Source organism: Blautia sp. AF19-1 (genome assembly GCF_003479155.1).
GTDB classification, from domain to species: Bacteria; Bacillota; Clostridia; order Lachnospirales; family Lachnospiraceae; genus Fusicatenibacter; species Fusicatenibacter saccharivorans.
The window spans coordinates 1-57,671 of the sequence record NZ_QUGQ01000023.1; the positions used below are offsets into that span (position 1 = coordinate 1).

Annotated in this window: 49 protein-coding genes, 1 tRNA gene, 1 rRNA gene and 2 pseudogenes (1 of these 53 running past the window's edge); 25 read left to right on the top strand and 28 right to left on the bottom strand. The window is 47.5% G+C overall.

Annotated features, from left to right (window positions below):
- The 9 genes from DWX26_RS13935 to dnaA all read right to left on the bottom strand — a co-directional run.
- Positions 1-154, bottom strand: a 16S ribosomal RNA gene (locus tag DWX26_RS13935); the annotation flags it as partial.
- Positions 155-575: 421 nt separating this feature from the next.
- Positions 576-663 (bottom strand) — tRNA-Ser (locus DWX26_RS13940).
- A 201-nt stretch (positions 664-864) separates the two neighbouring features.
- The gene (locus DWX26_RS13945; protein ID WP_117802689.1) at positions 865-1,569 is read right to left on the bottom strand and encodes a lysophospholipid acyltransferase family protein; all 705 of its coding nucleotides are present in this window, start codon (positions 1,567-1,569) and stop codon (positions 865-867) included.
- Positions 1,570-1,643: 74 nt separating this feature from the next.
- Entirely contained in the window at positions 1,644-4,139 is a 2,496-nt protein-coding gene (gene gyrA / locus DWX26_RS13950) for a DNA gyrase subunit A (protein ID WP_118601647.1), read from the bottom strand.
- 30 nt (positions 4,140-4,169) lie between these two features.
- Positions 4,170-6,101 (bottom strand): DNA topoisomerase (ATP-hydrolyzing) subunit B, encoded by a 1,932-nt coding sequence (gene gyrB / locus DWX26_RS13955; RefSeq protein ID WP_022462277.1) that lies wholly within the window; start codon positions 6,099-6,101, stop codon positions 4,170-4,172.
- Complete coding sequence (recF, locus tag DWX26_RS13960) at positions 6,102-7,199, bottom strand: DNA replication/repair protein RecF (protein ID WP_117802688.1); 1,098 nt, start codon at positions 7,197-7,199, stop codon at positions 6,102-6,104.
- A 40-nt stretch (positions 7,200-7,239) separates the two neighbouring features.
- Positions 7,240-7,449 (bottom strand): RNA-binding S4 domain-containing protein, encoded by a 210-nt coding sequence (locus tag DWX26_RS13965; protein WP_117802687.1) that lies wholly within the window; start codon positions 7,447-7,449, stop codon positions 7,240-7,242.
- A 122-nt stretch (positions 7,450-7,571) separates the two neighbouring features.
- Positions 7,572-8,681 (bottom strand): DNA polymerase III subunit beta, encoded by a 1,110-nt coding sequence (dnaN, locus tag DWX26_RS13970; protein WP_117762031.1) that lies wholly within the window; start codon positions 8,679-8,681, stop codon positions 7,572-7,574.
- Positions 8,682-9,023: 342 nt separating this feature from the next.
- Entirely contained in the window at positions 9,024-10,364 is a 1,341-nt protein-coding gene (gene dnaA, locus DWX26_RS13975) for a chromosomal replication initiator protein DnaA (protein WP_022462273.1), read from the bottom strand.
- A 707-nt stretch (positions 10,365-11,071) separates the two neighbouring features.
- On the opposite strand from dnaA, the gene rpmH reads away from it, so the two are divergent.
- From rpmH to rsmG, 8 genes are all read left to right on the top strand, one after another.
- Positions 11,072-11,206, top strand: coding sequence for a 50S ribosomal protein L34 (gene rpmH / locus DWX26_RS13980; protein ID WP_005952426.1), 135 nt, complete (start codon positions 11,072-11,074; stop codon positions 11,204-11,206).
- 98 nt (positions 11,207-11,304) lie between these two features.
- Positions 11,305-11,652 (top strand): ribonuclease P protein component, encoded by a 348-nt coding sequence (gene rnpA / locus DWX26_RS13985; RefSeq protein ID WP_022462272.1) that lies wholly within the window; start codon positions 11,305-11,307, stop codon positions 11,650-11,652.
- Positions 11,649-11,858: a membrane protein insertion efficiency factor YidD gene (gene yidD / locus DWX26_RS13990; RefSeq protein ID WP_022462271.1), complete on the top strand. Its 210-nt coding sequence runs from the start codon at positions 11,649-11,651 to the stop codon at positions 11,856-11,858. Before rnpA ends, yidD begins: the two co-directional genes overlap by 4 nt.
- A gap of 23 nt (positions 11,859-11,881) precedes the next feature.
- On the top strand, positions 11,882-13,177 hold the full coding sequence (gene yidC / locus DWX26_RS13995) for a YidC/Oxa1 family membrane protein insertase (RefSeq protein ID WP_118601648.1): 1,296 nt from the start codon (positions 11,882-11,884) through the stop codon (positions 13,175-13,177).
- 13 nt (positions 13,178-13,190) lie between these two features.
- Positions 13,191-14,015 carry an RNA-binding cell elongation regulator Jag/EloR gene (gene jag / locus DWX26_RS14000; RefSeq protein WP_022462269.1) on the top strand — a complete coding sequence of 275 codons (825 nt, stop codon included), beginning with the start codon at positions 13,191-13,193 and terminating at the stop codon, positions 14,013-14,015.
- Between the two features lie 171 nt (positions 14,016-14,186).
- A complete protein-coding gene (gene mnmE / locus DWX26_RS14005) occupies positions 14,187-15,575 on the top strand; it encodes a tRNA uridine-5-carboxymethylaminomethyl(34) synthesis GTPase MnmE (protein ID WP_118601649.1) in 1,389 nt (462 codons plus the stop codon).
- Between the two features lie 130 nt (positions 15,576-15,705).
- Positions 15,706-17,577, top strand: coding sequence for a tRNA uridine-5-carboxymethylaminomethyl(34) synthesis enzyme MnmG (mnmG, locus tag DWX26_RS14010; protein WP_118601650.1), 1,872 nt, complete (start codon positions 15,706-15,708; stop codon positions 17,575-17,577).
- A gap of 124 nt (positions 17,578-17,701) precedes the next feature.
- On the top strand, positions 17,702-18,427 hold the full coding sequence (gene rsmG, locus DWX26_RS14015; RefSeq protein WP_117762026.1) for a 16S rRNA (guanine(527)-N(7))-methyltransferase RsmG: 726 nt from the start codon (positions 17,702-17,704) through the stop codon (positions 18,425-18,427).
- Positions 18,428-18,509: 82 nt separating this feature from the next.
- Here the strand turns inward: rsmG and DWX26_RS14020 are convergent, their stop codons facing one another.
- Positions 18,510-19,856, bottom strand: coding sequence for an ArnT family glycosyltransferase (locus DWX26_RS14020; protein WP_158580615.1), 1,347 nt, complete (start codon positions 19,854-19,856; stop codon positions 18,510-18,512).
- Positions 19,857-20,166: 310 nt separating this feature from the next.
- On the opposite strand from DWX26_RS14020, the gene DWX26_RS14025 reads away from it, so the two are divergent.
- Genes DWX26_RS14025 through DWX26_RS14040 form a run of 4 tightly spaced genes read left to right on the top strand, consistent with a single transcriptional unit; the run spans position 20,167 to position 25,240 of the window.
- Positions 20,167-21,276 carry an ABC transporter ATP-binding protein gene (locus DWX26_RS14025; protein WP_118601652.1) on the top strand — a complete coding sequence of 370 codons (1,110 nt, stop codon included), beginning with the start codon at positions 20,167-20,169 and terminating at the stop codon, positions 21,274-21,276.
- The gene (locus DWX26_RS14030) at positions 21,273-22,136 is read left to right on the top strand and encodes an ABC transporter permease subunit (RefSeq protein WP_022462025.1); all 864 of its coding nucleotides are present in this window, start codon (positions 21,273-21,275) and stop codon (positions 22,134-22,136) included. The genes DWX26_RS14025 and DWX26_RS14030 overlap by 4 nt, the downstream gene beginning before the upstream one ends.
- Positions 22,137-22,148: 12 nt before the next feature.
- Positions 22,149-23,666 (top strand): GldG family protein, encoded by a 1,518-nt coding sequence (locus tag DWX26_RS14035; RefSeq protein WP_022462024.1) that lies wholly within the window; start codon positions 22,149-22,151, stop codon positions 23,664-23,666.
- Positions 23,666-25,240: a DUF4340 domain-containing protein gene (locus DWX26_RS14040; protein WP_118601653.1), complete on the top strand. Its 1,575-nt coding sequence runs from the start codon at positions 23,666-23,668 to the stop codon at positions 25,238-25,240. Before DWX26_RS14035 ends, DWX26_RS14040 begins: the two co-directional genes overlap by 1 nt.
- A 116-nt stretch (positions 25,241-25,356) precedes the next feature.
- Here the strand turns inward: DWX26_RS14040 and DWX26_RS14045 are convergent, their stop codons facing one another.
- The gene (locus DWX26_RS14045) at positions 25,357-26,319 is read right to left on the bottom strand and encodes an alpha/beta fold hydrolase (RefSeq protein WP_117814430.1); all 963 of its coding nucleotides are present in this window, start codon (positions 26,317-26,319) and stop codon (positions 25,357-25,359) included.
- 2,008 nt (positions 26,320-28,327) lie between these two features.
- On the opposite strand from DWX26_RS14045, the gene DWX26_RS14055 reads away from it, so the two are divergent.
- The 5 genes from DWX26_RS14055 (at position 28,328) to DWX26_RS14075 (ending at position 32,944) form a co-directional block, all read left to right on the top strand.
- A complete protein-coding gene (locus DWX26_RS14055; protein WP_022461756.1) occupies positions 28,328-29,098 on the top strand; it encodes a ParA family protein in 771 nt (256 codons plus the stop codon).
- Positions 29,098-30,030 carry a ParB/RepB/Spo0J family partition protein gene (locus DWX26_RS14060; RefSeq protein WP_117510630.1) on the top strand — a complete coding sequence of 311 codons (933 nt, stop codon included), beginning with the start codon at positions 29,098-29,100 and terminating at the stop codon, positions 30,028-30,030. Before DWX26_RS14055 ends, DWX26_RS14060 begins: the two co-directional genes overlap by 1 nt.
- An 11-nt stretch (positions 30,031-30,041) precedes the next feature.
- Positions 30,042-30,557, top strand: a complete 516-nt coding sequence (locus DWX26_RS14065; RefSeq protein ID WP_022461754.1) for a DUF4446 family protein — start codon at positions 30,042-30,044, stop codon at positions 30,555-30,557.
- 179 nt (positions 30,558-30,736) lie between these two features.
- Complete coding sequence (serS, locus tag DWX26_RS14070; protein ID WP_022461753.1) at positions 30,737-32,026, top strand: serine--tRNA ligase; 1,290 nt, start codon at positions 30,737-30,739, stop codon at positions 32,024-32,026.
- Between the two features lie 39 nt (positions 32,027-32,065).
- Positions 32,066-32,944 (top strand): DUF3881 family protein, encoded by an 879-nt coding sequence (locus DWX26_RS14075; protein ID WP_055225936.1) that lies wholly within the window; start codon positions 32,066-32,068, stop codon positions 32,942-32,944.
- Positions 32,945-33,031: 87 nt separating this feature from the next.
- Here the strand turns inward: DWX26_RS14075 and udk are convergent.
- The 14 genes and pseudogenes from udk to DWX26_RS14145 all read right to left on the bottom strand — a co-directional run bounded on the left by udk (position 33,032) and on the right by DWX26_RS14145 (position 46,817).
- Positions 33,032-33,662: pseudogene (udk, locus tag DWX26_RS14080) on the bottom strand (uridine kinase).
- A 13-nt stretch (positions 33,663-33,675) separates the two neighbouring features.
- Complete coding sequence (deoC, locus tag DWX26_RS14085) at positions 33,676-34,317, bottom strand: deoxyribose-phosphate aldolase (protein ID WP_022461750.1); 642 nt, start codon at positions 34,315-34,317, stop codon at positions 33,676-33,678.
- 248 nt (positions 34,318-34,565) lie between these two features.
- A complete protein-coding gene (locus tag DWX26_RS14090) occupies positions 34,566-35,501 on the bottom strand; it encodes an ABC transporter permease (protein ID WP_055225933.1) in 936 nt (311 codons plus the stop codon).
- A complete protein-coding gene (locus tag DWX26_RS14095) occupies positions 35,501-36,622 on the bottom strand; it encodes an ABC transporter permease (RefSeq protein WP_022461586.1) in 1,122 nt (373 codons plus the stop codon). The genes DWX26_RS14090 and DWX26_RS14095 overlap by 1 nt, the downstream gene beginning before the upstream one ends.
- A gap of 18 nt (positions 36,623-36,640) precedes the next feature.
- Complete coding sequence (locus tag DWX26_RS14100) at positions 36,641-38,188, bottom strand: ABC transporter ATP-binding protein (RefSeq protein WP_416388191.1); 1,548 nt, start codon at positions 38,186-38,188, stop codon at positions 36,641-36,643.
- 168 nt (positions 38,189-38,356) lie between these two features.
- Complete coding sequence (locus DWX26_RS14105; protein WP_055225931.1) at positions 38,357-39,529, bottom strand: BMP family lipoprotein; 1,173 nt, start codon at positions 39,527-39,529, stop codon at positions 38,357-38,359.
- A 105-nt stretch (positions 39,530-39,634) separates the two neighbouring features.
- A complete protein-coding gene (locus DWX26_RS14110) occupies positions 39,635-40,945 on the bottom strand; it encodes an amidohydrolase family protein (RefSeq protein WP_118595966.1) in 1,311 nt (436 codons plus the stop codon).
- Between the two features lie 30 nt (positions 40,946-40,975).
- On the bottom strand, positions 40,976-41,821 hold the full coding sequence (locus DWX26_RS14115; protein WP_055225928.1) for a purine-nucleoside phosphorylase: 846 nt from the start codon (positions 41,819-41,821) through the stop codon (positions 40,976-40,978).
- Positions 41,822-41,995: 174 nt separating this feature from the next.
- Positions 41,996-42,649: a YczE/YyaS/YitT family protein gene (locus DWX26_RS14120; RefSeq protein ID WP_118595967.1), complete on the bottom strand. Its 654-nt coding sequence runs from the start codon at positions 42,647-42,649 to the stop codon at positions 41,996-41,998.
- Between the two features lie 429 nt (positions 42,650-43,078).
- Positions 43,079-43,342, bottom strand: a complete 264-nt coding sequence (locus DWX26_RS16795; protein WP_055225924.1) for a hypothetical protein — start codon at positions 43,340-43,342, stop codon at positions 43,079-43,081.
- A 233-nt stretch (positions 43,343-43,575) separates the two neighbouring features.
- Positions 43,576-43,905: a cupin domain-containing protein gene (locus DWX26_RS14130; protein WP_022462474.1), complete on the bottom strand. Its 330-nt coding sequence runs from the start codon at positions 43,903-43,905 to the stop codon at positions 43,576-43,578.
- A gap of 215 nt (positions 43,906-44,120) precedes the next feature.
- Entirely contained in the window at positions 44,121-45,755 is a 1,635-nt protein-coding gene (gene hcp, locus DWX26_RS14135) for a hydroxylamine reductase (RefSeq protein WP_055225922.1), read from the bottom strand.
- A 215-nt stretch (positions 45,756-45,970) separates the two neighbouring features.
- Complete coding sequence (locus tag DWX26_RS14140; RefSeq protein WP_055225921.1) at positions 45,971-46,654, bottom strand: Crp/Fnr family transcriptional regulator; 684 nt, start codon at positions 46,652-46,654, stop codon at positions 45,971-45,973.
- Entirely contained in the window at positions 46,638-46,817 is a 180-nt protein-coding gene (locus DWX26_RS14145; protein ID WP_055225919.1) for a hypothetical protein, read from the bottom strand. Before DWX26_RS14145 ends, DWX26_RS14140 begins: the two co-directional genes overlap by 17 nt.
- Before the next feature lie 26 nt (positions 46,818-46,843).
- On the opposite strand from DWX26_RS14145, the gene DWX26_RS14150 reads away from it, so the two are divergent.
- The 8 genes and pseudogenes from DWX26_RS14150 (at position 46,844) to DWX26_RS14195 (ending at position 55,286) form a co-directional block, all read left to right on the top strand.
- The gene (locus DWX26_RS14150; RefSeq protein ID WP_243030692.1) at positions 46,844-47,617 is read left to right on the top strand and encodes a diguanylate cyclase domain-containing protein; all 774 of its coding nucleotides are present in this window, start codon (positions 46,844-46,846) and stop codon (positions 47,615-47,617) included.
- Between the two features lie 36 nt (positions 47,618-47,653).
- Positions 47,654-47,902: pseudogene (locus tag DWX26_RS14155) on the top strand (ATPase); the annotation flags it as partial.
- Positions 47,903-48,294: 392 nt separating this feature from the next.
- The gene (gene tnpA / locus DWX26_RS14170) at positions 48,295-48,708 is read left to right on the top strand and encodes an IS66 family insertion sequence element accessory protein TnpA (protein WP_173815580.1); all 414 of its coding nucleotides are present in this window, start codon (positions 48,295-48,297) and stop codon (positions 48,706-48,708) included.
- Complete coding sequence (tnpB, locus tag DWX26_RS14175) at positions 48,702-49,046, top strand: IS66 family insertion sequence element accessory protein TnpB (protein ID WP_009246070.1); 345 nt, start codon at positions 48,702-48,704, stop codon at positions 49,044-49,046. The genes tnpA and tnpB overlap by 7 nt, the downstream gene beginning before the upstream one ends.
- 150 nt (positions 49,047-49,196) lie before the next feature.
- Positions 49,197-50,813: an IS66 family transposase gene (gene tnpC / locus DWX26_RS14180; protein WP_118601654.1), complete on the top strand. Its 1,617-nt coding sequence runs from the start codon at positions 49,197-49,199 to the stop codon at positions 50,811-50,813.
- A 279-nt stretch (positions 50,814-51,092) separates the two neighbouring features.
- Positions 51,093-53,981 (top strand): fucose pyrophosphorylase domain-containing protein, encoded by a 2,889-nt coding sequence (locus DWX26_RS14185; RefSeq protein ID WP_118601655.1) that lies wholly within the window; start codon positions 51,093-51,095, stop codon positions 53,979-53,981.
- Positions 53,982-53,994: 13 nt separating this feature from the next.
- Positions 53,995-54,420: an L-fucose mutarotase gene (fucU, locus tag DWX26_RS14190; RefSeq protein WP_055228359.1), complete on the top strand. Its 426-nt coding sequence runs from the start codon at positions 53,995-53,997 to the stop codon at positions 54,418-54,420.
- 2 nt (positions 54,421-54,422) lie between these two features.
- On the top strand, positions 54,423-55,286 hold the full coding sequence (locus tag DWX26_RS14195) for an AraC family transcriptional regulator (RefSeq protein ID WP_118601656.1): 864 nt from the start codon (positions 54,423-54,425) through the stop codon (positions 55,284-55,286).
- 66 nt (positions 55,287-55,352) lie between these two features.
- On the opposite strand, the gene DWX26_RS14200 is transcribed toward DWX26_RS14195, so the two are convergent.
- The 3 genes in view from DWX26_RS14200 to gmd are tightly spaced (at most 22 nt apart) and all read right to left on the bottom strand, a layout consistent with a single transcriptional unit that may run on beyond the window.
- Positions 55,353-56,675 carry a sugar phosphate nucleotidyltransferase gene (locus DWX26_RS14200; protein WP_118601657.1) on the bottom strand — a complete coding sequence of 441 codons (1,323 nt, stop codon included), beginning with the start codon at positions 56,673-56,675 and terminating at the stop codon, positions 55,353-55,355.
- A gap of 12 nt (positions 56,676-56,687) precedes the next feature.
- Entirely contained in the window at positions 56,688-57,629 is a 942-nt protein-coding gene (locus DWX26_RS14205; protein WP_334291844.1) for a GDP-L-fucose synthase family protein, read from the bottom strand.
- A gap of 22 nt (positions 57,630-57,651) precedes the next feature.
- A protein-coding gene (gmd, locus tag DWX26_RS14210; protein ID WP_055228363.1) for a GDP-mannose 4,6-dehydratase crosses the window boundary here: on the bottom strand, positions 57,652-57,671 show its 3' portion. It continues 1,024 nt past the right edge of the window; only the last 20 of its 1,044 coding nucleotides appear in the window; the start codon falls outside the window, past its right edge — the gene reads right to left on this strand; it ends in the stop codon at positions 57,652-57,654.

A 57,671-nucleotide genomic window follows, 5' to 3' on the forward strand; every position in this document is an offset into this window, starting at 1 on the left:
CGGTATGGGGCAGGTCACCCACGCGTTACTCACCCGTCCGCCGCTCAGTCAGTTAAGAATCATCCGAAGAATCTCCTTAACTGCTTCGCTCGACTTGCATGTGTTAAGCACGCCGCCAGCGTTCATCCTGAGCCAGGATCAAACTCTCTGATAAAATGTTTGTTCCAAGTTCAAAATCAACATACTAGCTAATTTATCCCTTTTACTGTTTTAAAGGATCTTTCGATCGTTTTGAATTACTTATTCAGAACTTTCGAGGATGTGTTTCATTGTTTAATTATCAAGGATCTTTGCTGTTCCGACTCGGATCAGCTCGTTTATTTTACCACAGAGCTTTTCGTTTGTCAAGAACTTTTTTGATTTATTTTTTGAAGTTTTTTTAACTTCTTCGCTGTTCTTTCGATCAGCAACTCGTTTATTTTATCAAACTCATTCGCTTTTGTCAAGAACTTTTTTGATTTATTTTTTGGATTAGTTTTTTCAAACCTATCACCAACTCTGCTATCTTATCAGATGTGAAACTGTCTGTCAAGAACTTTTTCCACAAAAATATCATTTTGTTTTTGGCTTTTAAACGGAGAAGGAGGGATTTGAACCCTCGCGCCGGTTACCCGACCTACACCCTTAGCAGGGGCGCCTCTTCAGCCACTTGAGTACTTCTCCAAATGCCTAAATATAAAATGATATGTGCAGTCACTCATTCGTGACGCATGGTTTATTATACAAAAACCTTACGTTCTTGTCAACCCGTTTTTTCGAATTTTTTGTTTTTTTCTTACTATTATAGAAAATATGCCTTACAGAACCCAAATCAGCCCCCAGAATAGCAGAAAAGAGCGCATATCACGCTCTTTTCTGAAACCGCTACGCGGTTACGACGGCTTCAATTCTCTTCTTTACCATCTCGGCAATCTCTGTTGTCTTCATTCCCTGGTATTCCTCGTATGGGATCGGGTCGAGAAAATGGACTTCTACCGTTACGGGACGGACGGTATTGGAGTCAAACGGAACAAAACAGTTTTTTAACGCAACCGGCACGATCGGGCATTTTGCTTTTACTGCGATCTTGAAGCTGCCGCTTTTAAACTCCAGCAGCTGGTTTCCCTTTCTGCTCCTCGTTCCTTCCGGAAACAGAATGACGTTTTTGCCTTCTTTTACGACATCGGCCGCCTCATTGATAACCTGCATTGACTGCCGCAGATTTTCCCGGTCCATAAACAGCGCGTGGATGCACGCAAAGACCTGTTTTAAAAACGGAATATGCTCTACCTCTTTTTTGGCAACAACTGTAAAGGTACGCGAGCACGCTCCTGCGATCGCCAGCACATCGTACAGTCCCTGGTGATTCGGATACATCACAAAACCGTCCTGCTCCGGAAGATTTTCTGCTCCATAGGATTCCACAATGACGTTTCCGCCTTTGTTCGCCCGCTGTACAATAAAGCGCAGCATTTTAAAGTGCTCTTCCAGACTGTACTTGTCCGGATGCGCTGCATGGTAACAGAGCCGGCACCACATCCACGGAACCAGAAGCAGATTCCGCAGCACCATCAGTAAAATTCGTTTCATATTTTTCTCCCTTTCCCCAAGCGAGAAAAACGTGCCTGAGCTTTTTTCTCTCAGACACGTTTTGCGACGCTGTATTATTCCTGCGTTTTCTCAGAAGCCGTTTCGTTCTCTTCCATCTCCTCAGACGCCTCTTTGTCTCTTACTTTTGCAATGCTGGCAACCTTGATTTCGCCGTCCACATCCATCAGCTTAACGCCGGATGTGATCCGTCCCATTACAGAAATGCCGGAGCATGGAGTACGGATGATGATTCCCTCTGTGGTGATCATCATGATCTCATTATCCTCGTTGACCGCCTTGGAACCGATCAGGTTTCCGGTCTTTTCGGTAATCTTATAGCATTTGACACCCTTGCCGCCACGGAGCTGTACGGTAAACTCTGCCATCGGCGTCCGTTTGCCCATGCCGTTTTCGGATACGACAAGGAGATAGTCTCCCTGCGTGCAGATCTGCATGCCGACTACTTCATCGCCGTCCAGAAGGTTGATGCCGCGTACACCCATGGAAACACGGCCTGTCGTACGCACATCGTTTTCCTTGAAGCGGATACACTGGCCGAATTTCGTTACCAGAATAATCTCTTTCTCGTTATCAGTTGTCTTAACTTCAATCAGTTCATCATCATCGCGGAGCGCAATGGCAGCAAGACCCGTTTTTCTGACGTTCTCGTACTCTTCGAGCGGCGTCTTCTTCACCAGTCCCTTTTTCGTTGCCATAAACAGATAATGGCCCTTCTCATATTTGCGCATTGGAATAACAGCGGTAATCTTCTCTCCCGGCTGCAGCTGGAGAAGGTTGACAATCGCCGTTCCTCTTGCGGTTCTGGACGCCTCCGGAATCTCGTATGCTTTCAGACGGTAGACTCTTCCCGTATTCGTAAAGAACATGAGGTAATGATGGGTCGTCGTCATCAGAAGCTCCTCGATGTAGTCGTCCTCGATGGTCTGCATGCCCTTGATTCCCTTGCCGCCACGGTTCTGGCTGCGGAAGTTGTCAACGGTCATACGTTTGATATAGCCCAGTTTCGTCATGGTGATGACGGTATTCTCGCGCGGAATCAGATCCTCCATGGAGAGATCGTACTCATCAAAGCCGATGGAAGTTCTTCTGTCATCGCCGTATTTTTCGGATACGGTCAGAATCTCCCTGCGGATAACGCCAAGAAGCACCTTGCGGTCTGCGAGGATGGCTTTTAACTGCTCGATGCGCGCCATCAGCTCTTTGTACTCGTTCTCGAGCTTCTCCCGTTCCAGACCGGTCAGAGCGCGCAGACGCATATCTACGATTGCCTGGGCCTGGGCATCACTCAGATCGAAGCGTTCCATCAGGTTCTTCTTCGCCTCTGCCGCATTCGCGGATGCACGGATGATATGGATCACTTCGTCAATATGGTCAAGCGCTTTTAAGAGTCCTTCCAGAATATGGCTTCTCTCCTGCGCTTTGTTCAGGTCGTATTTCGTTCTTCTCGTCACAACCTCTTCCTGGTGCTGCAGATAATACGTCAGCATCTCCAGAAGGTTCATGACTTTCGGCTGATTGTTTACCAGTGCAAGCATGATCACACCAAAGGTATCCTGCATCTGGGTATGTTTGTACAGCTGGTTTAAGATGACGTTTGCATTGGCGTCGCGGCGCAGTTCGATACAGATGCGCATACCCTCACGGTTGGAGTGGTCCGCAATGCCGGTGATGCCGTCGATCTTTTTATCTCTTACCAGCGCGGCGATGTTCTCGATCAGGCGCGCCTTGTTTACCATGTACGGGATCTCGGTTACGATGATCTCGCTCTTTCCGTTCGGCAGTGTCTCGATGTTTGATACCGCACGAACACGGATTTTACCGCGGCCGGTACGGTAAGCCTCGTCGATGCCGCGGGTGCCGAGGATTTCTGCTCCGGTCGGGAAGTCAGGGCCTTTTACAATGCCGAGAATCTCCTCGAGATCTGTCGTACGGTCCTCCTCGATGATATTATCAATAATTTTTACAATGGCACTTACCACCTCGCGCAGATTGTGCGGCGGGATGTTCGTTGCCATACCGACTGCGATACCGGAAGTACCGTTTACCAGAAGGTTCGGGTAGCGGGCCGGCATAACAACAGGCTCTTTTTCGGTTTCATCAAAGTTCGGGGCGAAGTCTACGGTGTCTTTGTTGATATCCGCCAGCATCTCCATCGAGATTTTGCTTAAACGTGCCTCGGTGTATCGCATAGCCGCAGCGCCGTCGCCGTCGACGGAACCGAAGTTTCCATGGCCGTCCACCATCGGATAACGGGTTGCCCAGTCTTGTGCCATGTTGACGAGTGCTCCGTAGATAGAGCTGTCGCCGTGCGGGTGATATTTACCCATCGTATCACCGACGATACGCGCGCACTTACGGTGCGGCTTATCCGGCGTATTGTTCAGTTCACTCATGGAGTACAGAATACGTCTCTGTACCGGCTTTAAGCCATCGCGGACGTCTGGAAGTGCACGGGATGCAATTACGCTCATCGCATAGTTGATGTAGGATTCCTCCATCGTGTCTTTCAGATCGACCTCGTGAATTTTATCAAAAACATTATCTTCCATCTTTTCCTCCACTTCAGTTCACAGGACTTTTTAGATATCCAGGTTGTTTGCGTATTTTGCTCTCTCTTCGATAAAGTCACGGCGCGGTTCTACCTTGTCGCCCATGAGCGTATTGAAGGTAAGATCAATTTCAGAAGAATACTCTTCATCGAACACAACGCGGCGCAGAACACGGCGTTCTGGGTCCATGGTGGTCTCCCAGAGCTGCTCCGCATCCATCTCTCCCAGTCCTTTGTAACGCTGGATCTTATTATCTCCGCGTCCGATCTCATTGAGGATCTGATTCATCTGATCGTCATCGTATGCGTACCATACTTTTTTGTTTTTCTCAATCTTGAACAGCGGCGGCTGTGCCAGGTAAACGTGGCCCTGTTTGATCAGCTCCGGCATGAAGCGGTACAGGAACGTCAGCATCAGTGTGTCGATGTGCGCGCCGTCGACATCGGCATCGGTCATGATGATGATCTTGTCGTAGCGCAGTTTGGTGATATCGAAATCGTCGTGGATTCCGGTTCCGAATGCCGTAATCATCGCTTTGATCTCGGCATTGGCATAAATTTTATCGAGACGTGCTTTCTCTACATTCAGGATTTTTCCACGCAGAGGCAGGATCGCCTGCGTTGCACGGCTTCTCGCGGATTTTGCGGAACCGCCCGCGGAATCTCCCTCGACCAGGAAGATCTCACAGTTTTTCGGATCCTTGTCGGTACAGTCTGCCAGTTTTCCAGGCAGGGACATACCGTCCAGTGCGGATTTTCTTCTCGTCAGGTCACGCGCTTTTCTTGCAGCCTCTCTCGCACGCTGGGAAAGCAGGGACTTTTCAACGATCGTTTTTGCGACAGCCGGGTTCTGCTCCAGGAACAGCTCGAGCTGAGTGCTCACGATATTGTCGACTGCTCCTCTCGCCTCGCTGTTTCCAAGTTTCTGCTTTGTCTGGCCCTCGAACTGCGGCTCCTCGATTTTGATGCTGACAATCGCCGTCATACCCTCGCGGATATCCTCTCCGGTCAGGTTCGGTTCGCTGTCTTTTAACAGTTTATTTGCTCTTGCATATTCATTAAAGGTTTTCGTCAGCGCATTCCGGAAGCCCACGATATGGGTACCGCCCTCCGGCGTCGTAATGTTGTTGACGAAACCGTACGTATTTTCCTGATAGGAATCGTTGTGCTGCATCGCAACCTCAACGAGAACGCCGTCTCTTTCTCCCTCGCAGTAGATGATGTCCGGGTAGAGCGCCGTTTTGCTCTTGTTCAGGTAGCTGACAAACTCTTTGATACCGCCCTCGTAGTGGAATGCTTTTTCCACTACCGGATCCGTGCGCAGATCGCGCAGAACAATGCGCAGTCCCTTGGTCAGAAATGCGGTCTCGCGGAGTCTTGTTTTTAAAACGTCGTAATCATAAACCGTCTCCTCGAACATCGTGTCATCCGGCAGGAAACGGACCTCGGTACCTGTTTTTTCGATCGGACAGGTATCGATGACCTCCAGCTTATTCATGGTTTTTCCGCGCTCATACCGCTGGAAGTAAACCTTTCCATCGTGATAAACGCGCACCTCAAGCCAGTTGGACAGCGCATTTACAACGGATGCACCAACGCCGTGCAGACCGCCGGATACCTTGTACCCTCCGCCGCCGAACTTTCCGCCTGCGTGCAGCACCGTAAAGACAACCTCAACGGCCGGAAGGCCCGACTTATGATTGATGCCGACCGGAATACCACGGCCGTCGTCGATGACGGTGATGGAGTTGTCCGGGTTAATCGTAACGTCAATATTTTTGCAGTATCCTGCCAGTGCCTCGTCTACCGAGTTGTCGACAATCTCATAGACCAGATGGTGAAGTCCCCGTGCGGAGGTACTGCCGATATACATACCTGGGCGCTTCCGTACGGCTTCCAGACCCTCCAGAATCTGAATCTGGTCTGCACCATACTCTGTCTTTTCCATGTTCTCTGTACTCATTTAGATTCCTCCTGTTTCTTTGTGAAACACAGATCCCTCGACCACCTGGAATACGCTGTTTGCCTCAAAATGATTTTCGACAAACTCGTCCAGTCCGGTACAGGTAATCAGTGTCTGTATGCTGTGAATGCTCTGCAGAAGATAATTCTGCCGGCTGCCGTCCAGCTCCGACAAAACATCATCCAGCAGTAAAACCGGTGTATCGTGAATTTCCTCCTCGACCAGACGGATCTCCGCCAGTTTCAGCGAAAGCGCCGCCGTCCTCTGCTGCCCCTGGGAACCGTATTTACGGATATCAATGTCGTTGACCCGCACACAGAAATCGTCCCGGTGCGGCCCGGTGTAGGACTGTCCGAAACGCAGATCACGCTCTCTTCCGGCTTTTAACTCTTCGGAAAACGCTTCCTCGGACACATTCGGTTCATAGGTAATCAGAATCTGCTCCTTTCCTCCGGTCAGATTCTGATGGATCTCGGATAAAATATCATTCAGGCGGCTGATAAACTTTTTCCGCTCGGAAATAATGCTTTTTCCATAGCGGACCATCTGCTCATCCCAGATCTCGAGCGTATCCGCCATTCTGCCGGAAAACGAAATCTCTTTGAGCAGCTTGTTTCTCTGTGCCACCACTTTATTATAATTGGCAAGCTCGATCATGTATAGTCTTGACAATTGACAAATTTCGCTATCGAGGAAACGCCGGCGCTCCGCAGGACCGTTTTTGATGATATTCAGGTCCTCCGGAGAGAAAAACACAATATTTACAATGCCAAAAAGTTCCGACGCTTTGCGGATCGGAACTCCATCGATGGCGATTCCCTTGGATTTATTTTTTTTCAGATGCATATCGATTTTATGCGTGCTGCCGTTCCGTTCCACCATCATCCGGATATGGGCTTCTTCCCGGTCAAACTGGATGATTTCGCGGTCCTTGCTGCCGCGGTGCGATTTCGTCGTACCCGCCAGATATAAAGCCTCGAGAATATTCGTCTTTCCCTGGGCATTGTCGCCGTAGAGAATATTCGTTCCGGGGCTGATATTTATGCATAAGTTTTCATAATTCCGATAGTTCTTCAGTTCTAAAGATTTGATATACATGAGCACTCGTCCGTGAAAAATCAGCTTAAGTTTTTAAGCCTTATTTTTTAATTTGTATCTCATTTCCATTGTAGCAGACAATATCTCCGTCATAGAGCTTGCGGCCGCGGCGGGTATCTACTTCACCGTTTACGGTCACTTCGCCGTCCTTGATGACGAGCTTTGCTTCCACGCCGTCTTCTACCAGAGCCGCAGCTTTTAATGCCTGGCCCAGTTTGATGTAATCTTCACGCAGCGTAATAATTTCCATTTTTTCCTCCTGCACTGCCGTGCCTTTTCCTCACGTAAGTTCGCAGTTTTCAACCTGTGTGGCTGTAAAACCGCTGAAAGTTCTTTCAGAAAAGGTTCCGGCAGATTTCAAACTTATGTGACTTATCTCACGGAATTGAAGTTTACCGGCAGAATCAGATAGATATAGCTCTCTTCTTCGTTCCGGATAAAACATGGAGCCTTCGGGTTGACCAGATAAATCGAAATTTCCTCGTCGTCAATAACACGAAGTGCATCGATCAGGAATTTCGGGTTAAAACCGATCATAATATCCTTGCCTTCTTTGTTGATATCGATCTCTTCTTTCATGGAACCCATCGCGGAGTTGATCTGCAGTTCCATCGCTCCATCCTGGATGTCGATGATGATCGGTTTTTTGTCGCCTTCTTTGACAAGAAGTGTCGCACGGTCGATACAGCTTAAGAATTCTTTTTTGTTGATCGTCACTTTTGTCTCGTAATCACTCGAAAGCATCTGGTCGATGCGGAAATATTCACCGTCGATCAGTCTGGAAACGACCGTTGTATCATCGAACTTGAACATAATGTGGTTTTCCGAGAAGTAAATATCAATCTGATCATCCATCTCGCCGGACAGAATTTTGCTGATTTCGTTCAGGGTTTTTCCCGGAACAACGACTTTTCGGTCCGGATACGAATCTTTCAGCTCAATTCTGCGGATCGCAATACGGTGTCCGTCCAGAGATACGACGCGAAGTGTGTTATCTTTGATTTCAAAAAGCTCACCGGTCATCAGTTTGTTGTTCTCATTGGCTGCAATGGAGAAAATGGTCTGACGGATCAGTTCTTTTAAGGTGAATTGGGAAATGGAAACACAGTCAGAAGTTTCCAGAATCGGCAGATAGGAAAAATCTTCTCCTGACTGTCCCGGAATATTGAATTTTGCTTTTTCGCAGGTAATTGTTGTTACCAGGTTTTCATCTGTCTCTATTGTAACCTGATTATCCGGAAGTTTTCTTACAATCTCAGAAAAAATCTTTGCATCCAGAGCAACAACACCGCGTTCCAGAATCATACCTGTGACAAGGGTCTCAATTCCGAGTTCCATATCGTTGGAGGTAAACTTGATCTGGCTGGAAGATGCATCAATCAGGATACACTGCAGAATTGGCATCGTAGTTTTACCGGAAACAGCTTTCATCGCAATGGCAACGCTTTTTACAAGGTCTGCTTTGTCAAACACTAATTTCATAATTGTGGATAACTCTCCTTTCCTCACTGCTTGGTGAGTCTGCTTATAAAGAAAAAATATAGTAAAAATCCGTAGTCTTAGTCGTAGGGGCTGTGGATATGTGGAAAACCCCGTCAAGAATGCGGAAATACTGGAAAAATCGATCTGTATAACTCTGTGAATAATCGAACGTGAACCTGTGTATGAAATGTTGATAACTTCAGGCCCCAAATTTGTCCACAATTCATCCACAGGCTTTCCACATCGGTTTGTGTATAAATAAGGGCCTGTCAACCGATGAGTTTCTTCTTATATAAATGTAAATCGTTTTTAACCGTTTTGACAGAGTTACAAAGGCTCCGCCTATTTCGACGGGTTGATCTTCTTCTTTAAGATGTCTACCGTGTTGCGGACACTGTCTTTAGCACTCATTTCCTTTTCGATCTTCTCAATGCCGTGCATGACAGTGGTATGATCGCGGTCGCCCATCATTTTTCCGATTCCGGTCAGCGGGGCATCGAGCATTTCGCGGCACAGATACATTGCGATCTGGCGCGGGAATACGATTTTGCTGCTCCGCTTGCTGCCGACAATGTCGGACGGCGTAATATCGAAGTGATCTGCAACGGTGTCGATGATAAATTCCGGCGTGATGACCTTCTTCTCGTTCGGGGAGATGATGTCGCGCAGCACCTGCTCTGCAAGATCAATGTTGATTTCACGTTTTTCAAGGTTTGCGTATGCAATGATTTTGTTGAGAGCGCCTTCCAACTCACGGATGTTCGATTTAATATTGGAAGCGATGTATTCGATCACATCGTCGCTGACGGAATAGCCATCTAATTCCTGTTTCTTTCGGAGAATGGCGATTCGCGTCTCATAATCCGGGCTCTGGATATCGGCAAGGAGTCCCCATTCGAAACGGGAACGGATGCGGTCTTCCAGGATATCCATGTCTTTCGGGGGACGATCCGAAGAAAGGATGATCTGTTTGTTGGCGCCGTGCAGCGTATTGAAGGTATGGAAAAACTCTTCCTGCGTGGATTCCTTTCCTATAATAAACTGCACATCATCGATGAGAAGTACGTCGATATTGCGGTATTTCTCACGGAATTTGGTCATTGCGGTGTTGTTGCTGTTTCGGATAGCCTCGATGACTTCATTGGTAAATTCTTCACTCGTTACGTAGAGAATCCGCGAAGACGGGTTCTTCTGAAGAATAAAATGTGCGATCGAGTGCATCAGATGGGTTTTGCCCAGTCCAACACCACCGTATAAAAACAGCGGATTGTAGATTTCTCCCGGGGATTCGGCCACGGCGAGAGAAGCTGCATGGGCAAATTTGTTATTGCTGCCGACCACGAAGGTATCAAAGGTATACTTTGGATTCAGGTTCGGCACATAGAGATTTTTCTGGACGGGAGCAGGCGCTTTTTCCTGTTTCACTTCTTCCGGAAGAATAAAGCGGATCTCATAGTTGACACCTGTGATTTCCGCGATTGCCACTTTAATAGGAAGAGTATATTTTTTGCTCACGTAATCGAGACCCATTTTTTCGGATGGAACCAGGATTGTGATCAGATTGTCCTCAACCGAATGGATCGTAAGTGGTTCAATCCATGTAGTAAAGGAGATCTCAGATAATTCGTGCTCGTCCCGCACTCTCTGCAGTATTTCTTTCCATTTATCTTGTACGATTTCCATGCTTTTTCTGTCGCTCCGCTTCTATAATCATTGCTTTTTGGGGATAACTTCTGTCTGGAAAACGAAATTTTCCCCGAATAGTCGCATTTTTACTTCTATATGATATAATAAAATGCCGTTTTATTCAACCCAAAAATGTGGATAATTATTTTTTTATCCACAGAATGTGTAAAAAATTTTCCTGTTGATGAAATGGAGGATAGTTTGTGGATAACAGGGAATCTTATGTTGATAAAATTGTGGATAGAGGGCTGGAAAAACCGAAATGTGTAAAGTCTGGAAAACTTATATACACATTATACATGGCGTAAATACTGGAAAAATTGGAAATGCCCACAGGTTGTACACAGCAAAACCGAAAGTTATCCACAAGGTTATCCACAGATTGTGGATAATGTTGATTACGGTTACAAGATATCGTGTGGAAAGCACAAAAATCGAACTGATATTTGTACGCGTGCGGCGGACAGTGTGGATAAGTTGTGGATAAACCGAAAATCAGCACACGGAAGGCACGGGCAGCGGCAGACCGGAAAACCGCGTCAGAGCGGCATTTTTCCCGAAAAAACTGCGAAAATTATTGATTTTAGGGTTGACGAAATGGGGGTTTATGAATATAATTGAAATGATGTTTTCTGTCATACATGTAGTGAAATACTGCCTTGCAGGCAGTTATTGATTAGAATTTAAAGGAGGTGCCTTATCTTATGAAAATGACATTTCAGCCGAAAAAAAGATCCAGAGCTAAAGTTCACGGATTCAGAGCAAGAATGAGCACAAAAGGTGGAAGAAAAGTTTTAGCTGCAAGAAGATTAAAAGGAAGAAAAAAATTATCAGCATAAAACCAAAGGCCGCATAAAATTTATGTGGTCTTTTCTTCTATCTAAAGCTATTCAATGAAAAGAAAATTTAGACAAATCATGAAGGAAAGAATGGATTCATGAAATATTCGGAAAGCCTGAAAAAAAACAGAGATTTTCAGCTGGTTTATAAGCAGGGAACATCGTTTGCAAACCGATTTCTGGTCATGTATGTGAAGAAAAATCAGCTGGGACGGAACCGGATTGGAATTTCAGTAAGTAAAAAGGTTGGAAACAGCGTTGTGCGCCACCATCTGGCGAGACTGATCCGGGAGAGTTATCGTCTGCATGAAGAGGAATTTCAGTGTGGAATGGATGTAGTTGTGATCGCAAGAGTTAATGCAAAAAACTGTACGTATTTCGAGATAGAGGGAGCACTTTTGCATCTGGGAAAACTGCATCATATATTAAAGGAAACAGAAAAATGAAGACGGTATTGATAAAAGGTATCCGGTTTTATCAGAAGTACCTGTCTCCTCTGAAGAGGGTGCACTGCCCTTATACGCCGACCTGCTCGCAGTACGGGCTGGAAGCGATTCAGAAATATGGTGCTTTCAAAGGAAGTCTGCTGGCATTATGGAGAATACTGAGATGTAACCCGTTTTCACACGGAGGTTACGACCCTGTGCCGTAGATAAATAAGGAGGAAAAGACGTTTTGGATATCGTACTGAGTAAATCAACGTGGCCGATTATCGGGTGGGTATGCCAGATCCTCGGCTGGCTGATCAATGGAATTTATTTTTGTCTGGAAAAAATTGGAATTCCGAACATCGGTATTGCGATTATTCTGTATACGATTATCATTTATCTCGTTCTGACGCCGCTTCAGATCAAGCAGCAGAAGATGTCGAAGATGATGAGCGTAATGCAGCCGGATCTGCAGAGAATTGAAAAGAAATATCAGAACAAAAAAGACCAGGCTTCTCAGATGAAAAAATCTGAAGAGACCATGGCAGTTTATCAGAAATACGGTGTCTCCCCGACAGGAAGCTGCAGTACACTGCTGATTCAGATGCCGATTCTGCTTGCGCTGTACCAGGTTATCTATCATATTCCGGGATATATCGGAAGTGTCCGCAATGTATTCCAGGGACTGACAACACAGATGATGGGTGTATCAGGATATTCTGGAATTCTGACACAGTTTATCACAGATAACCGTGTTACCATGTACAGTAAAGTAAGTGAAACATTAACCGAAAACAACCTTCTGGACATGTTTTATGTGCTGAAACCGTCCCAGTGGACGAAGCTGGCCGATATCAGCGAGTTCTCCGGTATTGCGGATACCATTACAAAAACCGCCGCGGAGTCCAAGCATATCAACATGTTCCTTGGATTTAATATTACACAGTCTCCGATGGATGTCATCCGTGAGGGTATGGCAAACGGATCTGCGCTTCTGATTGCAGGAGCAATTCTGGTGCCGGTTCTGGCATGGTTTACCCAGTGGCTGAACTACAAGCTGATGCCGCAGGCACCATCTTCCAACAACGGAAATAAGACAGCAAACTCCATGGAAAATTCCATGAAGACCATGAACACGGTAATGCCTGTTTTCTCCGCATTTATGTGTTTATCATTCTCCATCGGTATTGGTATTTACTGGATCGCCGGTGCGCTCGTTCGAAGTGTACAGCAGGTTATCATCAACCGCCATATGTCCTCGATCGACATGGATGAGGTGATCCGCAAAAACCAGGAAAAAGCTGCAAAGAAGAGAGAAAAAGCCGGCCTTCCGCCGCAGAAAATCACACAGGCTGCAACGCAGAGTGTGCGTAATATTCAGGTACAGGAGAACGAAGAGCCGTCTGCTGAGGAAAAAGAGGCAGCAAGAAAAGCTTCGACTGAGTATTACAACAGTAATCAGGAATACCGCGCCGGAAGCATCGCTGCGAAAGCAAACATGGTAAAACAGTTTGATGAAAAGAACAGCAAAAAGAAAAAATAGGGGGTAAATCTTTATGGAGTTTATCGAAGTATCCGCAAAAACCGTGGACGACGCTATTACAAAAGCCTGCATTGAGCTTCAGGCTGCCAGCGATAAACTGGAGATCCAGGTCATCAGCGAAGGCAGTTCCGGATTCTTTGGAATCGGAAGTAAACCGGCTGTGATCCGTGCCGCTGTAAAAGCCGCACCGGAAAAAGAACCGGAAGCACCCCAGAAACCAGAGAAAAAAGAGGCAGCTCCTGCACCGGTAAAGGAAGCGCCGAAAAAAGAAGCTGTAAAGAAAGAAACGGAAAGAAAATCTGCTCCGCGTCAGGCAGAAACTGCAAGACGCTCCGAGCCAAGAGAAGAGCGTGAAGTAGTTCAGAGAACAGACGAGGAAATCGCCCAGATCAAGGCAACGGCACTTGAGTTCTTAAGCGGTGTATTCAAAGCCATGGAGCTCCCGGTTGAGATCCAGATGGAGTATAATGCCGAGAACGGTTCTCTTGAAGTTGATTTTGCCGGTGAGGATATGGGCATCCTGATCGGCAAAAGAGGACAGACGCTGGATTCCCTTCAGTATCTGACCAGCCTTGTAGTCAATAAAGAGCAGAAGGATTACGTTCGTGTCAAACTTGATACGGAAAATTACCGCAAGCGCAGAAAAGAAACACTGGAAAACCTGGCAAGAAACATCGCTTACAAAGTGAAAAAGACCAGAAGACCGGTTTCTCTGGAGCCAATGAATCCTTACGAGAGAAGAATCATCCACTCTGCACTGCAGGGAAATAAATTTGTGGAGACCTACAGCGAGGGCAGCGAGCCATATCGCCACGTTGTTGTAGCGCCGAAACGATAAGAAAGCGTAAAAAATATGCAAAAAGACGGTACCTGTGTAAAATACGGGGTACCGTCTTTTCTGGTTTTCTGCTAAAATGGAACTATTCAGAGCCATGCGAGAGGAAAGAAAAAATGTGGATCTGAATACTGGGATCCCCAAAAAGAGAGGTTTTAGAAAGGACTGGAAACAATGGCAGGATTTCATTTGGATGATACGATTGCTGCGGTGTCCACAGCGATGGCGCCGGCGGGAATTGGTATTGTAAGAATCAGCGGAAACGATGCGTTCGAAGTGGCGGACCGCGTATTCCGTGCAAAAAAAGAAGGAAAAAAGCTTTCCGCGGTCAAATCGCACACCATTCATTATGGCTGGATTATCGAAGGGGAGGAAGTGATTGATGAGGTCCTTGTCATGGTAATGAAAGGACCGAAAACATATACGGGCGAGAATACCGTCGAGATCGACTGTCACGGCGGGGTGCTGGCGGTGAAAAAAGTGCTCGAGGCAGTCTTAAATGCCGGTGCGCGGGCGGCAGATCCGGGCGAGTTTACGAAACGGGCGTTTCTGAACGGAAGAATGGATCTGACGCAGGCCGAAGCGGTCATGGATGTTATTTCGGCGAAAAGTGCCTATGCCTTAAAAAGCTCCGAGAGCCAGCTTCGCGGAACGGTGAAAAAGGCGATCCGGGCAATCCGCAAGAAGCTGATTTACGAGATCGCATTTATTGAGTCGGCGCTCGATGACCCGGAGCACATCAGCCTGGACGGGTATCCAAAGCGGCTGGCCCAGGTTGTTGCGGAGCAGAAAAAGCAGGTGGAAAAGCTGCTTGCATCTGCGGATGAGGGCAAGATGATCCAGGAGGGCATCAAGACGGTGATCCTTGGAAAACCGAATGCCGGAAAATCATCGCTTTTAAATCTGCTGGCAGGCGAGGAAAAAGCGATTGTGACGGATATCGCCGGAACGACACGCGACGTGCTCGAGGAAAATCTGGTCTTAAAGGGCATTTCCCTTCGGATTCTGGATACGGCGGGGATCCGAAAAACGGCGGATACGGTCGAGAAAATCGGTGTGGATCGTGCTTTGGAGCATGCAAAGGACGCAGATCTGATTCTCTATGTGGTGGATGCATCCGTGCCGCTTGATGAGAATGATGCAAAAATCATGGAAATCCTGAAAGGGCGCAAGGCGATTGTGCTGCTGAATAAGTCGGATCTGACTGCGGTGATCGAAAAAGAGGAGATGGAGCAAAAGACAGGCGCTCCGGTCATCAGCATTTCCGCGCGGGAAGAGACAGGAATGGAAGAGCTGGAGGAGCAGATGAAAAAGATGTTTTTCCAGGGCGAAATTTCGTTCAACGATGAGGTTTACATTACGAATGCGCGCCACAAGCAGGCACTCTTTGCAGCAAAAAAGAGTCTGGAACTGACGGCAGAAAGTATCGAAATGGGTATGCCGGAGGATTTCTTTTCCATTGATCTTATGAATGCGTATGAGGAGCTGGGTTCGATCATCGGTGAAGCGGTGGGAGAGGACCTTGTGAATGAGATTTTCAGCAAGTTCTGTACAGGTAAATAAAGGCAGCAAATACAGATTACGAAGATCTGCCGGAATAGAGTTACAAGGAACGACAGCCGGATTTTGACAGAGTAGAAAAAGCTTAAGGCAAAATTCAAAGCTGTAGATAGAGAAAGAGGATAAAAGAAAAATGGCAGTTTTAGAAGAAACAATTGATATTGCCGTCATCGGTGCGGGCCATGCGGGATGCGAGGCAGCACTTGCGGCAGCGCGGATGGGGCTGGAAACGGTTGTATTTACGGTAAGTGTCGACAGCATCGCGATGATGCCGTGCAATCCGAACATCGGAGGAACCTCGAAGGGACACCTCGTAAAAGAGATCGACGCGCTCGGCGGCGAGATGGGTAAAAATATTGATAAGACGTTTATTCAGTCGAAAATGCTGAATAAATCAAAGGGACCGGCGGTGCATTCGTTGCGTGCGCAGGCAGACAAGCGGGCGTACAGCCAGTCGATGCGCGAGGTTCTCGAAAATACCGATCATCTGACGATCCGCCAGATGGAGATTGCGGAGCTGATCGTGGAAGACGGCGTTCTGACGGGCGTCAAAGCCGTTTCCGGTGCAATTTACCACTGCAAGGCTGCAGTGCTCTGTACCGGTGTTTACCTGAATGCGCGGTGCATTTACGGTGATGTGAGCACATATACGGGACCGAATGGCCTGCAGGCGGCAACACATCTGACGGATTCGCTGAAGGCAAACGGCGTGGAGATGGTGCGCTTTAAAACAGGAACACCGGCGCGTATCGACAAGCGGAGCATCGACTTCTCCAAGATGGAAGAGCAGTTCGGCGATGAGCGGGTTGTGCCGTTCTCCTTCTCGACCGATCCGGAGAGCGTACAGATTGATCAGGAATCCTGCTGGCTGACGTATACGAACGAGGAGACGCACAAAATCATCCGCGAAAATCTCAGCCGGTCGCCGCTCTATTCCGGCATGATCGAGGGAACTGGTCCGCGGTACTGTCCTTCGATTGAGGATAAAGTCGTAAAATTTGCGGATAAAAACCGTCATCAGGTGTTCCTGGAGCCGGAGGGAAGATACACGAATGAGATGTACGTCGGCGGCATGTCGAGTTCACTGCCGGAGGATGTGCAGATTGCGATGTATCACACCGTGCCGGGTCTGGAGCATGCAAAAATTGTGCGGAATGCGTATGCGATCGAGTATGACTGTATCAATCCGAGACAGCTTCTGCCGTCCCTGGAGTTCAAGGCGATCAAAAATCTGTTTTCCGGCGGCCAGTTTAACGGCAGTTCAGGATACGAGGAAGCTGCGGCACAGGGCCTGATCGCGGGCATCAATGCGGCGCTCCGCGTGCAGGGAAAAGAGGAGCTGGTGCTCGACCGTTCCGAGTCGTACATCGGTGTTCTGATCGATGACCTCGTAACGAAAGAGAACCACGAGCCGTACCGAATGATGACGAGCCGCGCGGAATATCGTCTGCTGCTCCGCCAGGACAATGCGGACCTGCGTCTGCGCAAATACGGCTACCGCGTGGGTCTGATCAGCGAGGAGCAGTATGAGGCACTGAAACGGAAAGAACAGCAGATCCAGGAAGAGATTGAGCGTGTGGAGAACACGTATGTGGGAACGAGCTCGAATGTCAATGAACTGCTGGCAGAATATGGCTCGACGCTGCTTTCCGGCGGAAGCTCACTTGCAGAGCTGATCCGCCGGCCGGAGCTGAACTATAAAATGCTGGCAGAAGTAGATCCGAAAAGACCAAAGCTGCCGGAGGATGTGCAGGAGCAGGTCAACATCAACATCAAGTATGACGGCTACATCAGGCGCCAGATGAAGCAGGTGGAGCAGTTTAAAAAGATGGAAGAGAAGAAGATCCCGGAGAATATCAATTACGACGAGATCCAAAGCCTGCGCATCGAGGCGAAACAGAAGCTGAACCTGTACCGTCCGATCAACATCGGCCAGGCATCCCGTATTTCGGGCGTTTCCCCGGCGGATATTTCGGTTCTGCTGGTGTATCTGGGACATAAATAAATGACAGATATGCATGCCTGAATTACGTTCTTATGCAGCGAAGCAGCAAGTGCTTTCACGCTGTGTGAATCGTAACAAAAAGTGCAGCGGGCACTTGGAAGAATAGAGTAGAACGGAGAACAACATGAAAGAATACAATCTTGAAGGATTTGAGCGCGGCCTTTTTGAGCTTGGAATCACACTTTCCGAACAGCAGAAGACGCAGTTCCTGCAGTATTATGAGCTGCTGGTGGAGTGGAACTCGTTTATGAATCTGACGGCGATTACGGAGTTTGATCAGGTGATTACGAAGCATTTCCTCGACAGCCTGTCGCTGGTGAAGGTCTGTGATGTGGCACAGGCGGGACGCATTCTCGATGTGGGAACGGGAGCCGGTTTTCCGGGAATCCCACTGAAAATCGCGTTTCCGGAGGTGGAAGTTGTACTGCTGGATTCACTGAATAAGAGAGTGAAATTCCTGAATGAGGTGATCGGACAGCTTGGCCTTTCGAAGATTACGGCGGTTCACGGAAGAGCCGAGGATTTCGCACGCCAGAAGGATTACCGGGAGCAGTTTGATCTCGTGGTATCGCGGGCAGTGGCGAATTTAAGCTCGCTTTCGGAGTACTGTCTGCCGTATGTGAAGGTGGGCGGACGGTTTGTTTCGTATAAATCGGGCAAATTGAATGAGGAGCTTGCCGCAGCTCAAAAAGCGATTCATGTGCTCGGCGGCGAAGCAAAAGAGCCGGTCTATTTCCAGCTTACGGGAACCGAGGATGAGCGATCGTTTGTCTGTATCGAGAAGGGGAAGGCAACGCCGAAAAAGTACCCGAGAAAAGCGGGAACACCGGCGAAGGAGCCGATTCAGTAAAAAATTCAAAAAAATAAAAGAAGCGCTGCAAAGAACAGAAGAAAAAAGTTCTTTGCAGCGCTTTTTGACGTTCTGAAAACGTTTAGGATGCCATACAGCAGCCCGGAATCAGAAATCCGATGTAGCTGATGAGGAACAGTACCAGCCAGATCGTTCCAGGCAGGAGTGTCAGATGGCAGGAGGCGCGCTTCCACTCGGCGGGAAGTTTCGCGGTGAGAGAAGAGTAGCCGTCGTCGATCCAGATCATCAGAGGGACGAGCGCCGGCATCAGGTAGCGGCCCTGAGACTGGTAATCGCTGAAATACGTGTTGTACATGTCCATGAACAGCGTGATCAGGCAGGCGAGGAGCAGCATCACAAAGAGGAGACGCTGCGGCTTTTTGCGGAGCCAGTGCGGGACCATGGCAAGGAACAGAAACAGCAGGAATCCGAACGCCATCAGCGCGCCGTACAGCAGATAAAGCACCATCGGGAGATGGACGGTCATGTAGGAGAACGAACCGATGAAGCTGCTGACGGTGGAGAACAGCCAGTTGGAGGTGCGTCCCTCCGGGGTCTGTAAATACGTCTGCTGGAAGCTCCAGCCTTCGGATGCCGGGGTCTGACGATTCTCTGGTTTGTATTCATCGGCTGCGTACAGCGCTGCGGATTCATTCGAGGTGCGCATGCCGAGCAGATCGCCGTCGTGGATGACGGCATTGCGGATGAAGAACCAGCCGCCGATCAGGAAGGCGATAGCGAAAACAGCCAGCGCTTTGACAAAAATTTCTTTTGCCGGTTTCCGGAAATGAATCATCAGCGCGAAGAACAGCAGAATGCTGCACAGCAGGTACGCGTAGGCGTTATAGTACGACAGCGCGCAGAGTCCGCAGCCTGCTCCCAGGCCGATACAGTCTTTTTTGCAGAATGCGCTTTTCATGCCGCGAATCCAGAAATAGATGATCAGTGCGACCGTGAAAACGGCGAACGAGTCGTTGTTCACATAGCAGGAGAGGAACACAAACTGCGGCAGAAAACCGACGAAAATACCGCCGAGCAGTGCGGATTCGCGCCGTTCAAAGAGCTCTTCGCCGATCAGAAACACAACGATCAGTGTGCCGGTGCCGGAAAGGACGCTGGTGAGGCGAGCGGCAGTTAAAAGAGCCGCTGCACTTTTCGTAAACAGCGATGTAATGGCCATAAACACGGAGGTGATGATCGCGGTCAGATACGGATACAGCGCATAGGAGAATCCCCACAGCGGATGGCGCACCGATTCTTCCATGCCGTTCGGCAGTGTGTGGTGTGAGACGATGTATTCCGGAATCAGCATCCGCATCGCCTCATCGGGGGCGTGTTCGGTTTTCAGGAAAATCGAGGTGCCAAAAGAGATGCAGAAAAAGCCGAAAATCAGCATATACTTGGCCCAGTAGTAGTCTTTTTTATTCATAGAGTCTCCTAAAATCTCCAGTCCCGGACGGGAAAAAGTCCGGCGTAATATTTTGCGGCGGAACAAAAATGGAAAAGCGTCCGTCCGCGGATACGTTATAGTATACATGATTCTTATGGTAAAAGAAATTGATTTTTCGTCGAAAAACAAACAAACTGCTCCATGGCTTCACTGTTTTTTCACAAATTTTCCAGCAAATTATCACATTTTCAGAATAAGATAAAGTGTCTTTAGAAAATGAGAGCATCTCCGGCTCTTTCACCCCCAAGGGCGGGCTGGGACTGCTTTAAGAAACAAGGAGGAAGGAAAATTGATAGAGGTTAAAAACCTGGTGAAACGCTATGGTGACCACGTAGCTGTCAACAACCTGAGTTTTACCGTAGAAGAAGGCCAGATCTATGGATTTCTTGGCCCAAACGGTGCCGGAAAATCAACGACCATGAACATCATCACCGGTTATCTGGCATCTACGGAGGGCGAGGTGCTGATCAACGGGCACAACATCCTGGAGGAGCCGGAGGAGGCAAAAAAATGCATCGGCTATCTGCCGGAGCTGCCGCCGGTCTACACGGACATGACCGTTCTGGAATATCTGAAATTCGTGGCGGAATTAAAGAAAATTCCAAAGGATCAGAGAAAGAAACAGATTCTTGAGGTCATGAATCTGGTGAAGATCACCGATATGCAGAACCGTCTGATCAAGAACCTGTCGAAAGGATACCGTCAGAGAGTCGGACTGGCACAGGCAGTGCTCGGTTATCCGCCGATCATCATCCTCGATGAGCCGACGGTAGGCCTGGATCCCAAGCAGATCATTGAGATCCGCGACCTGATCAAATCACTGGGCAAAAAACATACCGTTATCTTAAGTTCCCATATCCTTTCCGAGGTCAGCGCCGTCTGCGATTACGTCATGATTATCGCAAAGGGACAGCTCGTTGCGAGTGATACCCCGGAAAACTTAAGTAAACTGATGCTTGGATCAAACACGGTTACATGTACCGTTCACGGAACGAGAAAGCAGCTGGTTCCGGCGCTTAATGCGCTCGATGCAAAAGAGATCCAATATGAAAATACGCCGAATGAGGAGCAGATTAAGGTAAAAATTACCACGGAAAAGGATAAGGATATCCGCGAGGAGCTGTTCTATGCACTGGCAAAGGCCAACTGCCCGATCCTCGAGCTGACTTCCTCCTCGATGTCTCTGGAAGACGTCTTCCTGGAGCTGACCGATGATTCCGGAAAGGCTGCAAGAAAGCTGAAAAAAGTAGAGAAAGAACAGCTGAAACAAAAAGAATGTGAAAAAGAATGTGAACCAGAAGCAGACAAAACGGCTGTCGGGGAAACGTCTGAAGAAAAAAGCACAGATGCAGCGGAATCAGCCGCTGAAACAAAACAGGAGGAGGGAGACGCACAATGACGGCGATTTATAAAAAAGAGTTAAAAAGCTATCTGACAAGCATGATCGGATATCTGTTTATGGCGTTTACTCTGGCGCTGTTCGGCCTGTATTTTACGGCCATCAACCTGCAGCAGGGTTACCCGGAGATCGGATACGCGCTGCAGAATTCCGCATTTATTCTGCTGATCGCAGTACCGGTTCTGACAATGCGTGTCCTGTCGGAGGAGCAGAAAAATAAGACGGATCAGCTGCTCCTTACCGCACCGGTAAAAATTTCCGATATTATCCTTGGAAAATATCTGGCACTTCTCACCATTTATGTGATTCCAGTGCTGATTATGTGCCTGTATCCGCTGCTTCTTGGAACCCACGGAACAGTTTCCTACGCTGTATCCTACACTTCGATCCTTGGCTATTTCCTGCTGGGAGCAGCCTATATTTCGGTCGGTGTGTTCGTTTCCTCCATCACCGAGAGCCAGGTCATCGCAGCCGTTGTCGGCTTTGTGATCCTGTTCCTGTGCTACGTGGAGAGCGGTATCGCAAACTTCTTCCCGGAAGGAGCCGGAAGCTCTTTCTTTGCTTTCTTTATCATCATTGCACTGGTATGCCTCTGGATCGGCAGTATGATTAAAAACCCGATCATTACAGGTGTGATTGCCGTGATCGGCGAAGGCGCGCTGACGGCAGTTTACTTTACAAAATCCACCCTTCTCGAGGGCAAAATCCAGGATCTGCTCGGTGTATTCAACATGGCAGGCCATATGGATAACTTTGTGAACGGTATTCTGGACATTGGCGGTGTTGTTTACTACCTGTCCGTCATTGCAATCTGCACTTTCCTTGCAATGCAGTCCCTGCAGAAGAAACGCTGGAATTAGGAGGTGGAGACGATGAGCAGCGAAAAGAAAGAAAAGAAACAGCATAAAATGAATTTTAATATTAAAGAAAAGCTGAAAAAGACGTTCTCCAAAGAACATCTGAAGGAAGTGTTTACCGGCGAGGAGCAGAAAAAGCATCTGAAACAGGGCTCTTATTCTTCGATTATGACGGTGATTGTTCTGGCTGTGATTGTGGTTATTAACCTGATTGTGGCGCAGATTCCGACCAGCAAAACACAGATTGACCTGAGTACGCAGAAAATGTATTCCATTACAGATGAGACGAAAACGGCATTAAAGGATCTCGATCAAGACGTTACCCTGTATTATATTGTGCAGAAGGGCAGTGAGGATGACACCATCGAGAAGCTGCTGGAGCACTACGATGAGCTTTCTGACCATATCAAAGTAGAGACAAAAGACCCGGATCTGTATCCGAAATTTACGAGTCAGTATACCGATCAGACGGTAGCTGCAAACAGTGTAATTGTCGTATGCGGCGATAAGAGCAAGGTGGTCAGCAACAGTGATATGTGGGAGACTTCCACAAACTATCAGACCTATCAGACACAGACAACCGGCTTTGACGGCGAGGGTCAGATTACCAGCGCCATCACGTATGTGACGAGTGAAAACAACCCGAAGGTTTACTGGGTAACCGGCCACGGCGAGGCTTCCGAGAGTGATCTCTCTACAAACTTCAGTGATGCCATTAACAAAAACAATGTGGAAATCAGTGATCTTGCCCTGATGACAGACGATATCCCGGAGGATGCCGAGGAGCTTGTGATCATGTCCCCGACCACCGATTTCTCCGAGGATGAGGCAAATAAAGTCATTACCTACCTGGAAAACGGCGGAAAACTTCTGATGTTCACCAGCTATACCGGAACGGATATGCCGAATCTGGATTCCATACTGGAGAACTACGGCGTGAAACGCTCCAGTGGAATTGTTGTAGAGACCGATTCCCAGCATTATTATCCGCAGATGCCGTATTATCTGCTGCCGAACATTCAGAGTGATGACATTACAACCGAAGTAAAGAGTAATTACATTCTGATGCCGGTTGCACAGGCAATTCAGAAGCTCGATTCTTATCGTGATACCATTACGATCAAGAGCCTTCTGACGACCACCGAGGACGCTTATATTGAAAATGATCCGGAGAACAGCACCTGGTCGAAGAGCGCGGACAGTGAGACGGGCGCATTTGACCTTGGCGTTTCCATCACAGAGACCGTAGATGATAAAGAGACACAGATTATTTATTTCTCGAGTGCATCGATGCTGAGCAGCCAGATTGACCAGGCAATCAGCGGTGCGAACTCGAAGCTGGCAGCGACTGCACTGACCTCCATGTGTGATGTGGAGCAGACCGTTGTTATTCCAAGCAAGAGCACAAGCTATACAAACCTGGTATTTACACAGGGAGCAGTTAACACCTGGTCTATTATTACCATTGCGGGAATTCCGCTGGTACTTGTTGTGATTGGCGTGATGATCTGGATGAAGAGGAGAAAACAGTGATGAAGAAAAAAGGAAAGATGGCGGCCTGCCTGATCCTTTTGGTACTGCTTCTTGCCGTATTGGTGGTGCTGACGAAGAAAAACAGCACCGCCGATGCGGACAGCAGCAGTTCGGATTCTGGTGCAGACGCCGAAAAAGTGGTTGATTTTTCAAAAGATGATGTAACAGCGCTTTCGTTCCGGATCAACGGAGAGACGGTGTCTTTTACGAAAACAGCAGAAGACGATGATACCGATATCTGGACATACGACCAGGAGGATGGATTCCCACTGGATGAGGGCAAGATAACGAGCGTTTTAAGCTCTCTTAGCAGCATGACAGCAGAAAGAGTCATTGAAGGCGATGAAATCGATTCTATGGCCGATTTCGGGCTCGAGACGCCGTCTCAGGAGGTTATAGTGACTGCGGGAGACGAGAAAACGACGATTCATGTCGGAGATAAGAACAGCTCGAGCAGATACTATATTTATCTGAACGATGATACGAGTAAGGTTTATCTGGTAAGCACATCGCTTGGAACGATGTTCCCGTCCGATATGATGGAGTGGGCGACAACGGAATCCATGCCATCTGTGACGGCGGAAAACATTACAAAGCTGCAGGTGGAGGGTGAGAACGGATATACGCTGACAAAAGAAGTAAGCGCTGCTGATTCGGCACTTCAGACGGATGAATGGCAGGTTGTGGACGCAGATGGAGCGGCACATGGCGGTGATGCGGATTCGATCGGCACCATGACAAGTGCAGTGGCATCTCTTAGCTTTGGAGATCTTGTTACGTACAACGCATCGGATCTTTCCCAGTACGGACTGGATCAGCCAAAGACGACGATTCGCGTGCATTACACGGAAGAGCAGGAGGTTGAGGCTGACGATACAACAACGGCAGATACTTCTTCGGATTCCACAACAGATTCTGCATCAAGCGACAGCACTGCAACGAGCTCTTCTTCCGAAACGACAACCGTTACGGTGGAGAAAGATCTGGTATTGTATGTCGGCAATGCAAATGAGGACGGCGGTTCTTATTACGTGAAGCTGGACGGCTCGAATGAAGTTCATCTGATGACGGCTTCGAACGTTGAAACCTTCACCGGAAAGAAGGCATCTGATTTTTGGAACATGTATATCGGCATGGAAAATGTATCGGATCTGACGAGTCTTGATATTACGTATAACGGCGAGACGAAGACGTATGTACGCCATGTGGAAGAGAAAAAGGATGACGACAGCGATTCCACAACACAGGAAATCAGTTACACCTGCGGCGATGAAACGATTGATAAATCAACGTTTACCACATTCTATTCTTCACTCATTGGCCTGAAGGCGCAGACGAAGGATGAGAGCCTCGTACAGGCCAAGGATGCCGAGTTTACCGCAGTCTTCCATATGACAGACGGCGACCTGACATTTGCTTACAGCCCGTATGATTCAAGCTTCTATTACACGGTAGATGAGGACGGAGTGCCGTCTCTTGTGAATAAAAATAACGTGAAGACCATGGTGGAAAATTACGGGAAACTGCTTGCGGCAAAGACGGAGGATGACAGTTCTTCGGATTCGGCGGAATAAGGATTCAGTGAAAGCTGATTGTTCAAAAAACGGAGGATTTACTGACATGGAAAAATCAGTAAATCCTCCGTTTTTTTGTCTCGTTTTTTTTGTTCGCGGCGGGAGCAGAAGGGGTGTTATTGTACCGGGGCGAAGAAGATCTGGATCTGGTCTAAGAGGGCCTGCGGGGCCTCCATCTGCGGCATGTGCTTTGTTTTCGGCAGGATCTGGGTTTCGATGGAGGTGTTGAGCGCTGTGTACAGCGCAAAGGTTTCTGCGATGCCCGGCTCTTCCTCGCCGCCGATGAGGAAGATGCTGTTGTCAATGTGCTTTAAGGCGTGGCCGATGTTGAGGTTCACGTAATTGCCCGCAAGGCTTGCAAAAAGGTACTTTCCGGCACTGCTCTGGAGGTGGGCTGACTCATAGAATGCGTCTACGTCCTCCGGCGAGCGGTGGAACGGGTTGTGGTAGTAGCTCTCGGTGAATAAAAGCTCGATGTTGGATCGGCCGGTGAGCGTGTGGTACAGCAGCGTTCCGACGAGCGGGAGCTCGATCATGCGTTTCAGGAAGCGGCTGCGTTTATCCGGGATTTTGTTGAGCTTGGCAAGGTCGGTCGGGTTGATCATCATGATTCGGCCAAAGCATTTCGGGGCTGTATTGCAGGCGGTTACGACGAAAGAACCGGATAAACCGGATGCAATTACGTCGGTTGGACATCCGATGACCTGCTTGATGAAGGTGACGATGAGCTGTACGTATAAAAAGTTCGTGTACGTGATCGCCGGCTTGTCGGAACGGCCGCAGCCGAGAAGATCGAGTGTGTAGACGGTGTGATCCTTTGCGAGAGTATCCTCAATATACTGCCATTCGCGGCCGCTGGAGGCACAATGTAAGTCATGAAGTAAGAGCATCGGGGTTCCGGTGCCTTTTTTTGTGTAAAAAATATCGCCGAACTGCCAGGAAAAGATCTCTTTTTCAGCCGAGGCGAGCAGGTTTTTCCGTACGGCGGCGGTATCGAGCGTTTTATTCAGAAAGTAAATCGCTGCGCCGGACATCGTGGTGAGGACACTCAAGGTGACCAGTTTTTTGCTGTGTTTCATATGATAAAACTCCTTTCAGGGGTCTCCCGGAGGGGAGGAATCGGTTCGAAACGTTGTGTTGAGCTTATTATAAGCGAAAAAAGGGAAAGATACAATGCAAAAATTAAGGGAAAAATGAGAAAAAGAGACGAAAATAAGACGCAATTTGACGAAAAGCGTAGACAATTCCAGGAGAACTACGTTATGTCAACTACTGGCGAATGGCATATTTAAATAGTTTACATAACTGCAAAAAACAGAGAAAAAATGATGCAATAATACACATAAAAGCATGAAAACGGCACTATGGGATAAAATCCTTCCAGATTGGTAAAAATCCATGAAAAAATGGTCCCAAAATGCGTTTAGTAAATGGTTTGGAAAATCCGAAAAAACGAATGTAAAAGTTCAATTCATACGAAAATATAAAAATATAATTAAATAATTTAATAAAAGAAAGAAAATAGAGACGAAAAACTACGTGAAACACGCGAAAATACAGGAAAATGTAGAAAAAACGGAGAAAATCAAAAATAGAATAGAAAATACGATTATTTTAAAAATAAGAGAGGTGAAAAATGAGAGTGATTTTCGGAAAGCCGGGAAGCAAATCGCTTCTCGCTGATCGCCGAAGACCGAAAATCGTAAAAAACGATGTTTCACGTGAAACATTTTGAGAGACGTGAAACGTGAAAAATGAGACGGGGAAAGTGACATAAGTAGAAACGAAAAAATGAAGGACGATCTAAAAAAATGGCAAAAAGAGGGTGTAAAACGATGGAAGAGGCGAAAAAAGCAAAAAAGATAAAAATGAGTTGAGAAAAGGCAAAAAACGACTGAAAAGGGGAAAATGTAGTATAGACATGGGCGAAAAGAATAAAAACGGGAGGGAGAGGCAGTGAAAGGCAAGAAAATGGTGTGAAATGGCGATGAGGGATAAAAAACGGAGAGAAGGAATAAAAAATGTTGATAAAAGAGAAAAAGTGAGATTGTTTACAAAAAAAAGAGAAAGGTAAGCCAGAAAGATGGAAAAGAGGATAAAAGACGTGGCAGCGAGAGAAAAATATTAAAACCATAAAAACAGAAAAATTATAGTGAAATCAAATAAATCGATAAAAAAACAGAAAATGTGCAGCCTGGCCTGTAAAATAAAAAAAATCAAAGAAAAACCGCCCGAAAAGAGAAAAACTGGAGAAAAAATGAAAAAGAGGATGTCTCACGGATTATGCCTCTTACTGATGAAAATAAAGAGAAAAATGCTGAAAATTTGAAAAAAGCGAGGAAGAACGATGAAAAAACAGAGCTCTAGTGAATAAAAATACATTTTATATACAAAAGAGACATTTACGATCACCGAACAACCATAAACAGTTTTGATTCCTGATCTATGTATCAATAATATCCTGATAAGTTGATTTTTTCTTCCTAATCACCTGAGATTTCCTTGAAAAAGAGCATCACACGATTAAAATAACGTTTCCAGTATATTTATACCTCAAAAACGTCAAAAATTAAAATGTTTCACGTGAAACATTTTATAAAAACTGTGTGAAACAGAAAAAAATGTTCTGACATTGCAGAATTACTTGGAAACCATCAAAAAATGCAAAATCATCGCTGAAAAAATTCCAAAAAGCCTTTAAACAGCGTAAAAACCGAGAAAAATTATTGTAAAACAGTGCTTTTCAAAATGTTTCACGTGAAACATCGCCAAAAATCTCCAATTTTCTTATGTTTCACACCGCCTAATCATGCAAAAATGCAGAAAATGTTTCACGTGAAACATTTCCAGTAGTAAAATCCGGCGTAGTATGATAAAATATCTTTGTCCCAAATTGGGGCAATTTTGAGATAGAATCTGAAGAATTCCTCAGATAGACTGGCATAGAAAAGGAGATTTTTCCTATCTATATGCCAAAACACCTGCCGCATGAATCAGTTTTTTGAAAGAAGTGCCGGCAGGTCATTTCCTGTAAAAAGGAAAAACTGCAAATGGAAAACAAAAAGATGAAAGGAGGCAATACATATTTTGGGAAGAACAATTGCAATTGCAAACCAGAAAGGCGGCGTAGGTAAATCTACCACCGCAATTAACCTTTCTTCCTGTTTAGGAGAAATGGGACAAAAAGTTCTGACCATTGATATGGACCCGCAGGGAAATACCACCAGCGGAATGGGAGTAGAGAAAAATGAAGTGGAAAATACCATCTATGAACTGCTTCTTGGAGAGTCAAAACTGGAGGACTGCATCATTCCTCTGAATTTTGACAATCTTTCCCTTATCCCTTCCAATGTCAATCTGGCCGGAGCGGAGATCGAGCTGATCGGGGTGGAAGACAAAGAATTCATTCTGAAAAACGCAATTGATCAGGTCCGCGATCAGTACGACTTCATTATTATTGACTGTCCGCCATCCTTAAATATGCTGACAATCAACGCGATGACCACCGCGGACACCGTTCTGGTGCCGATTCAGTGTGAATATTACGCACTGGAGGGCTTATCCCAGCTTATGCACACGATTGAGCTGGTGCAGGAGCGTCTGAATCCAGAACTGGAGATGGAAGGCGTTGTCTTTACCATGTACGATGCGAGAACGAATCTTTCTCTGCAGGTAGTAGAAAACGTAAAAGACAGCCTGGATCAGAATATCTACAAAACCATTATTCCGAGAAATGTCCGCCTTGCGGAGGCACCGAGCTACGGTATGCCGATCAACTATTACGACAAGCGGTCCACCGGTGCAGAGAGCTACCGTCTCCTGGCAGACGAAGTGATTCACAGGGGGGATGAAGAGTAATGGCAGCGAGAAGAGGAGGATTAGGCAAGGGCCTGGATTCCCTGATTTCACCGGGACATTCGGCCAAAGCAGAAGCAAAAGAGAAACCGGTAAAACCGGAGGTCAAAGTAGTCGAGAAGGTTGTTGAAAAAGTTGTCGAAAAACCAGTTGAGATGAAACTGAAAATCTCCGAAATTGAACCGAACCGCGAACAGCCGCGAAAATCCTTTGACGAGGACGGCCTGATCGAACTTTCGGAATCCATTAAACAGTTCGGAGTTCTACAGCCGATTCTGGTGCAGAAAAAAGATGATTATTATGAGATCATCGCAGGGGAACGGAGATGGAGGGCTGCAAAGCTTGCCGGAATCAAAGAAGTACCGGTCATCATCAAAGATTTTACCGAGCAGGAAGTTGTCGAGATTTCCCTGATTGAAAATATTCAGAGAGAATCCCTGAACCCGATTGAGGAGGCACATGCATACAAACGCCTGATGGAAGAGTTCCATCTCCGCCAGGATGAAATCGCAGAGCGCGTTTCCAAGAGCAGAACGGCGGTTACAAACTCGATGCGTCTCCTGAAACTGGACGACAGGGTACAGCAGATGGTTGTCGATGAAATGCTGACAACCGGTCATGTGCGTACGCTGCTGGCGCTGGAGAATAAAGAGCTCCAGTACAATACGGCAATGAAAATCTTCGATGAAAAGCTCAGTGTCCGTGAGACCGAGCGCCTGGTCAAAGAGATCCTGAATCCGAAGGTGAAGAAAGAAAAGAAAGTCAATCTGGAAGAGGAAGCCATCTACGAAGGTCTGGAAGAGAAAATTAAGAGCATCATTGGTACGAAGGTTTCCATTCACCGCGGGGCAAAGCACAAAGGAAAGATCGAGATCGAGTATTATTCCCAGGAAGAGCTCGAGAGAATCATGGATCTGTTTGAATCAATACAGTAAGAGGTAGAATAATGAGCGATTTATTTAGTAAGGTAGGAATTGACCTTGGCGTTGTTGTACTTCTTCTGATTGTACTGATTATCGTGATGATGATTATGACGGTCAGCATGTCGCTGCGTCTGAGCAGACTGAACCAGAAGTACAGAAGCTTTATGAAGGGAAAAGACGCCCAGTCACTCGAAAAGCTGTTTCATCAGCGGTTCAAGGAAATTGACAAACTGAACAAGCAGAATGAGCTGACGAAAAAAAATCTTGCGGATCTGAAAAAGATCCAGGGCATGACGCTGAACAAATACGGAATCGTAAAATATGATGCGTTTGACGATGTGGGCGGAAAGATGAGTTTTGCGCTGGCAATGCTCGACAAAGAAAACACAGGTTTTATCCTGAATGCAATCCACAGCCGTGACAACTGTTTTTTATATCTGAAAGAGATCGTAAAAGGCGAGTCCTATATCATGCTGAGCGCCGAGGAAATCGACGCGCTGCGCCAGGCAATTACGATGAATTCGATCGATCTGATGTAAAAGCGGACCGCAGAAAAACAGCATGAAAGAACGCTTGAAAAAATGCATATACTGTTATATGATGGTACTGGAACGCGCCAAACCCGCATAAATGCTGGAAAAACGGCAGTGGTTCCGGGCTGGAAAGAACAAAAAGAATCCCGCCAAAATGAGGGGATAAGATCTACTAGGAGGAAATTATGTTAGACATTAAGTTTTTAAGAGAAAACCCGGAAGTTGTAAAACAGAATATCCGAAATAAATTCCAGGATCAGAAACTGGAGCTGGTTGATAAAGTCATCGAGCTGGACAAAGAAAACCGTGACATCAAACAGGAAGTAGAGGCACTTCGTGCAAAAAGAAACAAAATCTCCAAACAGATCGGCGCACTGATGGGCCAGGGCAAGAGAGAAGAGGCTGAGGAAGTAAAGAAACAGGTAGCTGTTGACGGTTCCCGCATCGAGGCTCTTTCTGCAAGAGAAAAAGAAGTAGAAGAAGAAATCAAGAAGATCATGATGGTGATCCCGAACATCATCGATCCTTCCGTACCGATCGGAAAAGATGACAGCGAGAACGTAGAAGCAGAGCGCTTCGGCGAGCCGGTTGTACCGGATTTTGAAATCCCGTATCACACCGACATTATGGAGTCCTTCGACGGAATCGATCTGGATGCAGCAAGAGAAGTTGCAGGAAACGGATTCTATTATCTGATGGGCGACATTGCACGCCTCCACTCTGCCATCCTTTCTTATGCAAGAGATTTCATGATCGACCGAGGATTTACCTACTGCGTACCGCCTTTCATGATCCACGGCAACGTCGTAAACGGTGTTATGAGCTTCGCTGAGATGGAGTCCATGATGTACAAAATCGAGGGCGAGGATCTGTACCTGATCGGAACCAGCGAGCACTCCATGATCGGTAAATTCATCGACAGCATCATCCCGGAGGAGAAACTGCCTCTGACCCTGACCAGCTACTCTCCGTGCTTCCGTAAAGAAAAAGGAGCACACGGCATCGAGGAGCGTGGTGTTTATCGTATCCATCAGTTCGAGAAACAGGAGATGGTTGTTGTCTGCAAACCGGAAGACAGCATGATGTGGTATGACAAACTGTGGAAGAACACCGTAGACCTGTTCCGTTCCATGGATATCCCGGTTCGTACTCTGGAGTGCTGCTCCGGTGACCTGGCTGACCTGAAAGTAAAATCTGTCGATGTTGAGGCATGGTCTCCGCGTCAGAAGAAATACTTCGAGGTAGGAAGCTGCTCCAACCTTGGCGATGCACAGGCAAGACGTCTGAAAATCCGTGTCAACGGCGAGGACGGAAAGAAATACCTGGCACATACCCTGAACAACACCGTAGTTGCTCCGCCGCGTATGCTGATCGCATTCCTGGAGAACAACCTGAATGCAGACGGAACCGTAAGCATTCCGGAAGTTCTTCGTATGTACATGGGCGGAAAAGAGAAACTGGTTCCGAAACACTAATCGCATAAGAAATACAAAGGAATGAGAGGAGGTGTTCTTATGCACGCTTACCTGAAAACCATTGGATTTTCAAAGATCAAGACGACGAAGGAACTCCAGGAGATTCTTCGTGATGTAGTAGAAAACTACGACCGTAAAAAGATTGTGGAAACAGAAGAACACCACCTTTTTGCTGAATTTTCGAAAGAATATGCATATGACTGTGGTATCACGGTCTGTGGGGAAATTGATGAGAACAACCGTTTCCAGATGGAATATTATTATCCCTATTTCGAGGGCGGGCAGATCAGCTCCTACGAGGAGGTATCGGTGGAGCGCCACGTCGATAAGGAATCGTTTGCAGGCGCCTGCGACGATATGCGGCTTGGCATCACGATGATCTTTTATCTGACGCATGCAGCGGAATATCTTGAGATGAAACAGAAAAATGCGCTGCAGCCGCTTCCGCTCCCGCTTTCTGTCTCCGGTCTTGCAGCGGAAGGAACAATTCTGCTTCCGATCCAGAAAGACCCGGAACAGGTCGAGAAGGAGCGCCGCAGCACGCAGCAGAAGAATTCACTGATCTCGGCTGCCAGAAACGGGGATGAGGATGCGATGGAAAGTCTCACCATGGATGATATTGACACATATGCCATGATTTCCCAGCGTCTGACGAAGGAAGATGTCTTTTCTATTGTAGATAGCTTTTTCATGCCGAGCGGTCTCGAATGTGACCAGTACAGCGTGATGGGTGAAATTACGGAGATGAATACAACGAAGAACGCGGTAACGGGCGAGCAGGTGTATGAGCTCGGCCTCGTCTGCAACGATGTGCCGATAGACATCTGTATCAACGAAAAGGATTTATTTGGAGTACCGGAAGTGGGAAGACGTTTCAAAGGCCAGATCTGGCTGCAGGGAATGCTGGAACATCTGTAAGGGAAAAATAAAAAGAGCGAGGACGGAAAAAGAGAAAATTCAGTCCTCGTTCTTTTTTTGCAGATTTTTATAGCGATAAACGGATGTTTACTGGTTCTGCACCAGATTCAGATGCTTACGCACCCGCTCGATCAGCATTTCAAGCGCAACGGTGTTCTGTCCGCCCTCCGGGATGATCACGTCGGCACGGCGCTTGCTCGGCTCTACGAACTGCTCGTGCATCGGTTTTACGGTCGTCAGGTACTGCGTTACAACGCTGTCCAGGGAACGGCCGCGCTCTTTTACATCGCGCAGGATCCGGCGGAGAATCCGCACGTCCGCATCGGTATCGACAAAGACTTTGATGTCCATCAGATCGCAGAGATCCTTCTCAACGAAGAGGAGAATGCCCTCGAGCACGATAACCGGGGCAGGATGGACCAGAATCGTTTTATCCGAGCGGTTATGCATGGCATAATCGTAAACCGGCATCTCGATGGATTTTCCGGCTTTCAGCTCGAGAATGTGCTGGCATAACAGGTCGGTATCAAAGGCATCGGGATGATCGTAATTTAATTTGGCACGCTCCTCAAAAGGAATATCGTCATGGCGTTTGTAATAGTTGTCATGGCGCAGAATGCTCACTTCATCGCGTCCAAAAACTTTCTACCAGCTTATCTGCCAGTGTCGTTTTTCCACTGCCGGTTCCTCCGGCAATTCCTATCAGTATCGTATCCATAAGAAACTCCTTTTTATCCGATGATAGCCAGTGTTGCGCTTGTTCCGAGACGGCTTGCGCCGGCATCTACCATAGCCTGTGCCTCGTCTGCGTTGTGGATTCCGCCGGAAGCTTTTACGCCCATATCCGGGCCTACGGTCTTTCTCATCAGGGCAACATCAGCCGCTTTTGCACCGCCGGTAGAAAATCCGGTGGAGGTTTTTACGAAGTCAGCGCCGGCTTCTTTTGCGAGCTCGCACGCTTTTACTTTCTCTTCATCGGTTAAAAGGCAGGTCTCGATGATGACTTTCAGAACGATGTCCTTGCCGCATACTTCTTTTAAGGTCTGGATATCGGAGCGTACGAAGTCGTATTTGCCGTCTTTGAGGGCTCCGACGTTGATGACCATATCAACCTCCTGTGCACCGTCTTCGATGGCTGCACGGGTCTCAAACGCTTTTACACGGGTATCGGACATGCCCAGAGGGAAGCCGACAACGGTGCAGACTTTGACGTCAGATCCTTTGAGCTTTTCAGCAACGAATTTGGTGTAGTACTGGTTGACGCAGACAGAAGCAAAATCATGTGCAAGTGCCTCGTCGCAGATCTTTGCAACCTGTGCTTCGGTTGCGTCTGCTTTTAAAATAGTGTGGTCAAATAATTTGGTGTTCAGCATAATTTTTTCCTTTCTTTGATGAAAAATAAATCAGAATGATAGAGAAAAGGCAGAGCCGAAAAAACACAGTTCGGATTTAACGGCTCTGCCTTTAAAAATTGTAACTATTCAGAGCCACATCTCGATTCCGCTGCGCTGCATCTCGATGTGGCTGCTCGCCATATGAAATTCCAGAAAAAACCGCTCATTCATGCAAGCATGATTCGCAATTTTTTCTTCCATTTCACATGGCTCTGAATAGTTACATATTATCTTGCGCCCTTATCGTATGGAATACCTTCGGCTTTCGGAGCCTGGGAATTCTTGGATGTGAAGGCGAGAATAATCATGGATGCGATAAACGGCATCATGTTGTAAATGTTCTTGGACAGTCCCAGATGGGAGAGGACGGTGGAGTCCGCAATGTTTGCCAGGGAACGGAATACCGCAAAGAATACGGCTGCTCCGGCAATGTGGAACGGTTTCCACTGACCGAAGATCATAACAGCGAGGGCAAGGAATCCGGCACCGGCTACGCCGACTTCGAAGTTCCAGGTGGTAACGGACGGAACGATGTAGGCAAATCCGCCGATACCGCCGAGTGCACCGGAGATGATAACACCGGTGTATCTCCACTGGTATACGTTGATACCAACAGAGTCGGCTGCCTGTGGATGCTCACCGCAGGCACGCAGGCGCAGTCCCCATTTCGTTTTGAAGAGGAACACGTAGCTGCAGATCAGAAGGATGATGCCGATGAACAGGAAGATGTTCACGGTAAATGGTCCGATCTTGTAAATGAAAGCGGCGTTGGTGTAGTTCAGCTTTGCGGAAGCTGCACCGTTTCCGGCATCCGAGCCGTTGTTGAATGCTTTTACCAGGACGATGGCAATGGCAGTAGCCAGCATGTTCAGCGCGGTTCCGCCGATCGTCTGGTCTGCTTTCAGTGTGATGGCGGAGAAGCCAAGCAGCAGAGAGTAGATCATACCGGATACGGCGCTCGCCAGAATGGAAAGTGCCACAAGTGCAGGAGCCGGGAGGTCCGGGAACAGAACCAGGACGAAGACACCGGCAAGGCCGCCGATCGCCATGATTCCTTCCAGCGCGATGTTGATGACACCGCTTCGCTCGGAGAACATACCGCCCATCGCAACGAGCATCAGAACAACGGCGTACAGTAAGGTAAATTTAATTAAAAGGAACATTATTTCTTCTCCTCCTTTCCGTTGTCTGCATTGGCATTTGCTTTCTGCTCTTTTTTGCTCTTGAACAGGTTTGCAACGATGCCCTTGAACAGGGTAACGAATGCGCAAAGGTAAATGATAACGGCAACGATCAGGTCCGCGATCTCCGGCTGATAATATTTCGTAGGCAGGTAAGCACCGCCGACCGAAATATGAGCAACGAAGAGAGCAGCAAAGATAACGCCGATCGGGTTGCTAAGTGCAAGAAGCGCAACCGGGATACCATTAAATCCGATGGCCGGGAGTGCTGTCGATACCTGCGGGTTCCACTCGGATGCACCGGAGAGGAAGTAGAGGCCTGCACCGATTCCGGCAAGCGCACCTGCGATGGTCATGGAGAGAACAACGTTTCTCTTCTCGTTGATGCCGGCGTATTTGGCAGCATCCTTATTGAACCCGCAGGCTTTCAGCTCATAGCCGAAGGTTGTTTTGTTCAGAACGATGTAGATGATGACCGCAATGGCAATCGCAATGAAAATCGCAATCGTTGTGGAACTGGTACGGAAAATGGAGTTCATGCCGCAGTCCGGAATCAGGGATTTTGGAGAAGCGGAGCTTAATTTGTAAGTACGTGTGGTCTTCTGATCATACATGCCCGGGATGGTGTTGTACATCAGCTCATTGACAAGATAAAGACCAATCCAGTTGAACATGATGGAAGTAATAACTTCATTTACGTTGAAGTATGCTTTGAAGATACCAGGAACTGCTCCCCAGATGGCTCCGCAGACCATAGCAGCCAGAAGGCATACATACCATGGCATGTGGAGGATGATGGCAAAATACAGGGCGCCGAAGACACCGACGGTGTACTGTCCGGCAGCACCGATGTTGAACAGACCTGTTTTAAAAGCAAATGCAACCGAAAGTCCGGTCATAATCAGGGGAGCGGACTGAGCGATTTCACTTCCGATTCCCTTCGGCTTTAAGTAAAAGCCGCCTTTGATGATTCGTGTAAATCCATCCACTGCGTTTTCCGCGTTGATGCAGTATAAAATGATAAATCCCACAAGAAGACCGATCACAATACATACAAGAGAAGCGACAATGGACAGAAGAGCGTTTTTCGTTTTTTCGTTCATGCTTTTCTTACCTCTCTTTTATACTTCTTCGGGAACCGGATCCCGTTTTGCACCTGCCATGTAGAGACCGAGTTCTTCGACAGAAACGGTTTTCGGATCCAGCTGGCCGACCAGCTCTCCTTCGTACATAACAAGAATACGGTCGGAAACATCCATAACCTCATCCAGTTCCAGAGAAACCAGAAGAACGGCTTTTCCCTTGTCGCGCTGTGCAACGAGCTGGCTGTGAATGTATTCGATGGCTCCGACATCAAGACCACGGGTAGGCTGTACCGCAACGAGAAGATCAGGATCTTTGTCGATCTCACGCGCGATGATCGCTTTCTGCTGGTTTCCGCCGGACATGCTGCGGGTGATGGTCACAGGACCCTGGCCGCTGCGGACATCGTACTGCTCGATCAGGCGCTCGGCATATTCGCGCACGGCTTTTGATTTGATAAAGCCGAAGGATTCAAATTCCGGCTGCCAGTAACGCTGCAGCACCATGTTCTGCTCGATGGAGTAATCCAGCACGAGGCCGTGTTTATGGCGGTCCTCCGGGATGTGGCTCATGCCCATCTTGGAGCGGTCGCGGATGGAAGCTTTCGTGATGTCCTGTCCGTTGAACAGAATTTTACCGCCGGATACTTTTTCCAGTCCCGTGAGGCCCTGAACGAACTCGGACTGGCCGTTTCCATCGATACCTGCGATGCAGACAATCTCGCCTTTTCTTACATTAAAGGAAACATCTTTGACGGCGTTGTTTCCGTGCACCTTGCTCGGTACGGTTATGTGCTCTACTTTCAGAACGGTGTCGCCCGGTTTTGACGGCTTTTTGTTGACGGAGAAGCTGACGTTTCTTCCGACCATCATGCGGGAGAGCTCTTCTTTGGAAGTTTCGCTGATGTTGACGGTTCCGATGTATTTTCCTTTGCGGAGAATCGTACAGCGGTCGGCAACTTCCATGATCTCGTTGAGTTTATGGGTGATGAAGAGGATGGATTTTCCTTCTTTTGCGAGGTTCTTCATGATCTTCATCAGCTCGTCGATTTCCTGCGGCGTCAGAACCGCGGTCGGCTCGTCGAAGATCAGGACTTCGTTGTCACGGTAGAGCATTTTCAGAATTTCGGTACGCTGCTGCATGCCGACGGTGATATCCGAGATCAGAGCGTCCGGATCGACCATCAGACCGTATTTCTCGCTCAGTTCCATGACTTTTGCACGGGCATTCTTTTTCTCGAGGAAAAGGCCTTTGGTCGGCTCTACGCCGAGGATGATGTTGTCGAGAACCGAGAAACATTCGACCAGCTTAAAGTGCTGGTGCACCATACCGATGTTGAGATCATTGGCGTCGTTCGGCGTGTTGATATGGACTTCCTGCCCATTCTTCTTGATGATTCCGGAGGTAGGCTGATACAGACCAAAAAGAATACTCATCAGGGTTGATTTTCCTGCACCGTTTTCTCCAAGCAGAGCATGGATTTCTCCTTTTTTGAGCTGTAACGTAATGTTGTCGTTCGCCTTGATACCCGGGAATTCTTTGGTGATGTTCAACATCTCAATAATGTACTCATTTTCCATATACATATTCCCTTTCAAGCGTGGTTTGGCAGGACTGCCGAAGGCATGGAAAACAGGGCAGAACTGCGGGCTTTCATTATGTCTAGTATAGCATTTTGTGTGACAGAAAAAAAGGGGAAGAGAAATAATATTCTCTTCCCCAAAAGGCATATTGTTACAGAAACAGTATGCACATTAGCTGATGTAATCAACGGTTACGTGAGAACCTACTTCCGGCTGATTTTCTGTATCGCTGGAGATTTCGATGGAACCATCGCGGATACCAGCCAGTACAGTTTCATACTGATCCTGTGTGAAGGTTGTGAATCCCCAGGATTCGGAATCGGTAGGAAGGCCGATGTAATCTCCGTCTTTCAGTCCAAGCTGCTGAGCAGTTCCGCCAAGTTCAGAGAAGTTTCCGCTGAAGTAGGAATCCAGAGCGTTGTTGATGGCGCTTGGAAGACCTTTCATAGCGGAAGTCAGGCAGCGCTCGCCGATTTTGGAACGCTGGTCAACGTCTACACCAATAACTTTTCCGTCGTGTGTCTCAGCTGCATCCAGAGCAGATGTCCAGATACCGCCGCCGCAGGCGAATACAACCTGTGTTCCGTCTGCATACCAGCCCTCCATACGGGCGGTGATGGAGTCATCGCCGTAGAACTGGCCGCCATAGTAATATTTTACGTTTACATCTACGCCGTCTTCTTCAGCAGCAGCGTTGATACCCTGTACATAACCGTAACCGAAACGGATAACGGCCGGAACAGCGATACCGCCGAGGAAACCAAGGCTTGTGTAGCCGTCTTTTACTGCAGCGTATCCAGCCAGGTAGCCGGCCTGCTCTTCTTCGAAGGAGCAGATGTACACGTTCTTTCCGAGATCAACAGCTTTGCCGTTTTTTACAATATCACCTTCGGTAACATCGACTGCGATGAAGGTTACATCCGGATAGGTGTCCTGCTCTTCAGCGATGGCAGGTCCGAACAGGTAACCTGGCATTACAACAACGGTAGCACCCTCGGAAACAGCAAGATCGATGGAGTTGATACGCTCTTCATCGGTATCCTCTGCCGGTTTGTAGTACTCGTACTCTACGCCGTTTGCATCGCCGTAGGCGCATACAGTTTCCCAGGTGATCTGGTTGAAGGATTCGTCGGTGATATCTCCGGAGTCTGTGATCATGGCAATTTTCTCACCTGCGGCGTCTTTTTTTTCTCCATCTGTGGAAGCAGAAGCGGAAGTTGCGCTGGTGGAATCGGCGCCTGTGGATGCGTCGGAGGAAGAGGAGCCGTTGGAGGAACCGCATCCTGCGAGTGCAGCAGTTGTCATGGCGGCTGCAAGCAGTAAGCTAACTACTTTCTTTTTCATAATAGTATTCTCCTTTCAAGAGGTACAGCGTTTTTGCGTGTATGGCTACATTATAATATAAAAGAAAAAAGTATGTCAAGCAAAGGAAAAACTGCGTGAAATCCACTAATTATCTGCATGCGAGCCGGAAATTCTTCGGATAATGGCGTTGGATCTTGCATAAATTTCTTCCGGGTCAAAGCCGATATGGAATTCGCCGTTTTCGTAGAGGATTTGACCGTTTACCATGGTAAGCTTTACGTTCTGTTTGCTGCCGCTGTAAACGAGGTTTTTGATCAGATTATTCTCCGGCTGCATGTTCGGCTGATGGAGGTCAATCATGACGAGATCGGCCTTTTTGCCGGCAGCGAGACGGTCGCAGTCAGTAAGCTGCATGGCGTGCGCGCCGCCTGCGGTTGCCATGTAGAGAATGGCGTCGGCCGGGATTCCTGCGGCATCCATCTCGCGGACTTTGGAAAGACCGGTGGTCAGGAACATTTCGCGGAACATATCGAGGCAGTTGTTACTGGCCGGCCCGTCGGTGCCGATGGCGAGGTTGATGCCGTTATCGTAAAAACGCTTCAGCGGGCAGATGCCGGAGGCGAGCTTCAGGTTTGAGGAGGGATTGGTAACGGCCGTCAGTTTCCGGTCACGGAAGATCTCAAAATCGCGGTCCTCCATCCAGATGCAGTGGTAGCCGCCGCCTCCGTACTGGAACATGCCTAAGCGTTCCATCAGCTGTGTCGGGGTGAGTCCCCAGCGCTCTTTACAGCCCTCGACTTCGCTTTTTGTTTCGGCGTTGTGTGTCCAGACAGGGGAATGGTATTTTTCGGCGAGTTTGGCAACGGCTTCAAGAAGCGGGCCGCCGGTCGTATATTCGGCGTGGAAACCGAGCAGATACGAGGTGCGGTCGGAGAGTTCGTTGACATAGTTATACATCTCTTCGAGAATTTCCGGGCTGTCGACGAAGTTGTTGAGACCGCTGGTAAGAACGGTGCGGAATCCAGTGTCGACCGTGGCAGCGATGCTGTTTTTCTGCTGGATGTACATGTCGAAATTGGAGGTGATGCCGCTCGTCAGATATTCCATGATGCCGAGGATATTGAGCCAGTAAACGTCGTCCCCGGCGAGCTTTGCCTCGTTCGGGAAGACCTGGCGCTCGAGCCATTCGTGGAGCGGGAGATCGTCCGCGTAGGAGCGGAGGAAGGTCATCGGGGTGTGCGTGTGTGCGTTTTTAAAGCCCGGGATCAGGAGATTGCCGCGGGCGTCAATTTCGCGGTCGAAGACAGTGGTCTCTGCGGCATCTGGATCTGCTTTTCTACCAGGTCCGATATAGGTGATGGTGTCGCCGGTGACATGAAGTTCGTCTTCGGCGATGGAAAAATGGTTTTCAGCGTCGAGTACGAGAATTTTGGCGTTGTAAAAACGTGTATTCAAAAAAGATCTCTCCTTTATTTTACGTGCTGTTTACAGTGTCTTTGCGATGCCCTGAATCGTTGCGGCAACGAGTTTTTTGAACTGCGGTGCAACCATGTCAGCTGCCTCCTGAACTTCCGCATGGCACAGAGGCTGCGGGGAGATGCCGGCGGCAAGATTGGTAATGCAGGAAATACCGATGACGCGCATGCCCATATGGCGTGCAGCGATGGCTTCACAGGCGGTGCTCATGCCGACCGCGTCTGCGCCGAGGGTGCGGCACATGGCGATTTCCTGCGGGGACTCGTACTGCGGGCCGGTGAGCTGCAGATAAACGCCTTCCATCAGGTCGATATCAAGGCTGGCTGCGGCTTTCCGTGCGATTTTCTGGAATTCAAGGTCGTAGATCTGGCTCATATCCGGGAAACGGGTGCCGAGCTCGTCGATGTTCGGTCCGATAAGCGGAGATGGAACGAAGCAGGCGATCTGGCCGTTTAACAGCATCAGAGAGCCTGGCTTTGTGCCCTGTTTGATGCCGCCGGCGGCGTTGGTTAAGAACAGTGCTTTTGCGCCCATCAGCTTCATGAGGCGGGGCGGGAGAACGACGTCGGTCATTGGATAGCCTTCATAATAATGAACGCGGCCCTGCATGCAGACAACCGGCACATCGCCGACGTAGCCGAAGATAAAACGGCCCGCGTGGCCCGGAACAGTGGAAACCGGAAAGCCTTCGATATCGTGGTAATCGAGGGTTGCGGTAACGCGGATATCATTCGCAAAATCACCGAGGCCGGAACCGAGAATCAGTGCGACTTCCGGCTGGAAATCGATCTGGGAGCGGAAGCTCTCGTAGCATTTCATCAGTTTTTCGTAAACAGGGTTTGGGGTGTTGCTCATAGGAAAAACCTCCTTAATATAAATGATTTTCTGCTTTTTGAGTCTTTTTTCGGCTATTTTTAGGGAAGAAAAGCCTGCCACAGAGATGTGAGTCCCGGAGGCAGGCTTTTCTTTTAGAAAAAAGATCATCTGGTAGTTCTATTGTAGTATAGAAAGCGCGGAAAAGCAATGATTTCAGTCATCAAAAATATTCAGATGCTGTTTCATGATATTTCCCAGCCATTCAATGACCGGACCGAGGGTAATAACCATCAGCACGGTGACAATGCCGAGTTTTCCGCCGAGCAGAACGGCGATCGCGGTGACAACGAAGTCGTAGACGATGCGGATCACACGGAACGAAACGTTCGGCAGGTGGGTGGAGATAATGAAGGATACTGCGTCGTACGGTGCAGTTCCCATATCAACATCCATATAGAAGGATGCGGCAAGGATAAACAGGACCAGCGCCGGGATCAGCACAGCGATTCGCACACCCATCGAGGTGAAGAGGTCTGCCGGAAGGACTTTCGCCCAGATCCAGGAGAAAAAGTCGATGGAATATCCCACGAGAAACATGTTTGCGAGGGTTCCGAAGCCTAAGTTTCTGCCGCCGAAAATGATAACGAAGATGAGCAGGACGGTATTGAAGAGCGCCTGCCAGTTTCCGATGCTGATGCCGAGGCGGGTGGAGATGGTCTGGTTTAACAAGGTACATGGATCGGTGCCGAGATCGACGAGAAGCAGCCATGAGAGCGCAAAGCCCATCAGGATGACGGCAGCGATGACCAGAATCAGGCGGGTCCAGAAATGTTTCTTCTGGTAGAAGCCCTGGATGATTTCTTTCATAGTATGAGTTCCTCCCTGTGATTTATGCTTGGTTTTTCAACTTTTCGGGCGGATTTTCTACGCATTTCCTTCGAAATTTTTCGATCGTCTTTCCAACACGTTTTTCGCCCTTCTTTCCAGAAAAATCTCCGCCGTTTTTTGGCGGAGATTTGACCGTTTCTGTTATTTTAGTATATTTTTTCCAAAATGTAAACTATTTTCTTTTGATGATGTCAACTTAATGTTCACAAAATGATGAATAATAAATGAACATAAATTAACACAAAACATAAAATTGAAAAAACACGTTCATTAACAAATTAACGAAATGAACATGTGAGCTGAATGAAATTTGTGCATTCTACAATGTGTCCACGCGAGACGGACAGAACCTTGAAAAGAACTACAATATACGGATATACGAATTAATGTCATAAACAGAAACCAAAGTTATAGAACCAGCTCCACGTTTTTACCGAAGACTTCGCGGTATAACTGTTCGCGTTCCGCGGTGATCAGCCGCCCGACGGAATCGGTTGCCGCACCGAGACAATCGGCGCAGGTGAGGATCTGGTAGAGAATGGCGTTGTCGTTGCCTTTATGGGTATACTCGCGCGGATAGCCGCCTTTTTCGTCGTACCAGAGATGGTGGTAGAGCGCCGCCTCGGCGTATGGTCTTGTGGAATCCCATTTGCTGAGGAGCTCATAGCCCATCTGTGGGTGGAGACGGATCAGATCAAAGAGAAAAAGTACATTGCATCATTGGAACCGTATATTGGAGATATTCTACTGGTTGGAATTAATTATGATAAAAAGACCAAAAAGAATGAATGCCTGATAGAAAAGGCGTAAATGAATAAAAAGGCAAGGCAGCATATCACAGGAAATCCTGAGGCATGCTGCCTTATTTTGTCAGGCATATCAATAATTGGTTCAAAAAGGATACGTTAGAATACCACTACCAGAAGCATCTTATACTGCTCTTTGCCATACACTGCATGCGGATGTTTTGCCGGCATGACGATGGATTCGCCTTCGTGGAGTTCGTATTTTACGCCGTCGATGGTGATTTCACCGGTTCCGTCGAGGCAGGTGACGAAGGCGTCGCCGCCGGACTCGTGGGTGCTGATTTCTTCGCCTTTGTCGAAGGCAAATAAGGTGATGCTGACGGATTCATTCTGTACCAGTGTTTTGCTGACGATCTGGCCTTCCTGGTAGGAAACCTGATCTTTTAAGACCATAACCTTGGCTTTATTGATATTTTTCATGATGCTCATAGTTTATAAATCTCCGTGATAGAATGAGAACGTGTCTGAAAAAATTCCCAGGCACGTTCTAAAAATGTGTGATTAAGATGAGATGACTCATCGGTGTCGGGCGTGTATAGAAATGGAATCTGAGGTCCGTTTTCTGATATGCCCAAATTCAAAGATATTTTTGTCTGAACATATACAGTATACGTGGAAAAATGAAAGAAAGCAAGGGGTTTTCTTTATTTCCCGAAAAACAATTCCATATCGTTTTCAACGGTATCGATTCCGGCGATGCCGAAGTTTTCAACGAGAAGAGCTGCAACATTCGGGCTTAAAAATGCCGGAAGTGTCGGGCCGAGGTGGATGTTCTTGACACCGAGCGACAGCAGTGCCAGAAGAACAATCACAGCTTTCTGCTCGTACCAGGAAATATTGTAGATGATCGGCAGATCGTTGATATCGTCGAGGCCGAAGACCTCCTTTAATTTCAGTGCAATCACGGCAAGAGAGTAGGAATCATTGCACTGGCCGGCATCGAGGACGCGCGGAATGCCGTTGATGTCGCCGAGGTTCAGCTTGTTGTATTTGTATTTTGCACAGCCGGCGGTCAGAATCACGGTGTCTTTCGGCAGTGCCTGTGCAAAATCAGAGTAATAGCTGCGGCTCTTTGCACGGCCGTCACATCCAGCCATGACAACGAATTTTTTGATCGCGCCGGATTTCACGGCATCGACGATCTGATCTGCCAGGGCGAGTACCTGTGCATGGGCGAAGCCTCCGACAATGGTTCCCTGCTCGAGTTCCGTCGGCGGTGCGCAGTGCTTTGCCTGTTCGATGAGCAGAGAGAAATCTTTTGTCTCACCGATGACGCCGTCGATGTGCGGGCATCCCGGATAACGAACCGCTCCGGTTGTGTAAATACGGTTTTTGTAGCTGTCCTTCGGCGGCACGATACAGTTCGTCGTCATCAGAATCGGGCCGTTGAAGGCTTCAAATTCTTCTTTCTGCTTCCACCAGGCGTTACCATAATTTCCCTTAAAATGTTCATATTTTTTGAACGCCGGATAGTAGTGTGCAGGCAGCATTTCGGAGTGGGTGTAAACATCGATGCCGGTGTTCACGGTCTGCTCGAGCAGCATCTCGAGGTCGCGCAGATCATGGCCGGAGACGAGAATACCCGGGCGGGTGCCGACACTGAGATCGACGGTGGTGATCTCCGGATTGCCGTAAGCGGAAGTATTGGCCTCATCGAGCAGTGCCATTCCCTGCACGCCGTAGGAGCCGGTCTCGAGTGCGAGAGCCGTCAGTTCCTCTGCAGAGAGGGAATCGTCGAGCGTTGCGGCGAGAGCACGCTGCAGGAAGGCATCGATTTCCTCGTTTTCTTTTAAGAGAACATTGGCATGGCTGGTGTACGCGGCAAGTCCTTTCAGACCGTAGGTGATGAGCTCGCGTAAAGAGCGGATGTCCTCATTTTCCGTGGAAAGTACGCCGACGGTTACTGCTTTTGCGGCAAACTCATCGGTTGTGCCGTTCCAGAGGGCGGCTTCCGGCAGAGCGGAGCAGTCGGCAAGCTGAGCGAGAAGCGCTTTGGTCTCAAGCGTTGCCTCAATTCGTGCGCGGATCGTATCATCATCAAAGTTCACGTTTGTGATGGTCGTAAACAGGTTTTCGGTGATGAGATGATTGACGCTGGCATCGACGGTTTTTCCTTCGCGGCGGAGCTGTGTCGTCACGGCGGAAAGTCCTTTCGTCGTCCAGATCAGCAGATCCTGCAGCGCCGCTGTCTCCGGGCGCTTTCCACAGACACCGGATTTTGTACAGCCGGAGCAGCCGGCAGTTTCCTGACACTGGTAGCAAAACATATTCTGTTCCATAAAAATAGTTCCTCCTGTAGGGTATTTCCGAGGGGTTAAGCGCAGAGGGAAAAACAGATCTGCGCGGAGTTTCATAATTTACACGTACAGAATATCGGATATAACAGGAAAAGTATGTGGTTATAACCACGGAAAATACTTTTTGTGTATATTCGTTTATGAAAAATAAGCATTTGAAACGATGAAACGGTAAAAAATTTACGCTGCGGTACCGCCTAGAGAGACGGATGACGCAGCGTAAATTTGTTTTTATGAAATTCGAGGATTCCCTCTTTCTGCATTTTTCCGAGTTCTTTGGAGAGGGCGCTCCGGTCGAGGTTCAGGTAGTCGGCGAGGCCCTGGCGGTCGAAGGGGATCGTAAAGGTGTCGGCGCCGGTTTTGGCAGACTGCGCGGCGAGGTAGACCAGCACGCGCTCGCGGATCGTCTTTGGTGTAGTGCAGAAAATGCGGTTGGAGAGGGTAAGATTTTTCTGCATGGAGATGCGGAGCATGTTACTGCGAAGCTGGGACAGCCATGCATCATCACCATCGGCGGTCTGGTCGAGGTTTCGAAGATTGAAAAAGAGAACCGTCGAGGCTTCGGCTGCCGTGACATTCACCATCATCGGCTCCCGACAGAAGGCATACGTTTCGGCAAATACCTGGCCGGGGGTGATCTTGCTTAAGATACTGCGGTTGCCCCAGAGATCCGTATTCTCCACGAAAACGCTGCCGGACAGCACAATCCCCAGTTCGGACACGCGGTCACCCATGTGATAAATGGTCTGGTTTTTCTCAAACGAACACGTCCGCAGCCACCCGCTCGAAACAAGAGCCGTCCGCCCGGTTTCCGAGATGCCATGAAAGAGCGGGAGAGAAAACACCTCGGCCGGAAAAACAGCATCAGCCAATGATTTCATACTGCAGCATCTCGTATTTCAAAATACTGCCCTCCATAATTTCCGGCGGCAGCAGTGCGCGGGCAACCAGTTTCATTTCATTGTCCTCCGGTTCGATGTCATTGCGGCGTAAATGCGCGTAATCACCATCGATGGCGACTACTTCGTAGGTGCAGGATAACATAAGAAAACAACCTCCTTTTTCTTTACATGATACCTATTATACCGTGTGCAGAAACGGATGTCGATGGAATTTTTAATGCCGGAAACAAAAGTCTATCCGATGCATTACTTGGAAGAAATGGTGGTGACGAATTCTGCATTCTTTTACCAAATTGTACCTTTGCAGAAGCAGCTATACAGCTGCAGAAATTCACCAAACTTCCTAAATCATTCTCATACCGTGGTAAGGAACATGCATTTTATATTTCTCTAGGATATGCAGAATATCCAACATTTGCATCCAATCGTTCACAGCTCATGCGCTTCGCAGATGCCGCTCTTTATGAAATAAAACTTCATGGAAAAAATGGATGTATGGTCTACAGAGAAGGACTTCGGTCAGGTGCCCGCAAACAACTTGGATTCGCATTCAAGGATATCTCTGAACATCTTCCAGGTGCATTCATCATATACAGAGCTGACAAAGAAGATGATGAACTATTTTTTGCAAATGATGAATTTCTTCATATGTCCGGATATAAAAATATAGATGAACTGTTCAGACTTACTGAGAAAAGTTTTCGCAACTTGATTCGTGAAGCTGAACAGCAACAGATAGAATCGAGTATCTGGGAACAGATTGACAACGTCAATGAAAATGACTATATTCACTTTCATCTTCGAAAAGCTGACGGAACTTATTTTTCTGTTCTTGATCATGGAAGAATTGTAGAGAGTCCGCAATACGGGAAAGTATTTTATGTATTGTTCATGGATTGGGAAGATATGCATATTCGTTACAATGATAAATTCGCAAGATAAAATATTGCAAAAAACAGAGCGTATGATCTATTTTCATATAATGTTTATGTCGGCAAGCTCTATCAAAAGGAAATCGACTTTGTTGCGCAGAGAAGCAACGAGAAGTTTTATATTCAAATCAGCGACAACATTTCCGGGCAGTAAACATTTGAGAGAGAATGCTTTCCTCGGCTTCAGATTCGAGATGCTTATCCGAAAATGATTATTGCTAGAACCAAACATCCCCAATATAGCTATGAAGGAATCGTAATTTACGATATAGCCGATTGGTTACTACAAGAATAAGCAAGGCGAAATATCTCCAGCATTCTCTTTTGAAATGATGGAGATATTTTTATTATGACGGAGATTGCAGATGAATTCAGACAAAGCATCCTACGAAAAGAGTTTTATATGGATGTACTGAACTGTGATCCGATGTCTTTTGACAAGAAATGCGAACTGACAAACCCAAGCAAAAGCTTTTTCACTGTAGCTGATCCGTTCTCTGTGAAGATTAGAATAACATCTTTTTTCTGACATTTCTTTAGTAAGTGCAAAATAATTCGACGGATTGTGTTGCCCTAAAAAATATCCCATAATAATCAATAGAGAATGCAAGCATTTTACTTCATCTTTTCTTGCTAGAAATGATAGGTGCGAGTATTTTACTCTATTCAAGTTATGGAGGTGTGCTCATGAGAAGCAAAAGAATACCTGCCGAAGAACAATACCGTCTCATCATGGAATGCCGTCAAAGTGGATTGACAGATCATCAATGGTGTGTGGAACATGATATCAAGCCAGGAACTTTTTACAACTGGGTAAAAAGACTGCGTCAGAAAGGTTGTGTGGATTTGCCGGCGTCAACTGGACGCACCTATCGCGCACCAGAAAGCCAGGAAGTTGTCAGAGTGGAGTTTCATGATACTGACCCGATTCCTTATGAACAGCCATTAAATGTAATTCCGGCAGCTACGGAAAGGAATAACTTTTCTGTAGCAGAGTCAATGAAGCTGTCTGTAGGCAGCTTTCATCTAACAATACCAAATGGAACAGATCCTCAGCTTCTGGCTCAAACGCTTCGAATTGTGAAGGAGCTGGAATGTTAGGGGATATCACAGCCGCCGATGAAATCTATATCGTAACAGGCAGAACGGATATGCGGAAATCCATTGACGGGCTGTGTGCTATTGTAGAGGATCAACTCCATATGGATCCAAGGCGAAGTGCCCTGTATCTTTTCTGTGGAAAACGTTGTGACAGGATCAAAGCTTTGCTCTGGGAATCTGACGGATTTGTGCTGCTGTATAAACGTATGGAAGTTCAGGGCAGGTTTCGCTGGCCCAGAAATCAGCTGGAAGTAAAACAATTGACCTGGCAGCAATTCGACTGGCTCATGTCCGGGCTTGAAATCGAACAACCCAAGGCATTCAAACCTACGGAATGATCGCGTAAAACATCTATGCCAACCAACAGAAACGGAGGGGCTTCTCACCCTGTATCATGTCTGAAATCCCTTGTAAATGCTGGGTTTTCTGCTTCTTTTTCATTGCTTTTTATGGTATAATAAGAGCAGTGAAAAAGGAGCAGAAAACATATGGCTGGCAATTCAAAAGATTCAAAAATCCTTGCGTACAAGGACATGATCAACCAACTGAATAAGACGATTTCCACACAGACAGAACTGATCCAGTCTTTACAAAAAACATTGGAAGCAGACCGGCTGGAAAAAGAAAACCTTCGTCAGCAGATTGAATATCTCACGAAGAAACTTTTTGGTACTTCCAGTGAAAAACGGAAAGATATCGATGGCCAGTTGAATCTTTTTGATGAAGCCGAGCAGGAAGCAGATCCGACATGGGAACAGGAACTTCCTGATGACATCACTGTTCCGGAACATAAGAGAAAAGCAAGACGGACACATGCTGATCTCTTTAAAAATGTTCCTTCCTGCGACGAGATCATTTCTCTTCCGGAGGAGGAGCGAAACTGTCCAACCTGCGGAACGCAGATGGAATGTATTGGGAAAGAATTCGTCCGCCATGAATTTCGTTTTACCCCTGCCAAGGGAAAAGTAGTAAATATCTATCGTGAAACCTATAAATGCCCGGAGTGTGCCATATCAGAGGAACATCCGGATGATCAGACATTTGTCAAAGCCCCTGTTCAGGAAGCATTGATCCTGGAAAGTTATGCATCGGAATCCGTTGTCGGATGGGCAATGCACCAGAAGTACCAGAATGGTCTGCCGTTAAACAGGCAGGAAGAGGACTGGAAGCAACTGGGTGTCCCATTAAGCCGGGCTACGCTTGCTAACTGGATCATTTACTGTGCCGAGAATTATCTCCGTCATGTTTATGATTATTTTCACCGTCAGTTACGGATGCGTAAATATCTGATGGCAGATGAAACCCGGGTTCAGGTACTGAATGAGCCGGAGCGTAATCCTGAAACGGATTCCTGGATGTGGCTCTTCCGCAGTGGAGAAGATGGACTTCCGCCGATCCTGCTCTACCATTACACAGAGACAAGGGCAAAGTTCCATGCAGCATCTTTCCTACAGGGGTTCAGCGGATATCTGGAGACGGATGGATACCAGGGTTATAATAATCTGCCGGACATCAAACGCTGCTCTTGCTGGGCACATGTGAGACGTTACTTCACAGATGCCATACCGAAAGGGAAAGAGTATGATTACAGCCTTCCGGCAGTGCAGGGAGTACAGTTCTGTTCCAAGCTGTTTGATTGTGAGCGGTACTCAAAAGCAAAAAATCACACTGCGGAGCAGAGAAAACAATTTCGTCTTGAAAAGGAGAAGCCAATACTGGAGGCATTCTGGAATTGGCTGGATCAACGGCGCCCAAACAAAGGAACCCGTTTGGCGAAAGCGGTAAACTATGCCCAAAATCGGAAAGGCACCCTGATGACTTATCTGGAAGACGGTCATTGCAGTTTGTCCAATAATCTTAGCGAGAATGCAATCAGGCCATTCACTGTCGGCCGGAAGAACTGGCTGTTCAGTGCCAGTCCGAAAGGAGCTGCCTCCAGTGCTATTGTGTATACAATGGTCGAGATGGCAAAAGCGAATGATCTGAATACCTATAAATATCTGACATATCTCTTATCACAGCGGCCAGACGATAAAATGTCAGATGAACAGTTGGAACAGCTTGCCCCATGGAGCGAGACTGCGAAAACGAACTGTCAAAACTAAAATAGAGTAAAACGCTTGCATCTATCATTTTGGTGCAAGCGTAATTCATGAGTAACGTAGCAATATTTTGCGCTTACTTTTGAAAATCTTTTGTCAGATAATTACTTCACGCAAAAATACAGGCGTTAAATAATAAATGTAATAAGAAAAGGAAGATTTTTGACGGAATCTATGATATACTAAATTACAAGTGTTTCAACATATATTTTGAAAACAACGTGCCCTGGAGAGGGACAGAAATTAATATTACAATGATAAAGTAAGGAACAAAGAAAAGACATGTCACACAAAACTCTATTTTTACAGCAGTCCTACATCGACTGCACAAACCAGTATACCGCGCTTCTGGAAGCACCGAAGCTGCCATTATGGGATTACGTGATTCTTACAGCTTCCAATGAGGAACAGGCTGCATCATACCGTACACAGATTCAGTATCGTCTGGATCATAATATGCTTCCGGCATCGACGCATTATGCAGTGCTTCCGGATCCAGACGGAAAACGGGTAGGAAGCGGCGGCGCTACACTGAATGTTTTGCGTTACGTTCATGAGAATGCAGGTTCATTCGAAAAGCAGCGGATTCTGGTGATCCATTCCGGCGGTGACAGTAAGCGGGTGCCGCAGTATTCTGCCTGCGGAAAGTTATTTTCACCGGTACCGCGTGTTCTGCCGAATGGAAAACGTTCTACCCTGTTTGATGAATTTATGATTTCCATGAGCGGTGTTGCTGCACGAATGAATGCAGGAATGCTGGTATGCTCGGGAGATGTACTGCTGCTGTTCAATCCGCTGCAGATTGATTTTTATGGAAAAGGTGCTGCGGCACTTTCCATTAAAGAGCCAGCGGAAATTGGAAAAAATCATGGCGTTTACCGCGTAGACGGGGAAGGAAATGTAGGTGGTTTCCTGCATAAAAAAACAGTGGAGCAGCTGCAGAGCCTTGGGGCTTCGGATGATCAGGGGAATGTAGATATTGATACCGGAGCCGTAATCTTTGACAGCGAAATGCTGCAGGCACTGTATCAGCTGGTAGATACGAAGGAAAAATTTGCGGCTTATGTAAATGAGCGTACCCGGCTTTCCTTTTACGCCGATTTCCTCTACCCGCTGGCGTCGGATTCTACACTCGAGCAATATTATAAGGAAACACCGGAAGGAGATTTTACACCGGAACTGGAGCAGTGCCGGACCGAACTGTGGAGTGTACTGCATCCGTACCAGATGAAGCTGATCCGAATGTCACCTGCTGCATTTATTCACTTTGGTACGACAAAAGAACTGCGGGAACTTATGACAGAACGAATGGAGGAGTTCTGTTATCTGGGATGGTCGTCGCATATTCATACGAATCGTGCAGAACAGAACTTTGCTGTATCAAATAGTTATGTGAGTCCGGCAGCGGAGATTGGTGTCGGAAGTTATCTGGAAGACAGCATGATTCGTCATAAATCACAGATAGGAGAAGAATGTGTGATTTCCGGCGTGACATTAGATGGTCAGGCGATTCCGGATCACACCGTTCTGCATGGCCTGAAACTGCTGAATGGAAAATTTGTTGTCCGTATGTACGGTGTTTCTGACAATCCGAAGGAAGCATCTTTGTTTGGAAAAGAATTACCGGTGCCGCTTTGGGAAGCGCCGATTTATCCGGTGTGTGCGTCAATGGAAGAAGCGGTACATCAGACACTGGAGGCCTGGAAAGAAGGTTTTCCGATTTGGGAAGATGGAATTTCACTGAAAGACAGTTTTAACCAAGCAGATCTTTCCGCACTGTTACCGTGGCAGGAAAAGGTATCGGATAAAGTAGAACTGGAAGAGATTCTGGAGGCGATCGACAGGAAGGAAAACCTGACCAGACTGGTAGAAGAAATGCGGGATGGCATTTCGGAACGGATCAAGGCAGAACTCCTGAAAGAAGCACAGAGATTAAGCGAGACGGAGCTGGAACAGTTCAGCAGAAAAATCAGAATTTATTATGTTCTGTCCTGCTTTGAGGAAAAATATATGGATTCCTGCTTCGCAACCATCAGCAGCGGTATTCTTGCCGGAGCGGTAAAGGGCCTTAGTTATGATGCGGATGCAAAGATGGGCAAAGATCAGGTGACCGTAAATCTCCCGGTCCGTGTGAACTGGGGAGGCGGCTGGAGCGATACGCCGCCGTACTGCATGGAGCATGGCGGAACCGTTCTGAATGCGGCTGTGATGCTGGACGGAAACTGCCCGATCGAAGTTGTGGTTAAGAAAGTAGATGAACCTGTGATTATTCTCGCAAGTGCGGACAGCGGTGCCGAGCAGACCTTTACCGATATTTCCAGTTTACAGGATTCCAGCAATCCATACGATCCATTTGCACTGCACAAAGCAGCCCTGATCGCATGCGGCGTTATTCCATATAAAGAGCCGGTTTCGGTGCAGGAGATTACGAAAAATCTGGGAAGCGGTCTGTATCTTTCTACACAGGTGATTAATATTCCACGCGGTTCCGGCCTTGGAACATCCTCAATTCTGGCGGGCGCCTGCGTAAAAGCATTATATGAGATGCTGGGAAAAGAGGTAACGGACGAAGAGCTGTATGACCGTGTTCTCTGTATGGAACAGATTATGTCGACTGGCGGCGGCTGGCAGGATCAGGTCGGAGGTCTGGCACCTGGAATCAAGATGGTTTCGAGTGAACCGGCGATCCGGCAGAGAATTACGTGTGTGCCGTGCAAAATCAGTGAAAAAACAAGAAAAGAACTCGATGAGCGTTTCTGCCTGATCTATTCCGGGCAGCGCAGACTGGCAAGAAATCTGCTGCGGGATGTCGTTGGAAGATACGTCGGAGGAATCGAGGATGCGGTGGATGTCTTATATGAGATCCAGCAGACAGCGGTTCTGATGCGGTTTGAACTGGAAAAAGGAAATATCGATGGATTTGCAGAGCTTTTGAATCAGCACTGGGAATTATCAAAGAAGCTCGATGCGGGCTGTACCAATACATGTATTGACATGATTTTCCATTCCGTGGAAGATCTGATCGATGGAAAGATGATCTGCGGTGCCGGCGGAGGCGGTTTCCTTCAGGTAGTGCTGAAAAAGGGCGTAACGCAGGAAGATGTGCGGAAACGGCTGCGCGAAGTTTTCCAGGATAGCGGTGTAGATGTATGGAGCTGTTCACTGGCGTAGAAGGAGGAAAAAGATGTTAAAAGGAATATCACCGTTATTATCACCGGAACTGTTAAAAGTACTGGATGAAATGGGACATGGAGATGAGATTGTATTTGCCGATGCGAATTTTCCAACGGTCAGTACAGGAAAACGAATTGTACGTGCAGACGGAATCGGTGCAGTGGAGCTGCTGGATGCTGTTTTGCAGCTGTTCCCGCTGGATCAGTACGATGAGGATCATTTTGTACTGATGGAAGTGGTGCCGGGAGATCCGGTTCAGACGCCGATCTGGGATGAGTATAAAGCGGTTCTGAATCGATACGAACCGGAAGCAAAAGTACATACGATGGAACGCTTTGCCTACTATGAGCGTGCAAAAGAAGCCTATTGTGTTGTGGCAACGGGTGAGACGGCACAGTATGCCAATATGATTCTGAAAAAAGGTGTGGTAAGATAGGAATGGAATATTTTGCTTCGTCGTCCCATTCGGTGTCGTCGCAGCGTATTTTATATACACCGTCGGAATTTGCCAGAACTTCACTTCTGTATTTACAGGAAACAGGTTCGCTCCATGCACTGGCGGCGCATACGTCTCATCGAGAGCATCTGGCTTCGTATCTGTTCTTTTCGGTAACATCGGGGTCAGGAGAGCTGAATTACAATGGGAAAACGTATGCACTGCATTCCGGAGACTGTGTTTTCATTGACTGCAGAAAACCGTATTCCCATGCGACATCGGCAGATCTGTGGACCTTGCAGTGGTGTCATTTTTTCGGCCATACCATGCCTGATATTTACAAAAAGTATCAGGAGCGCGGCGGACAGCCGGTTTTTCATCCCAAGGAAATGGAAGAATTGGTAGAAGTTATGACAGACCTGTATTCTGCGGCAGGATCGGACAGTTATGTGCGGGATATGAAAATCAATGAGATTTTAAACCGCCTGCTTTGGATTCTGATGAAGAATTCCTGGCATCCAGAACAGGGACGCGCTGCGCATGCCAGAAAACGGATGAGTATGGAAAAGGTGAAAAGTTATCTGGATGAAAATTATAAGGAACATATTACACTGGAACTGCTGTCACAGAAGTTTTATATTAATAAATATTATCTGACGAAGATATTTAAAGAAACATATGGTGTGACAATCATTTCTTATCTGGAAACGAGACGGATTACGCAGGCGAAAAATCTGCTTCGATTTACTGATATGACGGTGGATGAAATCAGTGCCGCAATCGGAATGAATGATGCAAATTATCTGGCGCGCCGTTTTCGAAAAATAGAAGGAATGAGTCCGGGAGAATACCGGAAAAAATGGTAAAACAGAAAACCGCAAATTATTTTCAGCAGATCGGGCAGAAAATGGTTTGCGGTTTTTCATTACAATTTAGAAAAGGGACGGCAGATCGTATTTATGTTTATCGTGTACATTGATGTCTTTTCCGAATTGGACTTCAATGATCTGCAGTTCCGTATCAGCAAAAATGGTGTGTTTGCTGCCTGCATTCATCTGCAGGGTGTCACCGGCGTGAACATTGTAAACAACGCCGTCGATCACGGCACGTCCTGTGCCGGAAATAACGTTCCAGACTTCATTCCGGAAATCATGACTGTGGTAGTTCATCTGATGACCCGGATTTAAAGTTACTTTAATCGTAAGGCTTTCTTTTTCGATATCCAGAATGCGGAAACTGCCCCAGGATTTTTCTGCAAACATAACGCGGTGATTTAGTGTATTGACAAAGGGCTTGATGTAACTGGACTGCTCTTTATCGGAAACCAAGATGCCGTCCGGACTTGCGGAAACCACAATATCTTTCAGCCCCATACAGAGTACGGGAAGATTCAGCTCGTTGACTACATGCACATTTCTGCAGGTTTCGTTAAACAGTGCTTCGCCGACATTGTGGCTGTCCATGGCCTCAGTCAGAGTATTCCAGGTTCCAAGGTCTTTCCACATGCCGGAGAAACGCATCACTTCGATACGGTCCTCGTGTTCTACCACTGCGTAATCAAAACTGATTTTGTCTAACGTTTCATATTTGCTGAAAAGATCTTCGTAGTTTTCAAAATCAATTAATGCATGAGCGCGATCCAGAACATAACCAAGACGGAAAGCAAAAACACCGCCGTTCCAAAGAGCACCCTGGGAAATATACTGTTCTGCAATTTCTTTGGTCGGTTTCTCTTTGAACATCGACACCGTGCTGACAGGAGCCGGGGTGTCTGGAATAATGTATCCGTATTTTTCGCTTGGATAGGTCGGTTCAATACCCATCAGAACCAGGTTGGCATTGCTGGAAGCAGCCTGGGCATCGAGGTCTTTTAAGGCATCAAAATAATCAATTTCCACATAAGGGTCAACCGGGCAGACAACGACAGGTTCGTCCTCGGAAATTCCCTTTACATCCTTCAGATAGGCTGCGGCAAGCGCAATGGCCGGGAATGTATCACGGCGGCAAGGCTCAACGCTGATGCCGACATCTTCCCCTAACTGATTGTGGATGGCGGAAACCTGTGATTTTGAGGTCGCGATGGTTACCGTTGCATCCTTGTCGATCGTACGGATCTGACGGTAAACGCGCTGTACCATGGATTCCAGTTCACCATCTGCCGTATGGAAAATTTTGATAAACTGCTTGGAACGGATATCATTGGAAAGCGGCCACAGGCGCTGGCCGGAGCCGCCGGATAATAAAACGATATTCATAAAGTTTCTCCGTTATCTTTCTGCACGCATCGGGTTGTTCAGGAAATCCTCGTAGGAGAGACGGATGCCGTCTTCCAGCTCGGTTTTGTAGGTCCAGCCAAGAGCGGTTGCTTTGGATACGTCGAGCAGTTTTCTTGGAGTACCATTTGGCTTTGTGCTGTCCCAATTGATTTTTCCATTATAACCGATTACTTTTGCAACAAGCTCTGTCAGCTCTTTGATGGTCAGTTCTTTTCCGGTTCCGGCGTTTACGGTCTCATTTCCGGAATAGTTGTTCATCAGGAAGACACAGAGATTTGCAAGGTCATCGACATACAGGAACTCACGCAGCGGAGAGCCGTCGCCCCAGCAGGTAACTTCCGGCAGATTGTTAACCTTTGCTTCATGGAAGCGGCGGATCAGTGCAGGAAGTACGTGGCTGTGGGTTGGATGATAGTTATCGTTTGGTCCGTAAAGATTGGTTGGCATAACGGAAATATAATCAGTTCCGTACTGACGGTTCAGAAACTCACAGTATTTTAAGCCGGAGATTTTTGCAAGTGCATAAGCCTCGTTTGTTTTTTCCAGTTCAGAAGTCAGCAGACAGCTTTCCTTCATTGGCTGCGGTGCCATACGCGGGTAAATGCAGGAGGATCCAAGAAACTCCAGTTTTTTACAGCCGTTTTTCCACGCAGAGTGGATGACATTCATTTCCAGTGTCATGTTATCATACATGAAATCTGCCAGTGCTTCCTGGTTTGCAACGATGCCGCCTACTTTTGCAGCAGCGAGGAAGACATATTCCGGTTTTTCCTCTGCGAAAAATGCCTCGACAGCATCCTGACGGCAGAGATCCAGTTCTTTGTGGGTACGGGTAATGATATTTTCATAACCCTGGCGTTTCAGTTCTCTTACAATCGCGGAACCAACCATTCCACGGTGTCCGGCTACATAAATTTTTGCATTTTTTTCCATCATGATATTTGCATCTCCTAAATTAAAGTGCGGCTTTCATGG

What these genes read in the sequence shown, in the direction of transcription:
- DWX26_RS14195 (WP_118601656.1), top strand. Translation starts at nt 54,423, where the DNA reads ATGGAATATTTTGCTTCGTCGTCCCATTCGGTGTCGTCGCAGCGTATT.
- DWX26_RS14075 (WP_055225936.1), top strand. Translation starts at nt 32,066, where the DNA reads ATGCACGCTTACCTGAAAACCATTGGATTTTCAAAGATCAAGACGACG.
- tnpB (WP_009246070.1), top strand. Translation starts at nt 48,702, where the DNA reads ATGTTAGGGGATATCACAGCCGCCGATGAAATCTATATCGTAACAGGC.
- tnpA (WP_173815580.1), top strand. Translation starts at nt 48,295, where the DNA reads ATGAGAAGCAAAAGAATACCTGCCGAAGAACAATACCGTCTCATCATG.
- DWX26_RS14185 (WP_118601655.1), top strand. Translation starts at nt 51,093, where the DNA reads ATGTCACACAAAACTCTATTTTTACAGCAGTCCTACATCGACTGCACA.
- DWX26_RS14040 (WP_118601653.1), top strand. Translation starts at nt 23,666, where the DNA reads ATGAAGAAAAAAGGAAAGATGGCGGCCTGCCTGATCCTTTTGGTACTG.
- DWX26_RS14030 (WP_022462025.1), top strand. Translation starts at nt 21,273, where the DNA reads ATGACGGCGATTTATAAAAAAGAGTTAAAAAGCTATCTGACAAGCATG.
- rsmG (WP_117762026.1), top strand. Translation starts at nt 17,702, where the DNA reads ATGAAAGAATACAATCTTGAAGGATTTGAGCGCGGCCTTTTTGAGCTT.
- mnmG (WP_118601650.1), top strand. Translation starts at nt 15,706, where the DNA reads ATGGCAGTTTTAGAAGAAACAATTGATATTGCCGTCATCGGTGCGGGC.
- hcp (WP_055225922.1), bottom strand. Translation starts at nt 45,755, where the DNA reads ATGGAACAGAATATGTTTTGCTACCAGTGTCAGGAAACTGCCGGCTGC.
- DWX26_RS14105 (WP_055225931.1), bottom strand. Translation starts at nt 39,529, where the DNA reads ATGAAAAAGAAAGTAGTTAGCTTACTGCTTGCAGCCGCCATGACAACT.
- DWX26_RS14120 (WP_118595967.1), bottom strand. Translation starts at nt 42,649, where the DNA reads ATGAAAGAAATCATCCAGGGCTTCTACCAGAAGAAACATTTCTGGACC.
- deoC (WP_022461750.1), bottom strand. Translation starts at nt 34,317, where the DNA reads ATGCTGAACACCAAATTATTTGACCACACTATTTTAAAAGCAGACGCA.
- DWX26_RS14095 (WP_022461586.1), bottom strand. Translation starts at nt 36,622, where the DNA reads ATGAACGAAAAAACGAAAAACGCTCTTCTGTCCATTGTCGCTTCTCTT.
- DWX26_RS16795 (WP_055225924.1), bottom strand. Translation starts at nt 43,342, where the DNA reads ATGGGCTATGAGCTCCTCAGCAAATGGGATTCCACAAGACCATACGCC.
- rpmH (WP_005952426.1), top strand. Translation starts at nt 11,072, where the DNA reads ATGAAAATGACATTTCAGCCGAAAAAAAGATCCAGAGCTAAAGTTCAC.
- DWX26_RS14100 (WP_416388191.1), bottom strand. Translation starts at nt 38,188, where the DNA reads ATGTATATGGAAAATGAGTACATTATTGAGATGTTGAACATCACCAAA.
- yidD (WP_022462271.1), top strand. Translation starts at nt 11,649, where the DNA reads ATGAAGACGGTATTGATAAAAGGTATCCGGTTTTATCAGAAGTACCTG.
- DWX26_RS14065 (WP_022461754.1), top strand. Translation starts at nt 30,042, where the DNA reads ATGAGCGATTTATTTAGTAAGGTAGGAATTGACCTTGGCGTTGTTGTA.
- gyrA (WP_118601647.1), bottom strand. Translation starts at nt 4,139, where the DNA reads ATGGAAGATAATGTTTTTGATAAAATTCACGAGGTCGATCTGAAAGAC.
- DWX26_RS14205 (WP_334291844.1), bottom strand. Translation starts at nt 57,629, where the DNA reads ATGGAAAAAAATGCAAAAATTTATGTAGCCGGACACCGTGGAATGGTT.
- mnmE (WP_118601649.1), top strand. Translation starts at nt 14,187, where the DNA reads ATGGCAGGATTTCATTTGGATGATACGATTGCTGCGGTGTCCACAGCG.
- recF (WP_117802688.1), bottom strand. Translation starts at nt 7,199, where the DNA reads ATGTATATCAAATCTTTAGAACTGAAGAACTATCGGAATTATGAAAAC.
- gyrB (WP_022462277.1), bottom strand. Translation starts at nt 6,101, where the DNA reads ATGAGTACAGAGAACATGGAAAAGACAGAGTATGGTGCAGACCAGATT.
- tnpC (WP_118601654.1), top strand. Translation starts at nt 49,197, where the DNA reads ATGGCTGGCAATTCAAAAGATTCAAAAATCCTTGCGTACAAGGACATG.
- dnaA (WP_022462273.1), bottom strand. Translation starts at nt 10,364, where the DNA reads ATGGAAATCGTACAAGATAAATGGAAAGAAATACTGCAGAGAGTGCGG.
- fucU (WP_055228359.1), top strand. Translation starts at nt 53,995, where the DNA reads ATGTTAAAAGGAATATCACCGTTATTATCACCGGAACTGTTAAAAGTA.
- dnaN (WP_117762031.1), bottom strand. Translation starts at nt 8,681, where the DNA reads ATGAAATTAGTGTTTGACAAAGCAGACCTTGTAAAAAGCGTTGCCATT.
- DWX26_RS14090 (WP_055225933.1), bottom strand. Translation starts at nt 35,501, where the DNA reads ATGTTCCTTTTAATTAAATTTACCTTACTGTACGCCGTTGTTCTGATG.
- DWX26_RS13965 (WP_117802687.1), bottom strand. Translation starts at nt 7,449, where the DNA reads ATGGAAATTATTACGCTGCGTGAAGATTACATCAAACTGGGCCAGGCA.
- DWX26_RS14045 (WP_117814430.1), bottom strand. Translation starts at nt 26,319, where the DNA reads ATGAAACACAGCAAAAAACTGGTCACCTTGAGTGTCCTCACCACGATG.
- DWX26_RS14060 (WP_117510630.1), top strand. Translation starts at nt 29,098, where the DNA reads ATGGCAGCGAGAAGAGGAGGATTAGGCAAGGGCCTGGATTCCCTGATT.
- rnpA (WP_022462272.1), top strand. Translation starts at nt 11,305, where the DNA reads ATGAAATATTCGGAAAGCCTGAAAAAAAACAGAGATTTTCAGCTGGTT.
- DWX26_RS14140 (WP_055225921.1), bottom strand. Translation starts at nt 46,654, where the DNA reads ATGAAATCATTGGCTGATGCTGTTTTTCCGGCCGAGGTGTTTTCTCTC.
- DWX26_RS14200 (WP_118601657.1), bottom strand. Translation starts at nt 56,675, where the DNA reads ATGAATATCGTTTTATTATCCGGCGGCTCCGGCCAGCGCCTGTGGCCG.
- DWX26_RS13945 (WP_117802689.1), bottom strand. Translation starts at nt 1,569, where the DNA reads ATGAAACGAATTTTACTGATGGTGCTGCGGAATCTGCTTCTGGTTCCG.
- DWX26_RS14035 (WP_022462024.1), top strand. Translation starts at nt 22,149, where the DNA reads ATGAGCAGCGAAAAGAAAGAAAAGAAACAGCATAAAATGAATTTTAAT.
- jag (WP_022462269.1), top strand. Translation starts at nt 13,191, where the DNA reads ATGGAGTTTATCGAAGTATCCGCAAAAACCGTGGACGACGCTATTACA.
- DWX26_RS14115 (WP_055225928.1), bottom strand. Translation starts at nt 41,821, where the DNA reads ATGAGCAACACCCCAAACCCTGTTTACGAAAAACTGATGAAATGCTAC.
- DWX26_RS14145 (WP_055225919.1), bottom strand. Translation starts at nt 46,817, where the DNA reads ATGTTATCCTGCACCTACGAAGTAGTCGCCATCGATGGTGATTACGCG.
- serS (WP_022461753.1), top strand. Translation starts at nt 30,737, where the DNA reads ATGTTAGACATTAAGTTTTTAAGAGAAAACCCGGAAGTTGTAAAACAG.
- DWX26_RS14150 (WP_243030692.1), top strand. Translation starts at nt 46,844, where the DNA reads ATGATACCTATTATACCGTGTGCAGAAACGGATGTCGATGGAATTTTT.
- DWX26_RS14020 (WP_158580615.1), bottom strand. Translation starts at nt 19,856, where the DNA reads ATGAATAAAAAAGACTACTACTGGGCCAAGTATATGCTGATTTTCGGC.
- DWX26_RS14130 (WP_022462474.1), bottom strand. Translation starts at nt 43,905, where the DNA reads ATGAGCATCATGAAAAATATCAATAAAGCCAAGGTTATGGTCTTAAAA.